General features: G+C 71.3%; 51 protein-coding genes, 2 tRNA genes, 1 pseudogene and 1 riboswitch (1 of these 55 only partly in view). Of the genes and pseudogenes, 29 read left to right on the plus strand and 25 right to left on the minus strand.

The genetic code is table 11. The features are described from left to right. Positions 1-1,202: 1,202 nt before the first annotated feature. Positions 1,203-1,883, plus strand: a complete 681-nt coding sequence (locus tag ABD198_RS11070; protein ID WP_343999895.1) for an AIM24 family protein — start codon at positions 1,203-1,205, stop codon at positions 1,881-1,883. 16 nt (positions 1,884-1,899) lie between these two features. Beyond that, positions 1,900-2,655 carry an AIM24 family protein gene (locus ABD198_RS11075; protein ID WP_343999896.1) on the plus strand — a complete coding sequence of 252 codons (756 nt, stop codon included), beginning with the start codon at positions 1,900-1,902 and terminating at the stop codon, positions 2,653-2,655. Positions 2,656-2,728: 73 nt separating this feature from the next. On the opposite strand, the gene ABD198_RS11080 is transcribed toward ABD198_RS11075, so the two are convergent. Beyond that, positions 2,729-3,250 carry an NUDIX hydrolase gene (locus tag ABD198_RS11080; protein WP_343999897.1) on the minus strand — a complete coding sequence of 174 codons (522 nt, stop codon included), beginning with the start codon at positions 3,248-3,250 and terminating at the stop codon, positions 2,729-2,731. Further along, complete coding sequence (locus ABD198_RS11085; protein ID WP_343999898.1) at positions 3,247-4,788, minus strand: zinc-dependent metalloprotease; 1,542 nt, start codon at positions 4,786-4,788, stop codon at positions 3,247-3,249. Before ABD198_RS11085 ends, ABD198_RS11080 begins: the two co-directional genes overlap by 4 nt. A gap of 192 nt (positions 4,789-4,980) precedes the next feature. Between ABD198_RS11085 and ABD198_RS11090 the strand changes: the two genes are divergently transcribed. From ABD198_RS11090 to ABD198_RS11105, 4 genes are all read left to right on the plus strand, one after another. Next, complete coding sequence (locus tag ABD198_RS11090) at positions 4,981-6,108, plus strand: SDR family oxidoreductase (RefSeq protein ID WP_343999900.1); 1,128 nt, start codon at positions 4,981-4,983, stop codon at positions 6,106-6,108. Between the two features lie 157 nt (positions 6,109-6,265). Then, the gene (locus ABD198_RS11095; RefSeq protein ID WP_343999902.1) at positions 6,266-6,727 is read left to right on the plus strand and encodes a molybdenum cofactor biosynthesis protein MoaE; all 462 of its coding nucleotides are present in this window, start codon (positions 6,266-6,268) and stop codon (positions 6,725-6,727) included. 140 nt (positions 6,728-6,867) lie between these two features. Further along, entirely contained in the window at positions 6,868-7,032 is a 165-nt protein-coding gene (locus tag ABD198_RS11100) for a hypothetical protein (RefSeq protein ID WP_343999904.1), read from the plus strand. 50 nt (positions 7,033-7,082) lie between these two features. Then, positions 7,083-8,174, plus strand: coding sequence for a YlbL family protein (locus tag ABD198_RS11105; protein WP_343999906.1), 1,092 nt, complete (start codon positions 7,083-7,085; stop codon positions 8,172-8,174). Between the two features lie 37 nt (positions 8,175-8,211). On the opposite strand, the gene ABD198_RS11110 is transcribed toward ABD198_RS11105, so the two are convergent. Further along, positions 8,212-8,754 (minus strand): PPA1309 family protein, encoded by a 543-nt coding sequence (locus tag ABD198_RS11110; protein ID WP_343999908.1) that lies wholly within the window; start codon positions 8,752-8,754, stop codon positions 8,212-8,214. Between the two features lie 164 nt (positions 8,755-8,918). Here ABD198_RS11110 and ABD198_RS11115 point away from each other — a divergent pair, with 164 nt between their 5' ends. The 4 genes from ABD198_RS11115 (at position 8,919) to ABD198_RS11130 (ending at position 14,229) form a co-directional block, all read left to right on the plus strand. Continuing rightward, a complete protein-coding gene (locus ABD198_RS11115; RefSeq protein ID WP_344000035.1) occupies positions 8,919-11,855 on the plus strand; it encodes a UPF0182 family membrane protein in 2,937 nt (978 codons plus the stop codon). 54 nt (positions 11,856-11,909) lie between these two features. Continuing rightward, positions 11,910-11,983: transfer RNA gene (locus ABD198_RS11120), tRNA-Met, on the plus strand. A 222-nt stretch (positions 11,984-12,205) separates the two neighbouring features. Then, positions 12,206-14,032, plus strand: a complete 1,827-nt coding sequence (locus tag ABD198_RS11125) for a tetratricopeptide repeat protein (RefSeq protein ID WP_343999910.1) — start codon at positions 12,206-12,208, stop codon at positions 14,030-14,032. Between the two features lie 123 nt (positions 14,033-14,155). Then, positions 14,156-14,229, plus strand: a tRNA-Met gene (locus tag ABD198_RS11130). 161 nt (positions 14,230-14,390) lie between these two features. Here ABD198_RS11130 and ABD198_RS11135 read toward each other — a convergent pair. Then, entirely contained in the window at positions 14,391-14,807 is a 417-nt protein-coding gene (locus tag ABD198_RS11135) for a Fur family transcriptional regulator (RefSeq protein WP_343999913.1), read from the minus strand. A gap of 143 nt (positions 14,808-14,950) precedes the next feature. Between ABD198_RS11135 and ABD198_RS11140 the strand changes: the two genes are divergently transcribed. Next, on the plus strand, positions 14,951-16,402 hold the full coding sequence (locus ABD198_RS11140) for a catalase (protein ID WP_343999915.1): 1,452 nt from the start codon (positions 14,951-14,953) through the stop codon (positions 16,400-16,402). A gap of 88 nt (positions 16,403-16,490) precedes the next feature. Here ABD198_RS11140 and ABD198_RS11145 read toward each other — a convergent pair whose 3' ends face one another. Beyond that, positions 16,491-16,883 (minus strand): CBS domain-containing protein, encoded by a 393-nt coding sequence (locus ABD198_RS11145; RefSeq protein ID WP_343999917.1) that lies wholly within the window; start codon positions 16,881-16,883, stop codon positions 16,491-16,493. Positions 16,884-17,055: 172 nt separating this feature from the next. Next, on the minus strand, positions 17,056-17,856 hold the full coding sequence (hisN, locus tag ABD198_RS11150; RefSeq protein ID WP_343999920.1) for a histidinol-phosphatase: 801 nt from the start codon (positions 17,854-17,856) through the stop codon (positions 17,056-17,058). Positions 17,857-18,048: 192 nt separating this feature from the next. On the opposite strand from hisN, the gene ABD198_RS11155 reads away from it, so the two are divergent. Beyond that, positions 18,049-18,870 (plus strand): TetR/AcrR family transcriptional regulator, encoded by an 822-nt coding sequence (locus ABD198_RS11155; RefSeq protein ID WP_343999923.1) that lies wholly within the window; start codon positions 18,049-18,051, stop codon positions 18,868-18,870. Here the strand turns inward: ABD198_RS11155 and ABD198_RS11160 are convergent. The 4 genes from ABD198_RS11160 to ABD198_RS11175 all read right to left on the minus strand — a co-directional run bounded on the left by ABD198_RS11160 (position 18,827) and on the right by ABD198_RS11175 (position 22,538). Next, on the minus strand, positions 18,827-19,150 hold the full coding sequence (locus tag ABD198_RS11160; protein WP_343999925.1) for a DMT family transporter: 324 nt from the start codon (positions 19,148-19,150) through the stop codon (positions 18,827-18,829). The two genes, ABD198_RS11155 and ABD198_RS11160, sit on opposite strands and share 44 nt — an antisense overlap. Positions 19,151-19,371: 221 nt before the next feature. After that, positions 19,372-20,382 carry a ribosome small subunit-dependent GTPase A gene (gene rsgA, locus ABD198_RS11165; protein WP_343999927.1) on the minus strand — a complete coding sequence of 337 codons (1,011 nt, stop codon included), beginning with the start codon at positions 20,380-20,382 and terminating at the stop codon, positions 19,372-19,374. Positions 20,383-20,391: 9 nt separating this feature from the next. Beyond that, on the minus strand, positions 20,392-21,708 hold the full coding sequence (gene aroA / locus ABD198_RS11170) for a 3-phosphoshikimate 1-carboxyvinyltransferase (protein WP_343999929.1): 1,317 nt from the start codon (positions 21,706-21,708) through the stop codon (positions 20,392-20,394). 107 nt (positions 21,709-21,815) lie between these two features. Then, on the minus strand, positions 21,816-22,538 hold the full coding sequence (locus ABD198_RS11175) for a M50 family metallopeptidase (protein WP_343999931.1): 723 nt from the start codon (positions 22,536-22,538) through the stop codon (positions 21,816-21,818). Positions 22,539-22,766: 228 nt separating this feature from the next. Here ABD198_RS11175 and ABD198_RS11180 point away from each other — a divergent pair, with 228 nt between their 5' ends. The 10 genes from ABD198_RS11180 to ABD198_RS11225 all read left to right on the plus strand — a co-directional run bounded on the left by ABD198_RS11180 (position 22,767) and on the right by ABD198_RS11225 (position 32,974). Next, positions 22,767-23,582 carry an SOS response-associated peptidase gene (locus ABD198_RS11180; protein WP_343999933.1) on the plus strand — a complete coding sequence of 272 codons (816 nt, stop codon included), beginning with the start codon at positions 22,767-22,769 and terminating at the stop codon, positions 23,580-23,582. Between the two features lies 1 nt (position 23,583). Then, complete coding sequence (locus tag ABD198_RS11185) at positions 23,584-24,234, plus strand: alpha/beta hydrolase family protein (RefSeq protein ID WP_343999936.1); 651 nt, start codon at positions 23,584-23,586, stop codon at positions 24,232-24,234. A 302-nt stretch (positions 24,235-24,536) separates the two neighbouring features. Next, positions 24,537-25,223, plus strand: a complete 687-nt coding sequence (gene sigR, locus ABD198_RS11190; RefSeq protein ID WP_343999938.1) for an RNA polymerase sigma factor SigR — start codon at positions 24,537-24,539, stop codon at positions 25,221-25,223. Beyond that, positions 25,220-25,531, plus strand: a complete 312-nt coding sequence (gene rsrA / locus ABD198_RS11195) for a mycothiol system anti-sigma-R factor (protein ID WP_167997285.1) — start codon at positions 25,220-25,222, stop codon at positions 25,529-25,531. Before sigR ends, rsrA begins: the two co-directional genes overlap by 4 nt. Before the next feature lie 143 nt (positions 25,532-25,674). Then, positions 25,675-27,027 carry an HD-GYP domain-containing protein gene (locus ABD198_RS11200; protein ID WP_343999941.1) on the plus strand — a complete coding sequence of 451 codons (1,353 nt, stop codon included), beginning with the start codon at positions 25,675-25,677 and terminating at the stop codon, positions 27,025-27,027. Continuing rightward, positions 27,024-28,268, plus strand: coding sequence for an HD-GYP domain-containing protein (locus tag ABD198_RS11205; RefSeq protein WP_343999943.1), 1,245 nt, complete (start codon positions 27,024-27,026; stop codon positions 28,266-28,268). Before ABD198_RS11200 ends, ABD198_RS11205 begins: the two co-directional genes overlap by 4 nt. Positions 28,269-28,447: 179 nt before the next feature. Continuing rightward, positions 28,448-29,428, plus strand: coding sequence for a tetratricopeptide repeat protein (locus ABD198_RS11210; protein WP_167997287.1), 981 nt, complete (start codon positions 28,448-28,450; stop codon positions 29,426-29,428). 149 nt (positions 29,429-29,577) lie between these two features. Then, positions 29,578-30,228 carry a peptide deformylase gene (gene def / locus ABD198_RS11215; protein WP_343999946.1) on the plus strand — a complete coding sequence of 217 codons (651 nt, stop codon included), beginning with the start codon at positions 29,578-29,580 and terminating at the stop codon, positions 30,226-30,228. A gap of 284 nt (positions 30,229-30,512) precedes the next feature. Beyond that, on the plus strand, positions 30,513-31,598 hold the full coding sequence (gene cyc1 / locus ABD198_RS11220) for an epi-isozizaene synthase (protein WP_344000036.1): 1,086 nt from the start codon (positions 30,513-30,515) through the stop codon (positions 31,596-31,598). Further along, positions 31,595-32,974, plus strand: a complete 1,380-nt coding sequence (locus ABD198_RS11225; RefSeq protein WP_343999947.1) for a bifunctional albaflavenone monooxygenase/terpene synthase — start codon at positions 31,595-31,597, stop codon at positions 32,972-32,974. The genes cyc1 and ABD198_RS11225 overlap by 4 nt, the downstream gene beginning before the upstream one ends. Before the next feature lie 48 nt (positions 32,975-33,022). Here ABD198_RS11225 and ABD198_RS11230 read toward each other — a convergent pair whose 3' ends face one another. Beyond that, complete coding sequence (locus ABD198_RS11230; protein WP_343999950.1) at positions 33,023-33,985, minus strand: GlxA family transcriptional regulator; 963 nt, start codon at positions 33,983-33,985, stop codon at positions 33,023-33,025. 108 nt (positions 33,986-34,093) lie between these two features. Between ABD198_RS11230 and ABD198_RS11235 the strand changes: the two genes are divergently transcribed. Then, positions 34,094-34,327, plus strand: coding sequence for a hypothetical protein (locus ABD198_RS11235; RefSeq protein ID WP_343999952.1), 234 nt, complete (start codon positions 34,094-34,096; stop codon positions 34,325-34,327). A 61-nt stretch (positions 34,328-34,388) separates the two neighbouring features. Here ABD198_RS11235 and ABD198_RS11240 read toward each other — a convergent pair whose 3' ends face one another. The 7 genes from ABD198_RS11240 to nagB form a co-directional block, all read right to left on the minus strand. Further along, positions 34,389-35,345, minus strand: a complete 957-nt coding sequence (locus tag ABD198_RS11240; RefSeq protein WP_425580453.1) for a ribonucleotide-diphosphate reductase subunit beta — start codon at positions 35,343-35,345, stop codon at positions 34,389-34,391. Positions 35,346-35,407: 62 nt separating this feature from the next. After that, on the minus strand, positions 35,408-37,780 hold the full coding sequence (locus ABD198_RS11245) for a ribonucleoside-diphosphate reductase subunit alpha (protein WP_343999955.1): 2,373 nt from the start codon (positions 37,778-37,780) through the stop codon (positions 35,408-35,410). A 122-nt stretch (positions 37,781-37,902) separates the two neighbouring features. Further along, a riboswitch (cobalamin riboswitch) is annotated at positions 37,903-38,040 on the minus strand. A gap of 52 nt (positions 38,041-38,092) precedes the next feature. After that, a complete protein-coding gene (locus tag ABD198_RS11250) occupies positions 38,093-38,596 on the minus strand; it encodes a GNAT family N-acetyltransferase (RefSeq protein WP_343999956.1) in 504 nt (167 codons plus the stop codon). A gap of 136 nt (positions 38,597-38,732) precedes the next feature. After that, positions 38,733-40,361: a monocarboxylate uptake permease MctP gene (gene mctP / locus ABD198_RS11255; protein WP_343999957.1), complete on the minus strand. Its 1,629-nt coding sequence runs from the start codon at positions 40,359-40,361 to the stop codon at positions 38,733-38,735. Continuing rightward, positions 40,358-40,624, minus strand: coding sequence for a DUF3311 domain-containing protein (locus ABD198_RS11260; RefSeq protein ID WP_343999959.1), 267 nt, complete (start codon positions 40,622-40,624; stop codon positions 40,358-40,360). The genes mctP and ABD198_RS11260 overlap by 4 nt, the downstream gene beginning before the upstream one ends. Positions 40,625-40,851: 227 nt before the next feature. After that, the gene (locus tag ABD198_RS11265; RefSeq protein WP_343999960.1) at positions 40,852-41,616 is read right to left on the minus strand and encodes a GntR family transcriptional regulator; all 765 of its coding nucleotides are present in this window, start codon (positions 41,614-41,616) and stop codon (positions 40,852-40,854) included. A gap of 169 nt (positions 41,617-41,785) precedes the next feature. Then, positions 41,786-42,571, minus strand: a complete 786-nt coding sequence (gene nagB / locus ABD198_RS11270; RefSeq protein WP_343999962.1) for a glucosamine-6-phosphate deaminase — start codon at positions 42,569-42,571, stop codon at positions 41,786-41,788. A 701-nt stretch (positions 42,572-43,272) separates the two neighbouring features. Between nagB and ABD198_RS11275 the strand changes: the two genes are divergently transcribed. Further along, entirely contained in the window at positions 43,273-44,739 is a 1,467-nt protein-coding gene (locus ABD198_RS11275) for a sensor histidine kinase (RefSeq protein WP_344000037.1), read from the plus strand. 171 nt (positions 44,740-44,910) lie between these two features. Here the strand turns inward: ABD198_RS11275 and ABD198_RS11280 are convergent, their stop codons facing one another. Together ABD198_RS11280 and ABD198_RS11285 are read right to left on the minus strand one after the other, a co-directional pair. Then, positions 44,911-45,168 carry a WhiB family transcriptional regulator gene (locus ABD198_RS11280; protein WP_003992873.1) on the minus strand — a complete coding sequence of 86 codons (258 nt, stop codon included), beginning with the start codon at positions 45,166-45,168 and terminating at the stop codon, positions 44,911-44,913. A gap of 318 nt (positions 45,169-45,486) precedes the next feature. Continuing rightward, a complete protein-coding gene (locus ABD198_RS11285) occupies positions 45,487-46,455 on the minus strand; it encodes a diacylglycerol/lipid kinase family protein (protein ID WP_343999964.1) in 969 nt (322 codons plus the stop codon). Positions 46,456-46,513: 58 nt separating this feature from the next. Between ABD198_RS11285 and ABD198_RS11290 the strand changes: the two genes are divergently transcribed. Then, the gene (locus ABD198_RS11290; RefSeq protein ID WP_343999966.1) at positions 46,514-46,957 is read left to right on the plus strand and encodes a hypothetical protein; all 444 of its coding nucleotides are present in this window, start codon (positions 46,514-46,516) and stop codon (positions 46,955-46,957) included. Between the two features lie 262 nt (positions 46,958-47,219). Here ABD198_RS11290 and ABD198_RS11295 read toward each other — a convergent pair whose 3' ends face one another. The 3 genes from ABD198_RS11295 to ABD198_RS11305 form a co-directional block, all read right to left on the minus strand. Next, positions 47,220-48,368 carry an RNA polymerase sigma factor SigF gene (locus ABD198_RS11295; RefSeq protein ID WP_344000039.1) on the minus strand — a complete coding sequence of 383 codons (1,149 nt, stop codon included), beginning with the start codon at positions 48,366-48,368 and terminating at the stop codon, positions 47,220-47,222. Positions 48,369-48,385: 17 nt separating this feature from the next. Beyond that, entirely contained in the window at positions 48,386-48,799 is a 414-nt protein-coding gene (locus tag ABD198_RS11300; protein ID WP_004925829.1) for an ATP-binding protein, read from the minus strand. Between the two features lie 257 nt (positions 48,800-49,056). Beyond that, entirely contained in the window at positions 49,057-49,317 is a 261-nt protein-coding gene (locus ABD198_RS11305) for a UBP-type zinc finger domain-containing protein (protein ID WP_343999968.1), read from the minus strand. 47 nt (positions 49,318-49,364) lie between these two features. On the opposite strand from ABD198_RS11305, the pseudogene ABD198_RS11310 reads away from it, so the two are divergent. Continuing rightward, positions 49,365-50,958: pseudogene (locus tag ABD198_RS11310) on the plus strand (Na+/H+ antiporter). A gap of 73 nt (positions 50,959-51,031) precedes the next feature. Here ABD198_RS11310 and ABD198_RS11315 read toward each other — a convergent pair. Together ABD198_RS11315 and ABD198_RS11320 are read right to left on the minus strand one after the other, a co-directional pair. Then, entirely contained in the window at positions 51,032-51,913 is an 882-nt protein-coding gene (locus ABD198_RS11315) for a 1-aminocyclopropane-1-carboxylate deaminase/D-cysteine desulfhydrase (protein WP_344000041.1), read from the minus strand. Positions 51,914-52,227: 314 nt separating this feature from the next. After that, entirely contained in the window at positions 52,228-52,830 is a 603-nt protein-coding gene (locus ABD198_RS11320; RefSeq protein WP_343999970.1) for an N-acetylmuramoyl-L-alanine amidase, read from the minus strand. A gap of 328 nt (positions 52,831-53,158) precedes the next feature. On the opposite strand from ABD198_RS11320, the gene ABD198_RS11325 reads away from it, so the two are divergent. The 3 genes from ABD198_RS11325 to ABD198_RS11335 form a co-directional block, all read left to right on the plus strand. Beyond that, positions 53,159-54,565, plus strand: a complete 1,407-nt coding sequence (locus ABD198_RS11325; protein ID WP_343999972.1) for a family 2B encapsulin nanocompartment shell protein — start codon at positions 53,159-53,161, stop codon at positions 54,563-54,565. A gap of 133 nt (positions 54,566-54,698) precedes the next feature. Continuing rightward, a complete protein-coding gene (locus tag ABD198_RS11330; protein ID WP_343999974.1) occupies positions 54,699-55,817 on the plus strand; it encodes a family 2 encapsulin nanocompartment cargo protein polyprenyl transferase in 1,119 nt (372 codons plus the stop codon). Positions 55,818-55,997: 180 nt separating this feature from the next. After that, positions 55,998-56,292 carry the beginning of a GNAT family N-acetyltransferase gene (locus tag ABD198_RS11335; RefSeq protein WP_343999975.1) on the plus strand. 314 nt of this gene lie beyond the right edge of the window, so only the first 295 of its 609 coding nucleotides appear in the window; it begins with the start codon at positions 55,998-56,000; the stop codon falls past the right edge of the window.

Here is a 56,292-nt window from a genome sequence, read left to right on the forward strand (position 1 = left end):
CCCCAGGGAGTTGAGCTCTGGACTTGTCTTCCTAAGCCCGCTTGGCCTCCGACTTCCCCCTCCGGGCGGGACGCCGTCGCCGGCTCCCGGGCCCGATGTGCACGGCGCGCCGACCATCGTGGCGCCCATGCAGACTCCGCCCGGCGGATCCCCGGTGCCGCCCCGGCCCCGGCGCCCGCGCCGTACGGGCAGCCCGGCCAGCAGCCGCCGCCCCCTCCGGGCTACGGCGGCCAGCCGGCCCCCGGCCAGACGGCGCCCCTGCCGCCCGGCTACGGCGCTGGTTCGCAGGCGCCCCAGGCGCCCCAGGCGCCGCACGTGCCTCAGGCACCCCAGGCGCCCACGCCGCCGCCCGGCTACGGCCAGCCGACCCCGCCGCCCGGTTACGGCCAGCAGCCGCCGCCGGGTCAGATGCCCGGCCAGGTGCCGGGCCAAGTGCCGGGCCAGGCGCCCGGTCAGATGCCCGGTCAGATTCCCGGCCAGCAGGCGCCCTACGGGGCGCCGCAGGGTGCTCCCCAGGGCGCGCCGCAGGCCCCGGGTGTGCTCGGCGCGCTCCAGCAGTACAAGGAGACGCCCACCGGCCAGCGCTGGACCCAGCAGAACCGCAAGCTGATGCGCGCCGACCTGAGCATCGGCGGCCAGCCCGTGCTGGCCCGGCAGGGCAGCATGGTGCTCTACCAGGGCAAGGTCGACTTCAGCTACAAGGGCGCCGGGTTCACCGGCCGCATCGTCGGCAACGCCACCGGCCAGGAGATGCAGCTGATGCGCTGCACCGGCCAGGGTCAGGTGTTCTTCGCCGAGGACTCCACGATGCTGCACCCGATCGAGCTGCAGGGCGACGCGGTGTGCGTCTCCGCGGAGAACGTCCTCGCCTTCGACGAGGGCCTGCAGTACGAGGTGCGCCGCATCGAGGGCCACGGCATCCCCGGCGGGGCGCTGTTCACCATGCAGTTCCAGGGCACCGGCACCCTCGTGGTGAAGACCCACGGCATGCCCGTGGTGCTGCCGGTCACGCCCACCACGTTCGCCGACGCCAACGCCGTCGTGGCCTGGTCGGCCGGCGCCCAGGTGGTCGTCTCCAGCCAGGTGCGCATGCGCCGCAACGCCTACCCCGGCGCCTCCGGCGAGAGCGTCAACCTCCAGTTCCGGGGCGCCCCCGGCAACTTCATCGTCGTCCAGCCGTACGAGATCTGAAGGAGCCCGTCATGAACCAGCCTCTCGCGGGCTTCGCCCCCGCTCCCGTCACCGCCCGCATGGAGAACCACGGCAACCACATGCTGAAGGTCGCCATGCAGACCGGCAACGACCTCTTCGCACGCGTCGGTTCGATGGTCGCCTACGAGGGCTTCGTCCAGTACGAGCCCAACCCGCCGGCCGTCCGCCAGATCGCCAAGGACTGGCTGACCGGCGAGGGCGCGCCGCTGATGAAGTGCTCCGGCGACGGCCTGCTCTACCTGGCCGACTACGGGGCCAACGTCGTCGTGATCAACCTCAACGGCGACGGCATCTCCGTCAACGCCACCAACCTGCTCGCCTTCGACGCGCATCTGTCGTGGGGCGTCGAACGGGTCAAGGGACTGGCGAAGTTCGCCGGCCAGGGCCTGTGGAACACCAGGATCTCCGGGCAGGGCTGGGTCGCCCTGACCTCGCGCGGCAAGCCGATCGTCGTCGACTGCGGCGGCGGCGAGGACGAGACGTACGTCGACCCGGACGCCCTGGTCGCCTGGTCCCCGAACCTCAAGGTGAAGGGCAAGCGCAGCTTCCGCGCCCAGTCGCTGATCGGCCGCGGCAGCGGCGAGGCCTACCAGATGGCCTTCTCCGGTCAGGGCATCGTCGTCGTCCAGCCCAGTGAGGACAGCACCGACCGTCTCCGGCTCCGGGGCTGAGGGGGAGCAACACATCATGCAGAGCCCGCTTTTCGCCTACAACGACCAGCAGACCCAGGAGCGCTGGAGTCTGCAGAACAAGCAGATGCTCCGGGTCGTCCTGGAGGGGCACGACGACGTCCTGGCCCGCAAGGGATCGATGGTCGCCTACCAGGGCCTCGTCGAGTTCGACGCCGAGTACCAGAGCAGCCAGCAGTCCCGTGCGCGGGCGAACACCGGTGAGGGGCTTGACCTGATGCGCTGCCACGGGCAGGGCACGGTCTTCCTCGCCAACCTGGCCCAGCACATCCACATCATGGAGGTGGAGCAGGAGGGGCTGACGGTCGACAGCAGCTATGTGCTGGCGATGGACTCCTCGCTGCACCACGAGGTCATCGCCGTCGACAGCCTCTACGGCATCTCCGGCTCGGGGAAGTACCAGCTCAACATCACCGGCCGCGGCAAGGTCGCCCTGATGACCTCCGGTATGCCGCTGCTGCTGCAGGTGACGCCGGACAAGTACGTCAACTGCGACGCGGACGCCATCGTCGCCTGGTCGACCGGGCTGCGGGTGCAGATGCAGGCGCAGACGCACTCCTCCGGCGTGTGGCGGCGCCGCGGCAACACCGGTGAGGGCTGGGAGCTGAGCTTCATGGGCACCGGCTACGCCCTGGTCCAGCCCAGCGAGCTGCTGCCGCCGCAGAACGCCCAGATCGGCTCGGGCCTGGCGGCCCAGTACGGCATGGGTCAGCAGGGTGCCCGCGGGCAGAACCAGGGCAACGTCTGGAACTGACCCGGCAGGCACAGCAGTGAGGGGCGACCGCCGTGGCGGTCGCCCCTCACACGTCCATGAAAGCCATGCGCCCTCACAGCCGGGCGCGCGTCGCCTCCAGCAGGCGCACGACGGACTCGTCCGCCACGCCGGCCACCTCGGCGTAGGGGAACCAGCGCACGTCCAGGGACTCGTCGCTGACCGTGTGGGCCGCGTCCGGCGGCGCCAGCACCGCGTACTGCACATCGAGATGCCAGTGGCAGGGCGGCGGGATCGGGTGCCGGTCGAGCCTGACAGGGCCGCCCGGCAGCAGGCGCAGCCCGGCGACGCCCGACTCCTCCGCCGCCTCCCGCAGTGCCGCCGCCGACAGCGAGGCGTCACCGGGCTCGCAGTGGCCGCCCATCTGCAGCCACATGCGCAGCTTCCGGTGCAGCGTCAGCAGCACGCGCTCCCGCTCGGGGTCGATCACCAGGGCGCTCGCCGTGAGATGCCCCTGTTCGCAGGACTTCCACATGCCGTCCGGGTGGGCCGCCAGGTGGTCCAGAGAGGCCTGGCGCAGCTCGGGCTGGCCCTCGTACTCCTTCAGCACGAGGACCGCGTCGTCGTGGAGGCTCACTCGGTCCCGTCGTCCTTCTTCGGGGCGTCACCGGCGGACCCGTTCTTCGGGGCCTCACCCGTCTCACCCGTCTCACCCGTCTCACCCGTCTCACCCGGGGAGTCGTCCTTCGGGGCGTCGCCCGAGGCGCCGTCGTGCTTCGTCAGGTCCGGCTTGGAGCCGCTCGCCGCCTCGCCGAGCATCTTGTCCAGCTCGGAGAAGTCGACCTGCTGCTCACGGTGCACAAAGCCGTCCGGGTCGTCCAGGTCGGTGGCGTTGGGCAGCATGTCCGGGTGGGCCCACAGGGCGTCCCGTCCGTCCACCCCGCGCGCGTCGGTGAGCGAGGCCCACAGGCGCGAGGCGTCGCGCAGGCGCCGCGGGCGCAGCTCCAGACCGATCAGCGTGGCGAAGGTCTGCTCGGCCGGGCCGCCCGAGGCACGGCGGCGGCGCAGGGTCTCGCGCAGCGCGTCCGCGGACGACAGCCGGGGCTTGGCCGCCGCGTGCACCACGGCGTCCACCCAGCCCTCGACCAGCGCCAGAGCCGTCTCCAGACGGGCCAGCGCGGCCTTCTGCTCGGGCGTGTCCTCCGGCTGGAACATGCCCTGCTGCAGCGCCTCCTGCAGCTGCTCCGGATTCTGCGGGTCGAACTGGCCGACCACGTCCTCCAGCTTGGCGGTGTCGACCTTGATCCCGCGCGCATAGCCGTCGACCGCGCCGAACAGATGCGAGCGCAGCCACGGCACATGGGCGAACAGGCGCTGGTGGGCGGCCTCGCGCAGGGCGAGATACAGCCGCACCTCCTCCTGCGGGACGCCCAGGTCCTTGCCGAAGGCCTCGATGTTCACCGGCAGCAGGGCGGCCTTGCCGGCCGGGCCCAGCGGCAGGCCGATGTCGGACGAGCCGACGACCTCACCGGCGAGCACCCCGACGGCCTGCCCGATCTGCGTGCCGAACATGGCCCCGCCCATGGAGCGCATCATGCCGATCAGCGGGCCGGCCATGGCCTGCATCTCCTCGGGCAGCACATCGCCCATGGCGTTGCCGACGCGCTCGGCGACCGGGTCGACCAGCTCACGCCAGGCGGGCAGGGTCGCCTCGACCCACTCCGCGCGGCTCCACGCCACGGCGGAGTGCGCGCCCGAGGGCAGCGAGGTGACACCGTCCAGCCAGAGGTCGGCCAGGCGGACGGCCTCCTCGACCGCCTTGCGGTCGGCGGGGCCGACGCTCGCGTCCTTGGTGCCGTCGGCCGTGCCCTGGGACACGGTCTGGCGGGCGATCTGCTTGGCCATGTCCCAGTTCACCGGGCCGCCCTCGTAGGAGAGCATCTGCCCGAGCTGCTGGAAGGCCGCGCCCAGGTCGGTGGGGTTCAGCGACCCGAACATCGCGGCGAACGGATTGTCCGCGCCCGGGCCGCCAAAGCCTCCGGCTCCGGGCATGCCGAAACCGAACGGGTTGGCCGGGCCCTGACCACCGCCGCTCTGCGGGTCCTTCTTCTTGCCCTCGTCGCCGTCGTCCGGCTCCTCCGGCGGAAGGCCGAATCCGAATGGGGTGTCACTCACGGGATTCCTCGGCTGGTAGGGCCGCCGGTTCTTTCCGGCGGCACGGCTGCCCGACAACACCACCCAGCGTAGACACCTGAGCCGGTTCGGGCCTCGGTGCTTCGCCGACAGAAGGCCTGCGGCAGGATGGATGCCACCTGGTACGTACGCGTCACATGCGCCCGTACTGAAGACAACCGCTGGAGACGCCCGGTGAGTTCCCCAGATCCGCAGGTTCGCGCAGCGCGAAACCGGTCAACGCGAAACCGGTCAACCAGTCCCGCGGGCCGCGGGCCCGTCGTCGCGGTCACCGGCGCCGCGACCGGCGTCGGCGCGCTGCTCACCGAGCGGCTGGTGGCCTCGGAGGAGATCAAGCAGGTCATCGCCATCGACGAGCGGCGCGGCGAGTGCGACGAGGCCCGGTGGCACATCCTCGATGTGCGCGACCCGGCCATCGCGGACAAGCTGCGCGGCGCTGACGTGGTGGTGCACCTGGCCCTCGACCTCGATCTGGAGACCGACGCCGCCGCGCGGACCGCTTACAACGTCCGGGGGACCCAGACCGTCCTGACCGCCGCCGCGGCGGCCGGTGTGCACCGGGTGGTGCTGACCACCTCGGCGATGGTCTACGGCGCCCTGCCGGACAACGAGCTGCCGCTGTCCGAGGACGCGGAACTGCGCGCCACGGCCGAGGCCACCGGCGTCGGCGACCTGCTGGAGATCGAGCGCCTGGCCCGGCGGGCACCCCGCGCGCACCCCGGGCTCAATGTCACGGTGCTGCGCCCCGCCATCCTGGTGGGCGGCACCGACACCGCGCTGACCAGGTACTTCGAGTCGCCCCGGCTGCTGGTGGTGGCCGGCTCGCGCCCCGCCTGGCAGTTCTGCCACGTCGAGGACCTGTGCAGCGCCCTGGAGTACGCGGTGCTGGAGAAGGTCGACGGCGAGCTGGCCGTCGGCTGCGACGGCTGGCTGGAGCAGGAGGAGGTCGAGGAGCTCAGCGGCATCCGGCGCATGGAGCTGCCGTCGGCGGTGGCCCTGGGCGCGGCGGCCCGGCTGCACCGGATCGGCCTGACCCCGTCCCCGGCCGGCGACCTCGCCTACACGATGTACCCGTGGGTGGTCAGCGGCAGCAGGCTGCACGACGCCGGCTGGCGTCCCGCCTACACCAACGAGGAGGTGCTGGCGGAGCTGCTCGAGGAGGTCTCCGGGCGGCACACGGTGGCCGGACGGCGGCTGGGCCGCAAGGACGCGACGGCGGCGGGCGCCGCGGGCGCGACGGTGGCGCTGCTGGGCGCTGCGGCGGTGGTCCGGCGGGCACGCAAGGCGCGCCGGCGCATCTGACACCCGGCAACCCCTCGGACCGGGCCCCACGGCACCGGTCCCGTGGAGGACTCACGGTGAAGATTCGCGGTCCTGTAGAAGACTCCGAACCGCCGGGCTCACCTGCCGGTCGAAACCGCAATACCCGGCTGTCGGCGGCGTACGGCACGATGGGGGCATGACTACGACGCATGACCACCCCGGCGAGCAGGCCGCCCAGGACCCGATCAAGCTGATCGGCATCCGGGACACCCCCCTGTCGGTGGACGAGGTCTTCCGGGCCGTCGGGGACGACGCGGCCGGCGGCACGGCACTGTTCGTCGGCACCGTGCGCAACCACGACGGGGGCGCCGATGTCGAGAAGCTGAGCTACTCGTGCCACCCCACCGCCGAGGCCGAGATGCGTCGCATCGCCGAGAAGGTCGTCGCCGACCACCCCGTGCGGGCGCTGGCGGCCGTGCACCGCGTGGGGGACCTCGCGGTCGGGGACCTCGCCGTGGTGGTCGCCGTGTCCTGTCCGCACCGGGGCGAGGCCTTCGAGGCCTGCCGGAAGCTCATCGACGACATCAAGCACGAGGTGCCGATCTGGAAGCACCAGACGTTCGCCGACGGAACGCAGGAGTGGGTCGGCGCCTGCTGAGGCAGGCCACCCCTCCCGAGGGCCTCTCCCAGCACCGTTTGTCCGGTTGCGTAACCGGTCCCCTGACGTGAGCGTTGTCACTGCGAATGGTTAATCTTCTGATCAGTCCGTCGCGGACGCTCACGGGTTGGGAGGTCGGTATGGATGTGCTCGCCTGGCTGCTGATTCCGCTCGTGGCGGCCGTCGTCTCGGGCCTGTGGGGAAGCTGGTCCCTGAGAACCCGGAAGATACGCAGCGACGGTCCCGAACTGGACGGATACGCCCGTTTTCGCGAGGCGATGGAGAAGTCCCGTACCGGCACCTGAGCAGGCGGCCCTGACGGTGCGCTGACAGAACCGTCCCGTACTGTCGAGACATGCCACGCCGCACCGCGACGATGCTCGCCTCCACCCTGATGCTGATCGCGCTTCTGTGCGCGGGAGTGTTCATCCCCGTGCCGTACGCGGAGATGTCCCCGGGTCCGACGGTGAACACCCTCGGCGAGCACGACGGCGAGCCGGTGCTGCAGATCTCCGGGCGCAAGACCTATCCGACCGAGGGCAAGCTGAACATGACCACGGTGCGGGTCACCAGCGCCGACTACCGGATGAACCTCGTCGAGGCGGTCTACGGCTGGCTGGCGCACGACAACAAGATCGTGCCGCACGACACCCTCTACCCGAACGGCAAGACGGAGGAGGAGTCGACCCAGGAGAACGCCGAGGAGTTCACCCAGTCGCAGGAGAGCGCCAAGGTGGCGGCGCTGAAGGAACTCGACGTCCCGGTGAAGTCCTGGGTGGTCGTCTCCACGGTGGTCAAGGGATCCCCGGCCGAGGGCAAGCTGCACGCCGGCGATGTGATCAAGGCCGTCGACGGCAAGGCGGTCAAGAAGCCGGCCGATGTCGCCGACCTGGTGACCAAGCACCAGCCGGGGGAGAACGTGGTCTTCACGATCGTGCCCGCCAAGGAGCAGGCCGCCGCGCGGAAGGAGAAGCGGCCGGCGCGGACCGAGAACGTCACCATCACCACCCGGACCTCGAACGACGCCGGTGAGAAGCGCGCCATCGTCGGCATCTCCGCCGGGACCGACCACACCTTCCCGTTCACCATCGACATCAAGCTCGCCGACGTCGGCGGCCCGAGCGCCGGGCTGATGTTCGCCCTCGGCATCTACGACAAGCTCACGCCGGGCAGCCTCGCCGGCGGCGCCTTCGTGGCCGGCACCGGCACCATCGACGACAACGGCAAGGTCGGGCCGATCGGCGGCATCGAGATGAAGACCGTCGGGGCGCGGGCCAAGGGCGCCGAGTACTTCCTGACGCCCGCCGACAACTGCGCCGCGGCCGCCAAGGACACCCCCGACGGTCTCACCCTGGTGAAGGTGGGCACCATCGACGACGCCCTCGACGCCCTGGAGGACATCCGCTCCGGCGACACCGACGCCCTGCCGTCCTGCAAGGCGTCGTGAATCTGGTCCTTACGGCCTCCTGACCCCGTCGGGGCGGCTACTCCTCGAAGGTCGCTGCCAGCGCGTCCGCCAGCCCCGGGACCAGATCGGAGCCGGTGAGGACCTCGGTGGGGGAGTCCTTCTCCCGCAGCCGCAGCGCCGACTCCCGGCTGCCGTCGCGCAGCACCGCGACCGTCATCCGGACCTCCTGACGCTCGGGGTGCTCGGACACCCACTTGTTCAGCGCGGCCTCGTCGAGATCCTCCGGCACCTCCGCCTCCGCGGACGGCGGCAGCATCAGACGCTCCACGGTCAGGGCGCAGCCGGTCACCGCCTCCGGCCAGGCGATGGTGCCCAGGAACTCGTCGAGCGGCTTGCCCGTTGGAATCTCGTCCTGCTCGATCGGGGTGAGGGCGTCCGCCTCCTGCTCCCCGCCCAGACCGAGCCGGTCGGCGAGCGAGGGCTGCTCGGCGCGCAGCCGGGCGGTGTTGACAAGAGCGAAGAGGCGTGCGGGACGGTCCCAGCCGAGGCCGGAGACGTACTCGTCGATCTCGAGCACGGCCCTGGTGAGCGGGCTGGCCGCCATGGGTGTGTTGGACATGGTCACAATCCTCTCTCGTTCCTGGCCGGAATCGGGAACCGAGTAAAGGGTGAGTAAGTTGCATAGGTGTGGGCCCACGATCACGTGGGGCCGCTCACGGTCCACGAACACGCGGGCCTGACGAATCAACAGCGAACTTCGAGGTGCCTACCTTGGCTTTCCAGATGCCGGACCGCGGCGGAGGCCCGACGGGGCCACGGATCAGAGTGGGCCGCCCGTCCCGGCGGGTCCGGACCCTGCTCATGACACTGGGCGTCCTGGCCGTCCTCGGCATGGTCTTCACCATGTTCGCGGGGTTCTGGACCGACTGGCTGTGGTACCGCTCGGTTCACTACTCGTCGGTGTTCACGACGACCCTGTGGACCAAGATCGGCCTCTTCTTCGTCTTCGGTCTGCTGATGGCCCTCTCCGTCGGCTTCAACATCTGGCTGGCCCACCGGCTGCGGCCGCCGCTGAGCGCCATGTCGATGGAGCAGCAGAACCTCGACCGGTACCGCATGAGCATCGCCCCGTACAAGAAGTGGCTGCTGCTCGGCATCACCGCGCTGGTCGGTCTGATCGCGGGCGCCTCGGCCTCCAGCCAGTGGCGCACCTGGCTGATGTGGGTCAACGGCGTGCCCTTCAACGAGAAGGACCCCCAGTTCAAGCTGGACGTCTCCTTCTACGCCTTCGACCTGCCCTGGTACCGCTTCCTGCTCGGCTTCGGGTTCGCCGCCGTCATCCTGTCGGTGATCGCCGCCGCGCTCACCCACTACCTGTACGGCGGCCTGCGCATCACCAGCCCGGGCGCCCGCGCCACGGCCGCGGCCACCGGCCATCTGTCGGTGCTCATCGGCATCTTCGTCGCGCTGAAGGCCGTCGCCTACTGGCTCGACCGGTACGGCCTCGCGGTCAAGTCCAGCGACTTCAAGGCGACCGACAACTGGACCGGTCTGCGGTACGTCGACGCCAACGCCTATCTGCCGGCCAAGACGATCCTGTTCTGCATCGCCGTGATCTGCGCGCTGCTGTTCTTCGCCACCCTGTGGCGGCGCACCTGGCAGCTGCCGGTGATCGGCTTCGGCCTGATGGTGCTCTCCGCCATCCTGATCGGCGGTCTCTACCCGGCGATCGTGCAGAAGTTCCAGGTCCAGCCGAACGAGCAGGCCAAGGAAGCGCCGTACGTCGAGAAGAACCTCAAGGCCACGCGTGAGGCCTACGGCATCGACGGAACGCAGGTCAGGGACTACCCGGGCGTCAGCCAGACCGAGGACAAGAGCCGGCTGCGGGACGACGTCCCCGGTGCGGCCAGCATCCGCATCATGGACCCGAACGTCGTCTCGCCGACCTTCCAGCAGCTCCAGCAGATCAGGAACTACTACGCGTTCCCGACCAACCTGGACGTCGACCGGTACAGCAAGGACGGCAAGGACCAGGACACGGTCATCGGCCTGCGCGAGCTGAACTACAACGGCATCCCCAAGCGGAACTGGATCAACGACCACTTCCGCTACACGCACGGCTACGGAGTCGTCGCCGCCGAGGGCACCAGCGCCGACTCCGGCGGACGTCCGGAGTTCACCGAGTCCGACCTGCCGTCCAAGGGCGACCTCGGCAAGTACGAGCAGCGCATCTACTACGGCGAGCGGACGACGACGTACTCGATCGTCGGCGGTCCCCAGAAGGAGATCGACTACTCGGACGACACCGGCGAGAAGACGTACAGCTACCAGGCGGACAGCGGCGTCAACCTCTCCAACCCGCTGAACCGCGCCGCCTACGCCGTCGCCTTCAGCGAGCCGCAGATCCTGTACTCGGGCGCGATCGGCGAGGGTTCGCGGATCCTGTACAACCGCACGCCCAAGGAGCGGGTCGAGGCCATCGCCCCGTGGCTGACCATCGACGGCGACGCCTATCCGGCGGTCGTGAACGGGCGGATCCAGTGGATCGTCGACGCCTACACGACCACCAACGGCTACCCGTACTCCTCGCGGACGACCCTCGGCGACACCACGGCCGACTCGCTGACCGCCACCAACGACCAGCGTGCGGTGGTGGCCCAGCAGAACCAGGTCAACTACATCCGCAACTCGGTCAAGGCGACCGTCGACGCCTACACCGGTGAGGTCAAGCTCTACCAGTGGGACACCGAGGACCCCGTCCTGAAGACCTGGATGAAGGCCTTCCCGGACACGGTGGAGCCGCGGAGCGAGATCTCCGGCGAGCTGATGGCGCATCTGCGCTACCCGCAGGACCTGTTCAAGGTGCAGCGCGAACTGCTCACCCGCTACCACGTGAAGGACGCCACCACGTTCCTCTCCGGCAGCGAGGTGTGGCAGGTGCCGGACGACCCGACCAACAAGACGGGCGACGCGGTGCCGCCGTACTACCTGAGCATGAAGATGCCCGACCAGAAGGAGCAGGTCTTCTCGCTCACCACGACGTTCACCCCGAACGGCCGTGACAACCTGAGCGCCTTCATGGCGGTCAACGCCGATCCGGGCACCTCCGACTACGGCAGGATCAGAATCCTGAAACTGCCGACCAGCACCACGGTCTCCGGACCCAAGCAGGTGCAGAGCCAGTTCAACTCGCAGCAGGACATCGCCGAGACGATCCGTCTGCTCCGGGGCGGCGACTCCGAGGTCGAGTACGGCAACCTGCTGGCCGTGCCGCTGGACGGAGGACTGCTCTACGTGGAGCCGGTCTACGTCCGCGGTGGCGGACTGAAGTACCCGCTGCTGCGCAAGGTGCTGGTGACCTACGGCGGCCAGACGGCCTTCGAGGACACCCTCGACCAGGCCCTGGACAAGGTCTTCGGCGGTCAGGGCTCGCCCGTCGAGCCGCCGCCCGGCGAGGACGAGGGCTCCGGCGAGGAGGAGGGCACCACGCCACCGCCGGGCACGGACAACCCCACCGTCCGCGAGGCGCTGCAGGACGCGCAGGAAGCCTTCGAGGCCGGCCAGGAAGCCCTGAAGAAGAACGACTGGGAGGCCTACGGCCGGGCGCAGAAGGACCTCGAGGAGGCCCTGCGCAAGGCCGAGGAGGCGCAGTCCGCCCAGGGCGGCGGCTCGGGCGGCTCGCAGAGCAGCCCCAGTCCGAAGCCCACCGCGAGCGGCTAGAAAAACGGCTGGTCAGTGCCGCCCCGCGCCGTGATACGGTGGTGAACACAACGGCGCGGGGTGGAGCAGCTCGGTAGCTCGCTGGGCTCATAACCCAGAGGTCGCAGGTTCAAATCCTGTCCCCGCTACTGATGTCGCGACACGGCGACACCAAAGGCCCGGATTCCACGAGGAGTCCGGGCCTTTGGCATGGGCGAACGCATGTGCCCCGCCACGCTACGGCCGCGCCGCCGACGGGAGTTGAGCGATCTGTGTTTGACTTGTCTCTCTGTGGGCATGTCGACAAAACGCTGAAGTGACCTCACTGGCTGCGGTATACCAGGTGTACCCGGGTTGCAGGTGGTGCGACGATGGACGTTATGGGGGACAAGGCAACTCTGTTCGAGACAGGGCGATTTGAGCAGCCTTCCCACCACGTCGACGGACAGACCCCGGTGGTGGCGGGGGAGAACGACGACGAGGCGGCAGAGGAGCTGCGCCAGCGGCTCGCCGCCGAGGCCGGTGACGTCCAGGCGATGAGCATCCTCGGCGCCATGCTGCTGCGCCGCGGTGATCTCGACGGAGCCGAACCCCACCTGCGCAACGCCACCGCCGCCGGCGACCGCGCCGCCGCCAACAACCTGGGCGTCCTGCTGCACCAGCGGGGCTACGCCGACGAGGCCGCCGGATGGTGGCGCATCGCCGCCGTCGCCGGCTCGGCCGCGGCGGCGCACTCGCTGGGCCGCCACCACCGTGAGCGCGGTGACGAACCGGCCGCCGAGTACTGGCTGCGCCAGTCCGCCGAACAGGGCCACACGCTGGGCGCCTACGCGCTCGCCGACCTGCTCGAGCACCGCGGGGACGAGGCCGGCGCCGAGCGCTGGATGCGGGCCGCGGCCGAACGCGGCCACCGCGAGGCGGCGTACCGGCTGGCCCGCACGCTGGACCGCCGGGCCGCACGCAGGTCCGGCGACGACAACGGTGTCCGGCTGCTGGAGGAGGCCGAGCAGTACTACCGGCAGGCCGCCGCACGCGGTCACCGCCGGGCCGCCCTGCACCTCGGGACGATCCTGGAGAAGCGCGGCGAGCTCAAGGAGGCCGGGCGCTGGTACCTGACGTCCGCCAAGGACGGCGAGCCACGGGCCGCCTGCGCGCTCGGGTTCCTGCTGCGGGACGCCGGCGACACCGAGAACGCCGCCGTGTGGTGGCTGCGCGCCGCCCAGGACGGCGACGGCAATGCCGCCAACGCGCTGGGAGCACTGCACGCCGAGCGCGGCGAGACCCAGACCGCCGAGCGCTGGTACCGGGCCGCCATGGACGCCGGCGACGTCAACGGCGCCTACAACCTCGGCCTGCTCTGCTCCGAGCAGGGCCGCACCTCGCAGGCCGAGCAGTGGTACCGCCGGGCGGCCTACGCCGGTCACCGCGAGGCCGCCAACGCCCTGGCGATCCTGCTGCTGCGGGCCGGCGACGAGACGGGCGCGGAGCCGTGGTTCTCCAAGGCCGCCGAGGCGGGCAGCGTGGACGCCGCCTTCAACCTGGGCATCCTGCACGCCGGCCGGGGCGAGGAGGAGGCCGCGCTGCGCTGGTACGAGCGGGCCGCCGCCGCCGGGCACACCGAGGCCGCGCTGCAGGTCGGCATGGCCCGGCTGCGGGCCGGCGACGAGGCCGAGGCCGAGCGGTTCCTGCGCTGCGCGGCGGGCGGCGGCAGCGCCGAGGCCGCCTACCGCCTGGCGACGGTGCTGGACGCCCGCCGGCCGCCCGAGCCCGCGCACGAGCTGGGCGAGCCGGTGCACCGGCGCAGCGAGTGCGAGGAGTGGTACGAGCGTGCCGCCTCCCAGGGGCACCGCCGCGCCCAGGTGCGGGTCGGCATGCTCGCCGCGGCCCGCGGCGACGTCGTCGAGGCGGCCCGCTGGTACCGCGAGGCGGCCGAGGCCGGCTCCCGCAACGGCGCCTTCAACCTGGGCCTGCTGCTGGCCCGGGAGGGCAGCGAGCCGGAGGCGGCCGTGTGGTGGACCCGCGCCGCGGACGCCGGACACGGCCGCGCCGCGCTCCGCCTGGCCCTGGTCTACGCGCGGCGGGGCGAGCTCGCCGAGGGCCAGCGCTGGGCCGACCGCGCTGCGGCGCTCGGTCCCCCGGCGGTCACGGAGCGTGCCGTCCGGCTGCGCGACGCCCTGCGGCAGGAGCTGTCGGCCTGAGCCGCCCTTCCGTCCGTGCGGTGTCCGGTGTGGTGTCCGCCACTTCCGGCGAAGTCGCAGGACACCGCGCGGAAAAGCGATTTGCTTCCTCCGGCGTCCTTGACGTAACGTTGCGTTCGTCGACGCGGGGTGGAGCAGCTCGGTAGCTCGCTGGGCTCATAACCCAGAGGTCGCAGGTTCAAATCCTGTCCCCGCTACTGAAGTCCGAGGGCCGGAATCCGAAAGGGTTCCGGCCCTCGGTGCGTTCACCCTCCGGATCTGGCGCCGAGGGCCTTGCGCGGATCCGGTCGTCGCACGCATGCAGCCCGGAAAGCCCCGGCACCAGTGGTGCCGGGGCTCTCGGTCAGGTCTGAGTGCCCTACGCCGCCGCGCAGTTGGGGCAGATGCCGCGGTACGTCACCTCGACGTCCGAGACGGTGAAGCCGTAGCGCTCCGAGTCGGGGAGGTCGGCCAGCGGATTGCCCGTCGGGTGGACGTCCCGGATGGCGCCGCACTGCGCGCACACCAGGTGGTGGTGCGGCCGGTGCGCGTTGGGGTCGTAGCGCTTGGCCCGCTGGTCGGTGGCGACCTCCAGCACCTCACCGAGCGAGACCAGCTCGCCCAGGGTGTTGTAGACGGTCGCCCGGGAGATCTCGGGCAGCTTGGCGACAGCTCGTGCGTGCACCTCGTCGGCCGTCAGGTGGACGTGTTCGCCGTCGAGGACCTCGGCCACGACACGGCGCTGTGCGGTCATCCGCCATCCACGTCCGCGGAGCCGTTCCAGAAGGTCACTCATGAGACCACCTTAACAGCAGAGGGACCAGGTCCCGAACAGGTGTGAAGTTGGAGCTCAGCTTGACTTAGACAATGTCTATCGTAGGATCGAGCCTGGCTTTAGCCAAGGGACAGGATTGGTCGAGAGTGACGCAGGAGGCGCACGTGACGCAGGGACCGCTCACCACGGAGGCCGGTGCCCCGGTCGCCGACAACCAGAACAGCGAGACCGCGGGCGTGGGCGGCCCGGTGCTCGTGCAGGACCAGCTGCTGCTGGAGAAGCTGGCCCACTTCAACCGGGAGCGCATCCCGGAGCGGGTGGTGCACGCCCGCGGCGCCGGCGCCTACGGCACCTTCACGGTCACCGCCGACGTCACCCCGTACACGCGGGCCAAGTTCCTCTCCGAGGTCGGCAAGCAGACCGAGGTCTTCGTGCGCTTCTCGACCGTGGCCGGCAACCTGGGCGCGCCGGACGCCGTGCGCGACCCGCGCGGTTTCGCGGTGAAGTTCTACACCGAGGAGGGCAACTACGACCTCGTCGGCAACAACACCCCGGTGTTCTTCATCCGGGACGCCATCAAGTTCCCGGACTTCATCCACACCCAGAAGCGCGACCCGTACACCGGCTCGCAGGAGGCGGACAACGTCTTCGACTTCTGGGGGCTCTCCCCGGAGTCCACGCACCAGGTGACCTGGCTCTTCGGCGACCGCGGCATCCCCGCCTCCTACCGCCACATGGACGGCTTCGGCTCGCACACCTTCCAGTGGAACAACGAGGACGGCGAGGTCTTCTGGGTCAAGTACCACTTCAAGACCGACCAGGGGATCAAGAACCTGACCGCCGAGGAGGCGGAGATCCTGGCCGGCAAGGACCCGGACTCCCACCAGCGGGACCTGCGCGAGTCCATCGAACGCGGCGACTACCCGTCCTGGACCGCCTACGTCCAGATCATGCCGGCGGCGGACGCGGCGACCTACCGCTTCAACCCGTTCGACCTGACCAAGGTCTGGCCGCACGCGGACTACCCGCTGATCGAGTTCGGCAAGCTGGAGCTCAACCGCAACCCGGAGAACATCTTCGCCGAGGTCGAGCAGTCGGTCTTCAGCCCCGCCCACTTCGTGCCGGGCATCGGCCCGTCCCCGGACAAGATGCTCCAGGGCCGCCTCTTCGCCTACGGCGACGCCCACCGCTACCGCGTCGGCATCAACGCCGACCACCTGCCGGTGAACCGCCCGCGCGCCACCGAGGCGCGCACCCACTCCCGTGACGGCTACCTCTACGACGGCCGCCACAAGGGCGCGAAGAACTACGAACCGAACAGCTTCGGCGGCCCCGCCCAGACCGGCCGCCCGCTGTGGCAGCCGATCCCGGTCACGGGTGTCACCGGTGAGACGGTCACCCCCGTCCACGCCGAGGACGACGACTTTGGGCAGGCCGGCAACCTCTACCGGCTGATGTCTCAGGACGAGAAGGAGCGCCTGGTGACCAACCTGGCGAAGGCCATCTCGGGCGTCACGCGGGACGAGATCGCGGAGCGCGCGATCAACAACTTCCGCCAGGCGGACGAGGACTTCGGCAAGCGGCTTCAGGCCGCGGTGCAGGCCCTGCGCGGCTGATTCCAGCGCTGGACCGCTTGCCGGACCAAGCGGGCCGGGACTCCTTCGAGAGCAGGAGTCCCGGCCCGTTCTCATGCGTTGACCGCGGTCAGGCGGGGACCTGCTGGCGTGCCGGGGCCCAGCACTTGATGATGTCGCGCACCGACACGATGCCGACGGGCTCCCCGTCGTCGCAGACGATCAGATGCCGGAAACCGCCGTGGGCCATGGCCCCCGCGGCCTCCTCCAGGGTCCAGGCCGGTGCGGCGAAGACGACGTCGGTGGTGGTGTGGGCGTGGACGCGCTCCGTGTCCGGGTCCTGCCCCAGACCCACGGAGTTCAGCACGTCCCGTTCGGTGAGGATGCCGATGCCGATGCCGTCGGGGTCGAGGACCACGGCGGCGCCCACACGGCGGGCGGACATCAGGGCGGCGGCCTGGCGGAGGGTGTGGTCGGGGCCGACGGTGAGGACCACCGTGCTCATGGCGTCACGGACGAGCATGGGATGGAGCCACCTCCTACCGGAAACCGTGCGGTGTCGCGGACGCCGGATCCGCTTGTTCACGGTTTCACAAATTCACAAGTGGGGGGACTCTCAGAGTGGCAGGCAAAGCGGGGGTCAACAAGAGGGCGCGTGCGGCCCAAGAAGGGCGCACACGCTCACCTCGTACTTCTCAGTAGCGCTGGTTCAGATACCCCAGCAGCTCGTCGTGGAGCAGCCCGTTGGAGGCCGCCGCGTTGCCGCTGTGCGGTCCGGGCCGCCCGTCGAGGCCGGTGAAGGTGCCCCCGGCCTCGGTCACGATGATCGCGTTGGCGGCCATGTCCCACAGCGACAGCTCCGGCTCCGCGCACATGTCGACCGAGCCCTCGGCGACCATCATGTACGGCCAGAAGTCCCCGTAGGCCCGGGTCCGCCACACCTCGCGGGTCAGGTCGAGGAAGCCGTCGAGCCGGCCCTGCTCCTCCCAGCCGCTGAGCGAGGAGTACGCGAACGAGGCGTCCGCCAGCTTCGAGACACGGGAGACCTGCAGCTTGGAGGCGGAGGTGAGGCTGCGGCCACTGAAGGCGCCGTGGTCCTTCGCGGCCCACCAGCGGCGGCCGAGCGCGGGGGCCGAGACCACGCCGACGACCGGCTGGTAGCCGCCCTCACCGGCCTCCATCAGGGCGATGAGCGTGGCCCACACCGGCACACCGCGCACATAGTTCTTCGTTCCGTCGATCGGGTCGACGACCCAGCGCCGCGGGCCCGTCCCCTCGACCCCGTACTCCTCGCCGAGTACCGCGTCCCGGGGGCGGGCGCGGGCCAGATGACCGCGGACGAGCTCCTCCGCGGCCTTGTCCGCTTCGCTCACCGGCGTCATGTCCGGCTTGGTCTCCACCTTGAGGTCGAGGGCCTTGAACCGTTCCATCGTCGCGGCGTCGGCGGCGTCCGCGAGGACGTGGGCGAGACGCAGGTCATCGAGGTAGTCGGGCATGTGACGACCGTATCTGCCGAGGTGGCGCCGGGGCTACAGGGGGCTCGGAGCGGGGGCGTCCGGATCGTTGCGACGGCGCGGGGAGGCCTGCCGGGCGCGCCCCCGCCGGTGGCCGCGCGCACCCTTGACAGTGCCTACCGCCCCGTCAACTCTGAACCGCAGGGTCGTGAGCTCGCCCCGAGGGAGGCGAAGATGCCTGCAGCGCGGGAATCTCTGCTGGACGCCGCCTACACCGCCCTGGCACGCCGGCCGTGGTCGGCCGTACGGATGGTGGACGTGGCCGCCTCGGCCGGAGTCTCCCGGCAGACCCTCTACAACGAGTTCGGCAGCAAGGACGGCCTCGCCCGCGCCCTGGTCCGCAGGGAGGCCGACGCCTACCTCGCCGGCGTCGACCGTGCCCTCTCGGGAGCAGCGGCACCCGGCGGCTTCACGGGGACGACCAGTCCCGCCGGAGGTACGGGCGGCGCCGGTCCGGTCCTCACCGGAGGCGCGGGCTTCACCGGACGTACCGGCCCCGCCGCACCCACCCACCTCGCCGGAGCCACGAGCCTCACCGGTCCCACGGCCTCCCTGAGCCCTCCCGGCCCGGTGGACCCCCGCGACCGGCTCACCGCCGCCGCCGAGTGGACCACCGAGACCGCCCGCAGCAACGCCCTGGTCCGCGCCATGCTCACCGGCTGCTGGAGCGAGCGTCTGCCCACACCGTCCCTCACCCGTGTGCCGTCCAGCTCCGCCGTCCCCGCGCAGCGCCGCGCCGACGGCCCCCTGCCGTCCCCCACCGACTTCGTCGCCCTCGTCCGCGACCGGGCCGTCAACGCGCTGGCCGGTCCGCGCGCCGGCGCCGGCTCCGAGGGCCCCGACCTCGCCCGCGCCTGCGAACTCACCATCCGGATCGCGCTCTCCTGCATCGCCGCCCCGCCCGCCGAGGGCAGCGTCGCCGATCTGGTGCGCGACGCCCTGCACTCGCTCCTCAGTGGGCCGAGCCGGACAGCTGCAGCCCGATCACCCCGATGATCACCAGCGTGATCGACACGATCTTCAGCACGGACACCAGGTCCCCGAGGAAGACCATGCCGTAGATCGCCGTCCCCGCGGCCCCGATCCCCGTCCACACCGCGTACGCCGGACCCACGTCCAGCCGCTTCAGCGCGAGGGTCAGCAGGCCGAAGCTGCCCAGGGCGAAAACGCAGAAAGCGATGGTCGGCCACAGCCGGGTGAAACCGTGGGAGAGCTTCAGGCACACGGCGAAGCCGGTCTCCAGCAACCCGGCCACGATGACCAGCAGCCACGCCATGTGTCGTCCTCCCGTACGCCCGCGAAGGGCACCGCCACCTCAGGCACGAACTCCGGCTCGGTGCGATTATGCACTTACCAGTCGCACGTCAGGACAAACAACGCGAAGCCCGTTCGGCCTTCCCGAGCCGGACGCGGCCCGCATTTCCGGCACGCCGACCGCCTCTTCGGGCGCATGGACCCCGTCCGTCTCTTCCGACGAGGCGTCAGCCGGCCGCCGGCTCAGTCGCCTTCCGTCCGCTCCCGCGCCGACAGCAGCCGCCGCAGCGAGTAGAGCCGCGCCGGATCGGCGTGTCCCTCCTCCACCCAGGCGTCCAGGGCGCAGTCCGGCTCGTCGTGACTGCACGCCCGCGGGCAGCCGTCGGTGCCCGGTTCGAGATCCGGGAACGCGTGGATGACCCGCGAGGGATCGACGTGCGCCAGCCCGAACGACCGCACGCCGGGGGTGTCGATGACCCACCCCTGAGCACCGGCCAGCGGCAGCGCCAGCGCGGACGTCGTGGTGTGCCGCCCCCGACCGGTCACCGCGTTGACCTGCCCGGTCGTGCGCCGCCGGTCCTCGGGCACCAGCGCGTTCACCAGCGTCGTCTTGCCGACGCCGGAGTGCCCGACGAAGGCGGTGATGCGCCCTTCGAGATGCTCGCGCACCCGGTCCGCGGCCTCGCCGCTCTCCAGTTCCGCACGGCTGGTCACCACGTACGGGATGTCGAGATCCCCGTACAGCTCCAGCAGTTTGTCCGCCGGTGCCAGGTCCGACTTGGTCATGACCAGCAGCGGGTCGAGCCCGCCGTCGAACGCCGCGACCAGGCAGCGGTCGATCAGCCGGGGCCGCGGCTCCGGATCGGCGAGCGCGGTGACGATGGCCAGCTGGTCGGCGTTGGCGACGACGACCCGCTCGTGGGGATCGTCGTCGTCGGCGGTGCGCCGCAGCACCGTCCTGCGTTCCTCGATGCGCACGATCCGCGCGAGGGTGTCCTTCTTGCCGGACAGATCGCCCACCAGGGCCACCCGGTCGCCGACCACCGCGGCCTTGCGGCCCAGTTCACGGGCCTTCATCGCCATCACGACGCGATCCTCGACCAGGCAGGTCAGCCGGCCGCGGTCGACGGTGAGGACCATGCCCTCGGCGGCGTCCTCGTGCTTGGGGCGGATGTGGGTGCGCGGCCGGTTGCCCTTGCGGTTGGGACGGGAACGGATGTCGTCCTCGTCGGTGTGCCTGCCGTAGCGGCGCATGGTGAACCCCTACACCCCGAGCATCCCGGTCCACAGCTCGGGGAAGTCCGGCAGGGTCTTCGCCGTGGTCGCCACGTTCTCGATCTGCACGCCCTCCACCGCGAGCCCGATGATCGCACCGGCGGTGGCCATGCGGTGGTCCTCGTAGGTGTGGAAGACCCCGCCGTGCAGCCGGCGCGGGCGGATGCGGAGGCCGTCGGCGGTCTCGGTGACATCGCCGCCGAGCTCGTTGATCTCCTTGGTGAGCGCGGCCAGCCGGTCCGTCTCGTGCAGCCGCAGATGGGCCACGCCCCGCAGGGTCGACGGCGAGTCCGCGAGCGCCGCCACCGCGGCGATGCCGGGCGTCAGCTCGCCCACCTCGCCGAGGTCCACGTCGATGCCGTGGATCTTCCCGGAGCCGGTGAACACCAGCCCCGCGTCGGTCAGTTCGCAGGAACCGCCCATCTCGGTGAAGATCTCCCGCAGCCGGTCACCCGGCTGGGTGGTGCGCTCCGGCCAGTCCGGGATCACGACCCGGCCGCCGGTCACCAGCGCCGCCGCCAGGAACGGCTGGGCGTTGGACAGGTCCGGCTCGATGGTCAGGTCCCGGCCGAGCAGCGCGCCCGGAGTGACCCGCCAGACGTTCGGCTCCCCGCCGGACTCGGGGGTGTCGACCTGGGCGCCCACGGCCCGGAGCATGTCGACGGTCATCCGGATGTGCGGCATCGACGGGAGTGTCGCGCCGGTGTGCCGGACCTCCACGCCCTGGTTGAAGCGCGGGGCGGACAGCAGCAGCGCGCTGACGAACTGGGAGGACGAGGAGGCGTCGACCTCGACGGTGCCGCCGTCCAGGGCGCCCCCGCCGCGCACGGTCATCGGCAGCGCGCCGCGCCCGTCGTCGTCGATCCGGGCCCCGAGCGCGCGCAGCGCGTCGATGACGCCGTTCAGGGGACGCTCGTGCGAACGGGGGTCGCCGTCGAAGCGGACGGGACCGTCGGCGAGCGTGGCGACGGGTGGCAGGAACCGCATCACGGTGCCCGCGTTGCCGACGTCGACGGTGGCCGGGCCGCGCAGACCCGTGGGCAGCACCCGCCAGGCCTCACCGGTGCCGTCGGGCCCCACGCCCTCCTCGATCTCCACACCCATGGCGCGCAGGCCGCCCGCCATCAGCAGCGTGTCGCGGGAGCGCAGGGGGCGGCGCAGCCAGCCCGGCTCGGAGGCCAGGGCGGCCAGCACCAGGGCGCGGTTGGTGACCGACTTGGACCCGGGCACGTGGACCGTCGCATCGACGGCTCCGCTCGCGTGCGGGGCGGGCCAGAGGGCGGTGTGTGCGGGGTTCGGGGCCATGGGGCCACTTTATAAGGAGGCCGCCGGGCCGGTGCGGCGCCATCGGGGCGGGGTGCGCCCGGGCGGCGGAGCGGCAGCGCGGCGTGGCGCGCCCCCGCACGGGCCGTTCACAGCCCCAGCAGCCAGCGCCCTCCGCCCAGCAGCGAGCACACGGACACCGCGTGGAACAGGAAGAACCACATCGCCGCCGGTACGTGCGTCAGCCGGGAGAGCTGGTCCGCGTCCGAGTCCCCGGCCCCGCCCCGGGCCCGCTTCGCCTGGAGCTCGAAGGCCGGACGCACCCCGCCGATCAGCAGGAACCACACCACCGCATAGGCGAACGCCGCCTGCACCTGCGGCCCGGTCAGCCAGGAGACCGCCAGGAACGTCCCGCCCGTGATCAGCACCGTCAGGGCCCCGTAGGCGTTGCGGATCATCACCAGCATCGCAAGGAGCAGGCCGGTCGCCACCCACAGCAGCAGGGTGATCCGCCCCGCGCCCAGCAGCGCCGCGCCGCCGAGGCCGAGCAGCGGGGGAGCGGTGTAGCCGGCCGCCGCGGTGAGGATCATGCCGATGCCGTAGGGCTTCCCCCGGCTGACGGTCAGGCCGCTGGTGTCCGAGTGCAGGCGTATCCCCGTGAGCGTGCGTCCGGTGAGCAGCGCCACCAGGCCGTGCCCGCCCTCGTGGGCGATGGTGATGGCGTTGCGGGACAGCCGCCACGTCGGATGCCAGGCGACCACGGCGAGGGCGGCGGCCAGTGTGGCGGCCACCACCCACTGATCGGGCTCCGGCTGGGTGCCGGAGACCTCGTCCCACAGCGAGGCGAGCGAGGCGGATGCGGTGCTGACCATGCGTTCCATGTGATCCCGGTGGCTCCCTGCGTGCGGGCGGAGTCTGGCAGTGTGGCACGTCTGTGCGGACGGTACCTGAGACGCCTGTGCGCCAGGGCCCGTTCCCGGCGGAGAACCGGCAGGTCACGGCGCCGGGGGCGACCCGGGGCTCGCTCCAGGGGCCGGTCCGTCGTCGGTGCCTCCTCGTAAGGTGAGGGGGATTGTGAAGACGGTGGGAGGGCGTCGGACATGTGCGGACGGTATGCGGCGAGCCGCAGGCCGGAGGATCTCGCGGGCATCTTCGAGATAGAGAAGTGGGAGCCGCAGGAGTCCCTGGAGCCCGACTACAACGTGGCCCCCACCAAGGAGGTCTACGCGGTCCTGGACCGTCCGCTGAAGGACGACCCCGACCCGCGGCCGGTGCGGCAGCTGCGCAGGCTCAAGTGGGGGCTCGTCCCGTCCTGGGCGAAGACGCCCGAGGGCGGCGCACGCATGATCAACGCCCGCGCCGAGACGGTCCACGAGAAGCCGTCCTACCGCCGCGCCTTCGCCGCCCGCCGCTGCATCCTGCCCGCCGACGGCTACTACGAGTGGGTCACCGGCACCCAGGAGCGCGAACTGGAGGTGGAGGGCAAGCGGAAGAGGCCCCGCAAGCAGCCGTACTTCGTGACCCCCGCCGACGGCTCGGTGTTCGCGATGGCCGGGCTGTACGAGTTCTGGCGGGACCGCACCCTGCCCGACGACCACCCGCAGGCCTGGTGGGTGACCTGCTCCGTGATCACCACCGAGGCGGAGCGGACCCCGCTCGCCGTGGCCCCGGCCGAGGGGCCGCGGTCGCTCGCCGACATCCACCCGCGGATGCCGCTGATGCTCACCCCGGACCGCTGGGACGCCTGGCTCGACCCGTCCCGCACCGACCCCGGCGACCTGCGCGAGCTGCTCGCCCCGCCGCCCCCGGGACTGATGCGCGCCTACCCGGTCAGCACGGCGGTCAGCAACGTCCGCAACAACGGACCGGAGCTGCTGAAGGAGCTGGCGGCCCCCGAGGAGGGCACACTCTTCTGATGTGACCACCGCTTCCGATGTGACGACCGAGACCATCGACACCGATGCCGGGCCCGCCCGCATCACCTGGCACGCCACCCGGTCCCGGCCCCGCCTGGTCCTCGCCGTGAGCCACGGCGCCGGCGGCGGCATCGAGGCCCGGGACCTGAGGGCGATCGCCGGGGTGCTGCCCGCGCACGGCGTCACCGTGGCCCTGGTCGAGCAGCCCTGGCGGGTGGCCGGCAAGAAGGTCGCCCCCGCCCCGAAGACCCTGGACGCCGGCTGGCGCGGCGTCTGGCCCGCGCTCACCGCACCCGGCCTGCCGGTGATCTCCGGCGGGCGCAGCGCCGGCGCCCGCGTCGCCTGCCGCACCGCCCGCGAGCTCGGCGCCCGTGCCGTACTGGCGCTGAGCTTCCCGCTGCACCCGCCGGGCAAGCCGGAGAAGTCCCGCGCCGAGGAGCTGCTCGGCGCCGGGGTGCCCACCCTCGTCGTGCAGGGCGGCAACGACCCGTTCGGCCGCCCCGGTGAGTTCCCCGAGGGTCCCTACGAGCTGGTGGAGATCCCCCACGGCGACCACGGCTTCGCGGTGCCCAGGCGGGCCGGCGTCACCGAGCAGGAGACGATGGCGCGGCTGACGGGCGCGGTCGTGCGGTGGACCGGCTCGCTGAAGTGAGGGCAGGGCGATCCCCTCGCCCGCCGGGTATGCCCGCCCGCCGCCGACCGCTGGGGAATGCCCGGCCGGCCCCCGCTGTTGCAGGGGACGTACGTGCCGGCCGATGGCACCGCCGTCACAGCAAGGGAGTCTGCAGCATGGGTTCTGTCCACTGCCCGAGCCGCACCAGCCGCGCCGACCTGGACTGGACGGTGCTGCACGCGGCGAAGACCGCTCCTGTTCGGGCGGCGGGCGGACCGGATCGTCGTCTATCCTCCGATTCGGGTGGGGCCGGTCTCGGTCCCGCGACAACCTTGGAGGAGGTGGGTCCGGTTCCCGGTACCGACGCAGGGACCGATCACGGCCAGGCGGAGCAGCCCGAGAGCCAGGGCGGCACGGGCGCGGAGTCGACCGCCGAGCGCAACATGCGCTTCGAACGGGACGCGCTCGAGTTCCTCGACCAGATGTACTCGGCCGCACTGCGCATGACACGCAACCCGGCCGACGCGGAGGACCTGGTGCAGGAGACCTTCGCCAAGGCGTACGGGTCGTTCCACCAGTTCCGCGAGGGCACCAACCTCAAGGCGTGGCTGTACCGGATCCTCACCAACACCTTCATCAACTCCTACCGCAAGAAGCAGCGCGAGCCCCAGCGCAGCGCCGCGGAGGACATCGAGGACTGGCAGCTCGCCCGCGCCGAGTCGCACATGTCGACCGGACTGCGCTCGGCCGAGTCGCAGGCGCTGGACCACCTGCCCGACTCGGACGTGAAGGCAGCCCTCCAGGCGATCCCCGAGGAGTTCCGCATCGCCGTCTATCTGGCGGATGTCGAGGGCTTTGCGTACAAGGAGATCGCCGACATCATGGGGACACCCATCGGTACGGTGATGTCCCGGCTGCACCGTGGCCGTCGCCAGCTGCGCGGCATGCTCGAGGACTACGCCCGCGATCGCGGACTGGTCCCGGCCGGCGCCGGAGAGTCGAACGAAGCGAAAGGCTCGGGGTCATGAGCTGCGGAGAGCCGCACGAGACGGATTGCAGCGAAATCCTCGATCATCTCTACGAGTTCCTCGACCGTGAGATGCCCGATGACGACTGTGCGAAGTTCGAGCACCACTTCGAGGAATGCTCGCCGTGCCTGGAGAAATACGGCCTGGAGCAGGCCGTGAAGAAGCTCGTCAAGCGGTGCTGCGGACATGACGATGTGCCGGGCGACCTGCGTTCGAAGGTCATGAGCCGCATCGAGCTGATCCGCTCCGGCGAGACGGTGCCCGACCACGACGTCGCCGCCTCACCGGCCACACCTCAGGAGTCCTGACCACCGAGGAACCCCGCACCCCTCACCTCACTCGTACGTGCTAATCCCCGGCTTATCGGCCCGCACGGATCCCGGCGCGCCCTAGGCTCCGGAGGCTGACGGGCGGCAGGCCGAGGGCGGCCCGCACGGTCGGGGAGGGGCTCATGGAGGCGTTACCGGCACGAGCCCGCATCTGTGTGACGGGCGCAGCCCTGGCCGCGCTGCTCTGCCTGCTGCCGCTGCCGGCACCGGACGATCCCGCCTGGTGGTGGCAGGCCGCCGCACTGCTCGCCCTGCTCTACGCCGCCGGCGAGTGGCTCGTCCGCTCCTCCCGCCCCGGAGCGGCGAACCCCTCCGGCACCCTCTACCCCGTGCTGCTCGCCGGGGCCTTCCTGCTGCCGCCGCACGCCGCCGCGCTGGTCGCCCTGCCCGCGGCGCTGCTGGCCCCCGTGGAGCAACCCCCGCTGCTGCCGCGGCGGATCTGGCGGACCGCCCAGCTGGTGCTCGCCGTGCGGGCCGCCGCCGAGACGCACACGGCGGCCGGCGGGCGGGAGGCGGTCGCCGGCTGCGAGGTGCCCGCGGCACTCGCCGCCGCCGGCGCCGCCGTGGTCGCCTTCAGCCTGGTGCTGACCCTCCTGGACTGCCTCGTCCTCGCATGCACCTCGGGCAGCCCGCTGCACCGCGTGGGACGCACCGCCGCCTGGTGGCGGCTGCTGCCGAGATCCCTGGCGCCGCTCACCGTGCACGGGCTCGCCGGACTGATGATGGCGCTGCTGTGGCGCAGCCCCTACGGCCCGGTGGCCGCGCTGCTGGTGCTGCTGCCGATGGGGGTCTCCTGGTGGGCTTTCGCCCAGTACCACCGGGAGCGCGCCGCCCACCAGGCGACCATCCGGGCCCTGGTGCAGGCCGTCGACATCAAGGACGGCTACACCCGCGGGCACAGCGAACGCGTCGGGCAGGCCGCCATGATGATCGCCCGCGAACTGGGCATGGACGACGAGCGGGTCGAGGTGCTGCGCTTCGCGGGCATCCTGCACGACGTCGGCAAGCTCGGCGTGCCCACCCGGCTGCTCACCAAGGACGGGCCGCTCACCCCCGAGGAACGGCGGATCATCGAACTGCACCCCGAGTACGGGCACGAGATGGTGCGGGGCATCGCCTTCCTCGGCGAGGCCCGAGCGGCGGTGCTCCACCACCACGAACGCCTGGACGGCACCGGCTACCCGTACGGCCTCGCGGGCAGTCAGATCCCGGAGTCGGCACGGGTGGTGGCCGTCGCCGACGCCTTCGACGCCATGACCTCCACCCGCTCCTACAGCCGGGCCCGCCCCGTGCCCGTGGCGCTGAAGGAGCTCCAGCGGTGCGCGGGGGCGCACTTCGACCCGCGGATGGTGGCCGCCCTGGTCCGGGTGATCGGGCGGGTCGGCTGGCATCCCTCGGTCACCGCCGACCAGTCCCCGGCCCGCGTGCCCCCGCCCGCCGCACCGGCCGCCGACCGGTCCGGGGCCCGGCGGTGACCCCCCGCCCGCCCCTGCACACCGCCGTGCACGGCGCCGCCGCCGTCGTGGCCGGCGGCTGCCTGGGCACCACCCTGTGGCACGGCCTCGAGAGCCGCGGCGCCGCCCTCGCCTTCGGCGTCCTGGTCGCCGTCGGCGAGCTCACCCGCCGCGGCCGCACCCCCGTCCGGCAGGCCGCGCCGCTCGCCGCCGCGGGCTCCCTGGCCTACGGGCTGCTCGGCGAGATCGGCGGGCGGCCCACCACGCACGGCGCCGCCCAGGTCGTCACCGTGGTCCTCGCCGCCTCCCTGCTCGGCAGCGTGCCGCACGTCGGGCGCGGGCACGGGCCCACCCTGGACCATCTGGCGCGCCGCGTGCTCACCGTCGGCTTCGTCGCCGTCTGCTTCCAGCCCCCGCGCAACCGGGGCACGTTCGACGACTGGGGCGGCCCCGCCTACGCGCTGCTGCTGCTCCTGCTGCTGTCGCTGACCATGCTGTGCGACGCCGTGCTCGCCGCCGCCCTGGCCCACTCCCGGCACCGCTGGCCCTTCGGGCCGGTGCTGCGCGACGAGCTGCGCGCGGTGCCCGGCATCGGCGCCGCGGTCATCGCGACCGGGGCGGTGATGGCGCTCGCGGTCGCCGTGGTCGGCCTGTGGGCGCTGCCCGTCTTCTCGGTGCCGCTGCTGCTCGCCCAGCTGGCGCACCGGCGGGTGGCCGCCGTGCGCGCCACCTACCGGCAGACCATCGCCTCCCTCGCCCGGGCCACCGAGATCGCCGGATACACCCCGGCCGGACACGCTCGCCGGGTCGCCGCGCTCAGCCAGGCGGTCGGCCGCGACCTCGGGCTGACCGAGCCCGAGCTGACCGTGCTGGAGTACGCGGCCCTGATGCATGACATCGGCCAGCTCAGTCTCGTCGACCCGGTCCCGGCCGGCGCCACCGCCGGCCTGCCGCGGACGGAGCAGCGGCGGATCGCCCTGCTCGGCGGCGCCGTCGTCCGGCAGACCGGGGTGGACCCGCGGGTCGCCCGGATCGTCGAGCAGCAGGCCGACCCCCACCGGGACCAGTTGCCGGCCGCGCGGATCGTGCGCGCGGTCAACGCGTACGAGGAGAAGTCCCGGGAAGGCGGCCCCGGCGGGCCCCTCACCGCGCTGGAGGAACTGCGGCTCGGTACCGCCGGGGAGTACGCGCCGGAGGTGGTCGAGTCGCTGGCCCGTGTGCTGTCGAGGAACCCGGAGGTGATACGTGAGCAGAGGGGCTGAGCGTGGCGAGAGCCACGCACGAGGCAGGGGAAGAACTGTCTGACCCTCCTCGGGGCTGGGTAACCCATGGGTAATGAGCGCCCTTGCGGCCGTACGTGGTTGGATGCGAACAAGAGGGTGTCCGGGGGGCGCGAGCAAGGATCAGCCGGCCCACCGCATGGAACTGGCAGGCGGGAATCGTGAGGATCTTCGGCAAGGGACGGCACCGGCCCTCCGCCTCCTGGCGGGAGGCGACGGACCGGGCGTTCACGCTCATCGGCGACGGGCGCTACGAGGACGCGGGCGCGCTGCTGACACGTGCTGCCGATCTGGAGCCCTGGCTGTCGGAGTCCTGGTTCAACCTGGCGCTGCTGCACAAGTTCCGGCACGACTGGGAGCAGGCGCGGGCCGCCGGCCTGCGGGCGGTGGCGCTGCTGGACCGGGACACCGGAGCCCCCGACTGGTGGAACGTCGGCATCGCCGCGACCGCCTTGCAGGACTGGCCGCTGGCCCGCCGCGCCTGGCAGGCCTACGGGCTGAAGGTGCCCGGCGCGGCCACCGACTCCGGTGAGCCGCTGGGCATGGACCTGGGCAGCGCGGCCGTACGGCTCTCCCCGGAGGGGGAGGCCGAGGTGGTGTGGGGGCGGCGGCTCGACCCGGCCCGGATCGAGGTGCTGTCCATTCCGCTGCCGTCCTCGGGGCGGCGCTGGGGCGAGGTCGTCCTGCACGACGGCGTGCCGCACGGCGAGCGCAGCACGGCCGCCGGGCACACCTACCCGGTGTTCGACGAGATCGAGCTGTGGGCGCCGTCGCCGGTGCCGACCTGGGTGGTGCTGCTGGAGGCGGCCAGCGAGGCGGACCGGGACGCGCTGGAGCAGCTGGCCGCGGACGCCGGGTTCGCGGCGGAGGACTGGTCGTCGTCGGTGCGGCTGCTGTGCCGGATGTGCTCGGAGTCGCGGATGCCGTCCGACGAGGGCGAGGGCGAGCACCTCGACCCGCACGACCACAGCGAGCCGGGCCATCCCGGACCGCTGGGGCACCGGACCGACGGGCAGCTGTGGGTGCCGGAGCGCGAGTGCGGGGTGGCGGCGCCGGCCGCGCTGGTCAGGGGGCTGCTGGACGGCTGGGTGGCCGACAGCCCGGACACCAGGGACTGGCGGGACCTCGAGGAGGTCTGCTAGCCGGCTCCGGTGCAGGTCCGCCGCGTGCTTTCCGGCACCGGAGGCCCTCCCGCGCACCGGATGCCCTCCCGCGCCCCGCGAGGGGCGCTTGCACGTACCCTGTATCAGCAGTTAACCCCCCTTTTGCTTGCAGGAAGGCTTACGTCGGCATGGCTCAGCAGGACACCGATCAGCAGCGCGCGGGCGTGCTCCCCGTGGACGACGAGGGGTACGTCATCGACACGGAGGACTGCGAGGAGCGTGAGGCCGCCTACCGCGAGCGGGGCACCTCCCGTCCGATCACGGTCGTGGGCAACCCGGTGCTGCACAAGGAGTGCCGGGACGTCACCGAGTTCGACGACGAGCTGCGCAAGCTGGTGGACGACATGTTCGCCAGCCAGCGCACCGCCGAGGGTGTGGGCCTGGCCGCCAACCAGATCGGCGTCGACCTGAAGGTGTTCGTCTACGACTGCCCGGACGACGAGGGCGTGCGCCACGTCGGTGTCGTCTGCAACCCCAAGCTCGTCGAACTGCCCGCCGAGAAGCGCCGGCTGGACGACAGCAACGAGGGCTGCCTGTCCGTGCCGACCGCGTACGCGCCGCTGGCCCGGCCGGACTACGCCGAGGTGACCGGGCAGGACGAGTGGGGCAACCCGATCAAGGTGCGCGGCACCGGGTACTTCGCGCGCTGTTTGCAGCACGAGACCGATCACCTCTACGGCTACCTGTACATCGACCGGCTGTCGAAGCGGGAGCGCAAGGAGGCGCTGCGGCAGATGGCCGAGAACGAGCCGCGCTACCCCGTCGTGGCCAACGACTGATCTTCTCGAACCCGACCCCGGACGGCGTCCCGCCGGCGGCCCCCGCCGCCGGCGGGACGCCGTCCGTATGTTCGTCACACGTTCGATCCCCTGCGGTCCTCTCCTGATACAGAATCAGACACACATGGGGAGAATCTCGGCATCCGGGGGTAGTGAAAGAAGCAAATCCATTCCCAGAGCGGTCGGTTGTGGTGCTGAATGGATGTGCGGGGATGCGTGACACCGGCGCACGCCCGGCACGGGGGACGGGCGCGTGTCAACTGGCCGCTGAGAGGGGATTGTTCGTGCATGCTTTGTCACACGGCACCACATCCGCACCGATCACCATCGCAGTTCCACCGTCGTTGTCTCTCCCGTTGATCGAGAGGGCGTTTCCGCGGCAACTCCATCCGTATTGGCCGACGCTCCAGAAGCGGACCCGGGCGTGGCTGCTCGAAAAGCGGCTCATGTCGGCGGACAAGGTGGCGGAATATGCCGACGGACTGTGCTACACCGACCTCATGGCCGGCTACTACATCGGAGCCGCCGACGAGGTCCTGCAGGCCATAGCCGACTACAGCGCGTGGTTCTTCGTCTGGGACGACCGGCACGACCGCGACATCGTGCACGGCCGGCCCGCCGCCTGGCGGCGGCTGAAGGACCAGCTGCACACCGCCCTCGACAGCCCCGAGGATCACCTGAGTCACAGCGATCCACTGGTCGCGGGCTTCTCGGACAGTGTGCGGCGGCTCTACTCCTTCCTGTCCGGCAGCTGGAACCTCCGGTTCGCCGGGCACTTCCATGAGGTGATCGAGGCCTACGACCGCGAGTTCCACAACCGCACCAACGGAGTGGTCCCCGGGGTCGAGGAGTATCTGCAACTGCGCCGGCTCACCTTCGCGCACTGGATCTGGACCGATCTGCTGGAGCCCAGTGCGGGATGCGAACTCCCGGCGGAAGTACGGGAGAATCCGGCGTTTCACCGGGCGGCACTGCTCAGCCAGGAATTCGCCGCCTGGTACAACGACCTCTGCTCGCTCCCGAAGGAGATCGCGGGCAATGAGGTGCACAATCTCGGAATCAGTCTCATCACGCACGAGGGGCTGAGTCTGGAAGAGGCGATCGCCGAAATGCGGCGGCGCATCGAGAAATGCATCTCCGAATTCATCGCCGCGGAAAGCGACGCGTTACGGTTCGCTGACTCCCTCGACGACGGGACGGTGGGAGGAAAGGAACTGAGCGGCGCCGTGCAGTCCTGCCTCGGCAATATGCGCAATTGGTTCAGCTCCGTCTACTGGTTCCACCACGAGTCCGGCCGGTACATGGTCGACAGCTGGGACGACCGGTCCACGCCCCCGTACGTCAACAACGAAGCGGCAGGTGAGAAATGACCGTCGAGTCGGTGCGGCCCGAAGCAACCGAGACAGGCTCAGCGACCGGACTGCGGCAGCCGCCGGTGGCCGGGGGCGCGGTCCCCGTCCTCGGCCACGGCTGGAAGCTGGTCCGCGACCCGCTGGCCTTCCTGGCCCAGCTGCGCGACCACGGCGACGTCGTCCGCCTCAAGCTGGGCCCCAAGACGGTGTACGCCGTCACCACTCCCGCCCTGACCGGCGCGGTGGCCCTCAGTCCCGACTACATCATCGCCGGCCCGCTGTGGGAGTCCCTGGAGAGCCTGCTGGGCAAGGAGGGCGTGGCCACCGCCAACGGGCCGCTGCACCGCCGCCAGCGGCGCACCATCCAGCCCGCCTTCCGGCTCGACGCGATACCCGCCTACGGCCCGATCATGGCGGAGGAGGCGTACGCGCTGGTGGAGCGCTGGCGCTCCGGCCAGGTCCTGGACGTCACCGCGGAGTCCTTCCGGGTGGCGGTGCGGGTCGCCGCCCGCTGCCTGATGCGCGGCAGCTACATGGACGCCCGCGCCGAGCGCATCTGCGCCTCGCTCGCCACTTTGTTCAGCGGCATGTACCAGCGCATGGTGGTGCCGCTCGGCCCGCTTTATAAGGTGCCGCTTCCGGCCAACCGGGAATTCAACCGGGCACTGGCCGATCTGCACCTCCTGGTGGACGAGATCGTCGCCGACCGCCGGGCAAGCGGTCAAAAGCCGGACGATTTGCTGACGGCTTTGCTCGAGGCGAAGGACGAGAATGGCGAGCCCATCGGGGAACAGGAGATCCACGACCAGGTCATCGCGATACTCACACCCGGCAGTGAAACCGTCGGATCTGTGATCATGTCGCTACTCTTGGTTCTCACCGAACGTCCGGAGATCGGGGACAAGATCCGCGACGAGGTGAAAGCCGTCGTCGGTGACCGGCAGATCGCATTCGAGGACGTACGGAAGCTGGCGTACACCGCGAATGTCGTGACCGAGACCCTGCGCCTGTATCCGGCCGTCTGGATATTGACCCGGCGGGCGGTGGCCGACACGGAACTCGGCGGATACCGCATTCCCAAGGGGGCCGACCTCATCTACAGCCCGTACGCCATCCAGCGCGACCACCGGTCGTACCGGCGGCACGAGGAGTTCGACCCCGACCGCTGGCTCCCCGGGCGGTCCAAGGAGGTGCCCAAGTACGCGATGAGCCCGTTCAGCGTGGGCAACCGCAAGTGCCCCAGCGACCACTTCTCGATGGCCGAGCTGACGCTCATCACCGCGGCGATCGCCTCCCACTACCGGTTCGAGCACGCACCCGGCTCGGACACCCGGCCCCGCATCGGCATCACACTGCGGCCCAGGCGGCTGATGCTGCGGGCGCTGCCCCGCTGACCGGCCGACACCGGCGCGGCCCGCGTTGCTGACCGGCACGGCGCACGTTCAGGCGGCCTGAGTGCCCCTGAACGTGCGCCGGTAGGCCTGCGGGGTGGTCCCCACCGCGCGCACGAAGTGGTGGCGCAGCGCCGCGGCGTTGCCGAAGCCGGTGCGGCCCGCGATCGCGTCCACCGTCTCGTCGGTCTGCTCAAGCAGCTGCTGGGCGAGCAGCACCCGCTGGCGCAGGATCCAGCGGTAGGGCGTGGTGCCGGTCTCCTGCTGGAAGCGGCGGGCGAAGGTGCGCGGCGACATGTGGGCGCGGGCGGCGAGCTGCTCGACGGTGACCTCCTGGTCGAGATTGCGCTCCATCCACACCAGCACCTCGGCCACCGTGTCGCCGGAGTGCTGCGGCAGCGGGCGCTCGATGTACTGGGCCTGGCCGCCGTCGCGGTGCGGGGGCACCACCATGCGCCGGGCGATCTTGTTGGCCACCTCCGGGCCCTCCTCCTTGCGGACCAGGTGCAGGCAGGCGTCGATCCCGGCGGCGGTGCCCGCTGAGGTGATCACCGGGTCCTCGTCGACGTAGAGCACGTCCGGCTCCACCGTCAGATGCGGATACTGCCTGCTCAGCGTCTCGGCGTGGCGCCAGTGCACGGTGCAGCGGCGGCCGTCCAGCAGCCCGGCCGCGGCGAGCACGAAGACCCCGGAGCAGACGCTGAGCACCCGCGCGCCCCGGTCCACCGCCCGGCGCAGGGCCTTGAGCAGCTCCGGCGGGAACGTGCGGCTCTCGAAGCCGGACCCGGCCGGCACGGCGACCAGATCGGCCTCCTCCAGCCGCTCCAGACCGTGTTCCACCTGGAGGGTGAGGCCCGAGTTGCAGCGCAGCACGGGGCCCTCCGCCGAGGCCACGGCGAAGTCGTACACCGGCAGTCCCTCGTCGCTGCGGTCGATGCCGAAGACCTCGCAGACGACACCGAGTTCGAAGGGGTTCACGCCGTTCAGGAGGACGGCGGCCACATTGCGGAGCATGCTCCCAGTGTGCCTCGTCATTGGCAGGAAATCGAGGGTGTGCGGCAGTCCTGCCACTGTTTGTAAGGAGCGTCTGACGCGACAGTGGTGTCCATGGATACGGCACACATGGAAGCACTGATCGGAATGCTCGTCGTTCTCGCCCTGTTCGCCCTGATGGTCCTCCCCGCCGCGATCGGCATCGCGCACGAGCGGAGGATCGACCGTCAGCTCCGGCAGGCCGGGACCGCCAGGGACACGGCACGGGTCACGCCCCGGGCCCTCGCCGGCCACACGCCGGCCTCCGCCGGCCCCACGTCGCGCCGTGACGCCACCTCGCAGCACACCGCGCGAGCGGCGTGAGACGAGGTGGCACCCGGACGGACACCGGCCGAAGAGCCTTCCCGGAGACCGGGGAGGTCTCCTAGAAGTCCTCGTCCAGGTCGACCGTGCCCTCCACGGCGACCTGGTACGCGGACGGGCGCCGCTCGAAGAAGTTCGTCAGCTCCTGCACCCCCTGCAGCTCCATGAACGAGAACGGGTTCTCCGAGCCGTAGACGGGGGCGAAGCCCAGCCGGGTCAGCCGCTGGTCGGCGACGCACTCCAGGTACTGCCGCATCGACTCGGTGTTCATCCCCGGCAGCCCGTCGCCGCACAGGTCACGGGCGAACTGCAGCTCCGCCTCGACCGCCTCGCGCAGCATGTCGGTCACCTGCCGGCCCAGCTCCTCGTCGAAGAGCTCCGGCTCCTCCTTGCGCACGGTGTCGACCACGTCGAAGGCGAAGGACATGTGCATCGTCTCGTCGCGGAACACCCAGTTGGTGCCGGTCGCCAGCCCGTGCAGCAGGCCCCGGCTGCGGAACCAGTACACGTAGGCGAAGGCCCCGTAGAAGAACAGGCCCTCGATGCACGCCGCGAAGCAGATCAGGTTGAGCAGGAACCGGCGGCGGTCCTCCCTCGTGCGCAGCCGGTCGATCTCCTCCACCGAGTCCATCCACTTGAAGCAGAACCCGGCCTTCTCCCGGATCGACGGGATGTTCTCCACGGCCGCGAAGGCGGCGGCCCGGTCGTCCGGGTCGGGCAGATAGGTGTCCAGCAGCGTCAGATAGAACTGGACGTGGACGGCCTCCTCGAACAGCTGACGGCTCAGATACAGCCGCGCCTCGGGCGAGTTGATGTGTTTGTACAGCGTCAGCACCAGGTTGTTCGCCACGATCGAGTCGCCGGTGGCGAAGAACGCCACCAGCCTGCCGATCAGATGCTGCTCGGCCGGGCTGAGCTTGGCGAGGTCGGCCACGTCGGAGTGGAGGTCGACCTCCTCCACGGTCCAGGTGTTCTTGATGGCGTCCCGGTATCGCTCGTAGAAGTCGGGGTACCGCATCGGCCGCAGCGTCAGCTCGAAGCCGGGGTCGAGCAGGTTCTGGGGACGGGTGGTGCTGGTGGTCACTGGCATGCCTCGCAGGACTCGGGGTTCTCCAGGGAGCAGGCGACCGCCTCGGGATCGGCGGTGGGCTGCGCGGGGACGGTGGGCTGCTGCGCGCGGGCCGCGCGCGCGATCCGGGTCGCCGGGCGCGAACGCAGGTAGTACGTCGTCTTCAGGCCCGATTTCCAGGCGTACGCGTACATCGAGGAGAGCTTGCCGATGGTCGGCGTCTCCATGAACAGGTTCAGGGACTGGGACTGGTCCAGGAACGGGGTGCGGGCGGCGGCCATGTCGATCAGACCGCGCTGCGGGATCTCCCAGGCCGTGCGGTACAGCCGCCGCACGTCCTCGGGGATCCACTCGAAGCCCTGCACCGAGCCGTTCGCCTCGCGCAGCGCCTCCCGGGTGCGCGCGTCCCACACCCCGAGCCGCTTCAGATCCTCGACCAGGTAGGAGTTGACCTGCAGGAACTCACCGGAGAGCGTCTCGCGCTTGAACAGGTTGGACACCTGCGGCTCGATGCACTCGTAGACGCCCGCGATGGAGGCGATGGTGGCGGTCGGCGCGATCGCCAGCAGCAGCGAGTTGCGCAGGCCGGTGGAGGCGATCCGCTCCCGCAGCGCCGCCCAGCGTTCCGGCCAGGCGAACTCGACGTCGTAGTGGTCGGGATGCAGCACACCCCGGGCCGTGCGGGTCTTCCCCCAGGCGGGCAGCGGCCCGTTGCGCTCGGCCAGGCCGGCGGAGGCCTCGTAGGCGGCGAGCATGATCCGCTCGGCGATCTTCGTGGACAGCGCCTTCGCCTCGGGGGAGTCGAAGGGCAGGCGCAGCTTGAAGAAGACGTCCTGCAGCCCCATCGCGCCGAGGCCCACCGGCCGCCACTTGGCGTTGGAGCGCGCCGCCTGCTCGGTCGGGTAGAAGTTGATGTCGACGACCCGGTCGAGGAAGGTCACGGCCGTGCGCACGGTCTCGTCCAGCCGCTGCCAGTCGATGTCCCCGGCCGCCGGGTCGGCGAACGCGCCGAGATTGACCGACCCCAGGTTGCACACCGCCGTCTCGCCGTCGCCGGTGACCTCCAGGATCTCCGTGCAGAGGTTGGAGGAGTGGATCACCTGGCCGGGCTCGGCGGTCTGGTTGGCGGTGCGGTTGGCGGCGTCCTTGAAGGTCATCCAGCCGTTGCCGGTCTGCGCCAGGGTGCGCATCATCCGCCCGTACAGCTCACGCGCGGGCAGGGTCTTCCTCGCCAGGCCCGCCGCCTCCGCCCTGCGGTAGGCCGCGTCGAACTCCTCGCCCCACAGGTCGACCAGCTCGGGCACGTCCGAGGGCGAGAACAGCGACCACTGCTCGTCGGCGCTGACCCGCCGCATGAACTCGTCCGGCACCCAGTGCGCCAGGTTCAGATTGTGCGTGCGCCGGGCGTCCTCACCCGTGTTGTCGCGCAGTTCCAGGAACTCCTCGATGTCCGAGTGCCAGGTCTCCAGGTACACCGCCGCCGCGCCCTTGCGCCGGCCGCCCTGGTTCACCGCGGCCACCGAGGCGTCCAGCGTCTTCAGGAACGGCACGATGCCGTTGGAGTGCCCGTTGGTGCCCCGGATCAGCGAACCCCGGGAGCGGATGCGGGAGTACGACAGCCCGATGCCGCCGGCGTGCTTCGAGAGGCGGGCCACCTGGTGGTAGCGGTCGTAGATGGAGTCCAGCTCGTCCTTGGGGGAGTCCAGCAGATAGCAGGAGGACATCTGCGGGTGACGGGTGCCGGAGTTGAACAGCGTGGGGGAGGAGGGCAGATAGTCCAGCCGGCTCATCAGCCGGTACAGCGCCGCGACCTCCTCCAGCGCGCGGACGGTGTCGTCCTCGGCGAGACCGGCGGCCACCCGCAGCAGGAAGTGCTGGGGCGTCTCGATCACCTTGCGGGTGATCGGGTGCCGCAGCAGATAGCGGCTGTGCAGGGTGCGCAGGCCGAAGTAGCCGAAGCGGTCGTCGGCGCCGGTGTCGATCAGCGCGTCCAGGCGCTCGGCGTGCCGCCGGACGAACGCGGCGGTCCGGTCCGCGATGAGGCCCTCGCGGTGACCGGTCGCGACGGAGGTGGTGAACGAAGTGACGCCCTGGGAGGCGGCCTCGGCGCGGATGCCGATGGTCAGCAGCCGGGCGGCGAGCCGGGAGTAGGCGGGGTCCTCGGAGATCAGCCCCGCCGCCGCCTCGGTGGCCAGCTCCCGCAGCTCAGCCTCGTCGGCGCGGGCGGACCGGCCGCGCAGCGCGGCGGCGGCCACCCGGCCGGGGTCGGCGTCGGGCAGGTCGGCGGTCAGCTCGGTCAGGGTCCGCAGCAGCGCGGCACCGGGGCCGTCGCCCGCCTCGGTCACGTCGATCGCTGAAGCCGGATCGGCTGGCGCGATGGTCACGTGGGGTCTCCCTCGCTCGGCACAGGGGCCTCGTCGAGGGCAGGAGGCAGCTCACGAGCGCACACGGCGCCGCGTCCACCGGCCCATTCCGCGAGGCCCGGACGTCAGGGCACCCGACCGGACGGCCGGGCGCACTGTCGGCAGGTCCTCGGACTTGGCCCGTGGCACGCACACGAGAGGCGGGCAGGCACGAGTACACCGTTGCGGGACAGTTCCGGATTCGCACCGGATTCCCCTGCGGCGACAGCGAGCATGAGCATACATCTTGTGCCGGGTGGTGCGAGCACCCCCATATGTTGTGCCGCGATGCTGTCAGAGCGTCAGTTCATAGGTGAGCAGCGTGAGGTCGTCCAGGTGCGGGACCGGATTCCAGTCCCGCTCGGGGGTGCGGACGAACCCGAGCCGTTCGTAGATGCGGTGCGCCGCATGCATCGACGCCTGCGTGGACAGCACCATCCGCTCGCACCCGAGCGCCCGCGCCCGCTCCACACAGGCACGCACCAGGGCCTCCCCGGCGCCCCGCCCCCGGCCGGCCCGGTCCACCGCGAGCATCCGTATCTCGGCCTCGCCCGGCCCGGCGATGTCCGCCATCGGCCCTCCGTCCGGCACGAACGTCACCCCGCCCAGCAGCCGCCCCCGCTCCTCGGCGACCAGCACCTCGGCTGCCGCCGCCCGCTTGGCCACGTCCCGCAGCTCGCCCAGGTAGGCGTCGCTCTCCCCGAAGTCCAGCAGCCCGTCGTCGAGATAGGCCCGGGCGGTGATCTCCCCCAGCTCCTCGTACTCCTCGGCCTGCACCGGCCTGATGACGATGTCCATGGAGCGAGTCTGCCGCACGGGTACGACAACGGGCCGCCGGATCTCTCCGGCGGCCCGTGCCCGGCCCACGACGGCGCGGGAACCGCGCTCAGCGCATCAGTGCGTCAGCGCGTCAGCGCATCGGAGCGTCAGCGCGTCAGTGCTCGGCGGCCGCGGTGGCCGGCGGCAGCTCCACCTGGACACCGGGGTCGCCCGCGTCCGCCGTGTAGTCCGACGGCTGGGTCTCGTCGTTGCCCTCGGGCGCCTTGACCGCCTTGAACACGAAGGTCAGGACCACAGTCACCAGGACGTTGATCACAAAGGCGGTGAGACCGATGTACCCGATCTCGCCGATGCCCGGGATCTCGTCCGCGGAACCGCCGAAGTGCTTCTGCGTCGGCGAGGACACCCCGTACGCGGCGGCCGTGCCGTAGATCATGCCGACCGCCCAGCCGGCCAGCAGCGCCCACCGGTGGAACCAGCGGGTGAACAGGCCGCCCACCAGCGCCGGGAAGGTCTGCAGGATCCAGATGCCGCCGAGCAGCTGGAAGTTGATCGCCACCGTCTTGTCCATGGTCAGGACGAAGACCAGCGCACCCACCTTCACCAGCAGCGAGACCAGCTTGGACACCCGCGTCTCGTCCTTGGGTGTGGCGTCGGGCTTGATGAAGTCCTTGTAGATGTTGCGGGTGAACAGGTTCGCCGCCGCGATCGACATGATCGCCGCCGGCACCAGCGCGCCGATGCCGATCGCCGCGAAGGCCACACCCGCGAACCAGTCCGGGAACATGTTCTCGAACAGCTGCGGGATCGCCAGCTGGCCGTTCTGCACCTTCACCCCGGCCGCGATCGCCATGAAGCCGAGCAGCGCCAGCAGGCCCAGCATCAGGGAGTACAGCGGCAGGATCGTGGTGTTGCGGCGGATCACCTCACGGCTGCGCGAGGACAGCGTCGCCGTGATCGAGTGCGGGTACATGAACAGCGCCAGCGCCGAACCGAACGCCAGCGTCGCGTACGTCCACTGGCCCGCGTCGCCCGGCACCAGCGCACCGCGCGGCTGGCCGGTGGCCGGGTTGGTCTCGCCGAACGCCTTGCTCGCGCTGGCGAAGATGTCGTCGAACCCGCCCAGCTTGATCGGGATGTAGATGATCGCCACCGCGATCACCAGGTAGATCAGCGTGTCCTTGACGAACGCGATCAGCGCGGGCGCCCGCAGACCGGACGAGTAGGTGTACGCGGCCAGTACACCGAAGGCGATCAGCAGCGGCAGGTCCTTGATGAACCAGTTGGTGCTCTCCCCGCCGCCGACGCCCATCACGTCGAGCACGGCCTGGATGCCGACCAGCTGCAGCGCGATGTACGGCATCGTCGCCAGGATGCCGGTGATCGCCACCGCCAGCGACAGCCCCTTCGAGCCGAAGCGGCCGCGCACGAAGTCGGAGGTGGTCACATAGCCGTGCTTGTGCGACACCGACCACAGGCGGGGCAGGAAGGTGAAGATCAGCGGATACACCAGGATCGTGTACGGCACCGCGAAGAAGCCCGCCGCGCCTGCCGCGTAGATCGCCGCCGGGACGGCCACGAAGGTGTACGCGGTGTACAGGTCACCGCCCAGCAGGAACCAGGTCACCCAGGTGCCGAACGACCGTCCGCCCAGGCCCCATTCGTCCAGGGTGTGCTCGTTCGCCGCCTTGCGCCAGCGCGCGGCCAGGAAGCCCATGACCGTGACCAGCACGAAGAAGAAGATGAAGACGGCGAGCGCTACGACGTTGACGTCCTCGTTCACTGCTCCGCACCGCCCTTCGAGGCCTTGCGGGCACGCTGGTCACGCTGCCAGAGCTTGTAGGCGACCATCGTCAGCGTGGTCGAGATCAGCACCCACAGCATCTGGTACCAGTAGAAGAACGGGATGCCGATCAGCACCGGGTCGGTCTTGGCGTACGAGCCGACCCACAGCATGGCGACGAACGGTGCGACGAGGCAGAGACCGATGACGACGCGCACGGGCGTCACCACTGGTTCCCTGCCGGTATCTGGGGCTTGCGACATCTGCGGCTCCTGTCCCCTCACGGATCACCGGCTGGCAATGCGCAGGAAATCTAGGTCAGGCGCACCAGGTCAGGAACCCCGTGTCCGCTCAGCGGTATGCGAGCGCCGCTCAACCGCAAAACAACAGCAACGAAATCTCTGTCAACCGTCCGATTTGCCGGGAATGGGTGGCTCGCCGAGGGTCGCGGACGGCCCCGCCGAGAGCGCGCGGGACCGCAGCGGACCGCTCACTCCTGAGGGCGCCTGAGCCGGGCGACGAACTTGTACCGGTCGCCCCGGTACACCGAGCGCACCCACTCCACCGGCTTGCCGTCACGGTCCAGCGAGTGCCTGGAGAGCATCAGCATCGGCAGGCCCACATCGGTGCCCAGCAGGCCGGCCTCGCGCGGGGTGGCCAGCGAGGTCTCGATGGTCTCCTCGGCCTCCGCCAGATGCACGTCGTAGACCTCGGCGAGGGCCGTGTAGAGCGAGGAGTACTTCGCCAGGCTGCGGCGCAGCGCCGGGAAGCGCTTGGCGCTCAGATGGGTGATCTCGATGGCCATGGGCTCGCCGTTGGCCATCCGGAGCCGCTCGATGCGCAGCACCCGGCCGCCGGGCGCGATGTCCAGCAGCTCGGCCAGCCGGTCGTCGGCCGTGATGTACCCCAGATCGAGCAGCTGCGAGGTCGGCTCGAGTCCCTGGGCGCGCATGTCCTCCGTGTACGAGGTCAGCTGCAGCGCCTGCGACACCTTGGGCTTGGCGACGAACGTGCCCTTGCCCTGGATGCGCTCCAGGCGCCCCTCGACCACCAGCTCCTGCAGCGCCTGGCGCACGGTGGTGCGCGAGGTGTCGAACTCCGCGGCCAGCGTCCGCTCCGGCGGCACCGGAGTGCCGGGCGGCGCGGTCTCGGTCATGTCCAGCAGGTGCTTTTTCAGCCGGTAGTACTTGGGCACGCGCGCCGTACGGACCGTGGTCCCGTTCTCGTTCTCCGCACTGCTGACGTCGGTGCTCATGCTCTGCCTTCCCGGCTCCGAGTCCCGAAGCGACCGACATCCCCATCGGCCACGGAGCACATCGTGGCACGGCTCGCGGCGGGGCGGTGCCCCGCACGCTCCGTGATCTCCTCTGTATACCGCCGGGACGGGGGCTGGTCTAGTCCATGACGGGGTCGTGAGACGGTGATCAGAGCCCCTGCCACCGCGGCTTGTTCGCGTAGGTGTGACGGAAGTAGTCGGCCAGCTTCAGCTTGGAGGCGGCGGCCTCGTCGACCACCACGGTGGCGTGCGGGTGCAGCTGCAGCGCCGAGGCCGGGCACACCGCGGCGACCGGGCCCTCCACCGTGGCCGCGATCGCGTCCGCCTTGCCCTCGCCGGTGGCGAGCAGCACCAGGTGGCGGGCCTCCAGGATGGTGCCGATGCCCTGGGTGATGACGTGGTGCGGCACCTGCTCGATGTCGCCGTCGAAGAAGCGCGCGTTGTCGATCCGCGTCTGCTCGGTCAGCGTCTTGATCCGGGTGCGCGAGGCGAGCGAGGAGCACGGCTCGTTGAAGCCGATGTGCCCGTCCGTGCCGATCCCGAGCAGCTGCAGGTCCACGCCGCCCGCCTCGGCCAGCGCCCTGTCGTACGCCTCGCAGGCGCCCTGTACGTCCTCGGCGGTCCCGTCGGGGCCCATGAACGACTCCATCGGGATGCCGAGCGGCTCCAGCACCTCGCGCCGCAGCACCGAGCGGTACGACTCGGGGTGGTCGGCGGGCAGCTCCACGTACTCGTCGAGCTGCGCCACCCGGGCCCGGGAGGCGTCGACCGCGCCGGCGCGCACCTTCGCGGCCAGCGCCTCGTAGACGGGCAGCGGCGTCGAGCCGGTGGCCACACCGAGCAGGGCGTCGGGCTTGCGCCGCAGGAGCTGAGCGATGGCCTCGGCGATGAGTTCGCCGCCGGCCGGGGCGTCCGGAACGATGACAACTTCCACGCTGGGCCTGCCGATCTGGAAGGAGGGCTCGGGCCGGGTGCGACGCCGGTGCGGGCGCCCGTCCCGGATGTGGTTTAGACCAATCTAACAGAGGAGCGGGTCCCGTCCCATGGCCCTTCGCCGCCTCTTTCGTCTCCTCACTCCAGTCGCTCCGGCCTTCCAGTGGCGCGCGGACGGCTCGCGTTTCGCCGGGGTCCTCACTCCTCGTGCCCCCGCGGACGCCGGCGCCATCACATTCGGAAAACTGCGCGGCCGAGCGGCTCCGCAGGGGAACTCCTTCGGGCTAGGCTGCGTTCTGAACGTGACGCCGGCCCGGCGACCGGGCAGAAGGCGGCGAACGGGACGGGAGCGCTCGTCGCGAGCATGGACATGGCTAGTGGTCTAGTCCACAATGCCAGACAGGAACACACAGACCTGCCTTCCCCCGCACAGGAAGGCGGACCGAGGGTCCGGGGCTCTCTGCCCTGACTGCACCGGATCCTCACGCTCGGCCGACCGGGACCGCACACCCCACGGCCGATCATGCTCCGGGCTGCGGTGCCGGGAGGGTTGAGGGTCCCTCTCAGGCGCCGCGGCCCGCGGGTGTCTCAGGGCGCACACCGCCCGTGCTCCAGGGCGCACACCATCCGTGTCCCGGGGCGCACACCGCGGGTGTTTCAGCGCTGCACAATCGCGCGGGTACGCTCGCTGACGTGCCCTCCATGAACGAACTCGTACGCCAGCACACCGCCCTCGACGACACCGATCTCGAGTGGCTCCACCTGCTGGTCTCGGAGTGGCAGCTGCTCTCCGATCTCTCCTTCGCCGACCTGGTGCTGTGGGTGCCCACCCGCGACGGCACCCGCTATGTCTCCGTCGCCCAGATGCGGCCCAACACCGGCCCCACCTCCTACCAGGACGACATGGTGGGCCACCTCGTCCCGCGCGGCCGCCGGCCCATGCTGGACGCGGCGCTCGACGAGGGCCGGATCGTGCGCGAGGGGGACCCCGAGTGGCGCGAGGAGGTGCCCGTCCGCGTCGAGTCGATCCCGGTGCGGCGCGAGGGGCGGGTCCTCGGCGTGATCGCCCGCAACACCAATCTGCTGACCGTGCGCACCCCCAGCCGGCTGGAGCTCACCTACCTCCAGAGCGCCTCCGACCTCGCCCAGATGATCGCGGCCGGGGCCTTCCCGTTCGCGAACCAGCAGCTGGACATGGACGCCTCGCCCCGCGTCGGCGACGGGCTGATCCGGCTCGACGCCGACGGCATCGTCCAGTACGCCTCCCCGAACGCCCTGTCCGCCTACCATCGCCTGGGGCTCGCCGCCGACCTGGTCGGCCATCACCTCGGCCGCACCACCGCCGAACTGGCCCCGTCCCGCGGCCCGGTGGACGAGGCGCTGGCCAAGGTCGCCAGCGGCTGGGCGCCCCGCGAGTTCGAGATCGAGGCGCACGACGGGGTCATCCAGTTCCGCGCCATCCCGCTCAAACCGAAGGGCACGCGCATCGGTTCGCTGGTGCTGCTCCGGGACGTCACCGAACTCCGCCGCCGTGAACGGGAGTTGATCACCAAGGACGCCACCATCCGGGAGATCCACCACCGGGTGAAGAACAACCTCCAGACGGTGGCCGCACTGCTGCGCCTGCAGGCCCGCCGGATCGGTTCCGACCGCGGCCGGGAGGCGCTGGAGGAGGCGGTGCGCCGGGTCGGCTCGATCGCGATCGTGCACGAGACGCTCTCCCAGAACCTCGACGAGCGCGTCGAGTTCGACGACATCGCCGACCGGGTGCTCGCGATGGTCGCCGAGATCTCGCCGGGCAAGGTGACCGGCCGGCGCTCGGGCCGCTTCGGCATCCTGGACGCGGAGGTGGCCACCCCGCTGTCGATGGTGCTCACCGAGATCCTGCAGAACGCCCTGGAGCACGGGTTCCGCGAGGGCGACACCGGCACGGTCGAGGTCTCCGCGGTGCGCGGCGGCACCAGCAGGGACGCCCGGCTGCTGGTCACCGTCCAGGACGACGGGGTCGGTCTGCCCGAGGACTTCGACCCGAAGACCGCCGGCAATCTGGGGCTGCAGATCGTCCGGACCCTGGTGGAGGGTGAGCTGGGCGGCACCTTCGACATGGTCCCGGCGCCGGAGCGGGGGACCAGGGTGATCCTGGACATCCCGGTGCAGGTCGACAAGTAGGCGACCGGAGACAGACGGCGAGGCAGACGGCGCAGACGGCAAAGAGCCCCGGACCGGTGAACGGTCCGGGGCTGATGCGCATTAGGGAACTGCGCGCTGCGGCTCGGGGGCGGGAGATGCGTACGCGGTGCACGCGCCGCCAAGCTCAGGCTGTCAGCAGGGGTGGGTGTGTCAGGCGGAGGCCTGACGGGCCCGGTTGCGGGCGGCGCGGCGCTTCATCGCACGGCGCTCGTCCTCGCTGAGACCACCCCAGACGCCGGAGTCCTGGCCGGACTCGAGCGCCCACTGCAGGCACTGCTCGATCACCGGGCAGCGGCGGCAGACGGCCTTGGCTTCCTCGATCTGCAGCAGCGCAGGACCGGTGTTGCCGATGGGGAAGAAGAGCTCGGGGTCTTCCTCGCGGCAAACGGCGTTGTGACGCCAGTCCATGGCTGCTACCTCTCCTTGGTATTACTGCGGGTTGCTTGTGAATGTGAACGCTTTCACGAATCCCTCAACAAGGGAAGGGCCGACCGCCAGGTTCCCTGGCGTGGTCCTTGGGTTCGTAGAGGGGTTCCGGTGATCTGTGGAGGCCGGTGTTGCGGGCCGTCCCGATCGCCATGTAGAGACTCGCAAACCTCGACCCCGGATACAACCCCTTCCGGGAAGTTTTTTTGGATTCTTCGGTGTCGACTAGGTCACAGCCGTACTTCCATGGGGTGGACCCTGGCCTAAACGTTCGAGTGAAAGGACTTTGGCCCGTTCTGCTCACACAATCACACGCAGTGCACGGCGTACGCCTGTGAACGTCACGCTGGTACGCAGCCCCAGGTGGTCACCGTCCATCTGAAGGGGCAGTGGCACCTTCGAATGCAAGGTGAACTGGGTGAGATCGTGCCGGGAGACGGCGTGCCGGCCCTTGGGGCCGCGCTCGGGGGACGAAGCGAGCAACTGCGTGCCATACCGGGCAACCGCGCCGGCGGACAGACGCTTCAGCCCGAAGATGTCCAGGCCGGTGTCGAAGGAGGCCTTGGGGCAGGCGTAGATCGGGCGGTTGCCCAGGAACGTCCACGGCGAGGTGTTCGAGACTATGGAGAGCACCAGGTCCTCGACCGGCTCCTCGCCCGGCACCTCCAGGCTGATCACCCCGTGCCGCCGGTGCGGCTCACCGAACAGTGCCCGCACGACCTGCCGCATATAGAGCGAGTGCGTCGACTTCTTGCCGCGCTCGCGGTGCTGCTCGACCCGGCCGACCACGCCCGCGTCGAAGCCGAGCCCCGCGTTGAAGGTGAACCAGCGGGCCGGGACCGACTCGTCCTCCGTGCCCGGCGTGCCCGAGGTGAGCCCCAGGCCCACTGTGCGCTGACGCGCCTCACGCAGCGCGTCCAGCAGCACACCGGTGGCCTCCACCGGCTGGTTCGGCAGGCCGAGGGCACGGGCGAAGACATTGGTGGAGCCGCCGGGGACCACCGCGAGGCCCGGCAGATGCTCCGGGTCGGGGCCGGCGTGCAGCAGACCGTTGACCACCTCGTTCACGGTGCCGTCGCCGCCGAGGGCCACCACCAGGTCTATGTCGTCGCTCTGCGCGGCCTGCCGGCCGAGATCGCGCGCGTGCCCGCGGTACTCGGTGGTGACCGCGTCCAGTTTCATCTCACTGGCGAGTGCGTGGATCAGCACGTCGCGCGTGCGCGCACTGGTAGTCGTTGCCGCCGGATTGACCACGAGAAGTGCACGCATGCGTTGCAGGGTACCTACTGGGCGGTACCGCGCCCAGGGTGAGGGCTACCCTTCTGGGGTGAGCAAGGACCAGACCCCCGCCACCGCACCGGACACCACCGGCCCCCGCCCGCGCCGGCTGACCTACGCCGCGGGGCTCGTCGCCCTGGAGGGGCTGACGCTCGTCGTCGGGGGCGTGTGGATGCTGGTGCTCGGGATCACCGGGGAGCCGGACGACCGGCGGCAGGCCGTGACCGGCGGGATCACGCTGATCCTCCTGGCGCTGCTGCCGCTGCTCGCCGCCCGCGGACTGCTCGGCCGGCGCAGCTGGAGCCGGGGCCCGGCCGTCATCACGCAGATCATGGCCCTGCCCATCGCCTACAACCTGCTCCAGGCCGACAGCATCGCCATCCCGGCGGGCATCGCCCTCGCCGTCGTCGCCGTCGGCTCCCTGGTACTGCTGATCAACGCGGAGACCACGAAGGCCCTGGGCATCAGGGGACCGGGGAACGCCGAGAAGTAGCAGCGCCGCGGAGCGCCCCGAAGGAGCCGCACGGCCGCGGGCCGGCAAGTGGCTGCACGCCGAGGGCCGGCAGGGGGCTGCACACCGGGGGTCGGCAGGGGGCTGCACACCGGGGGTCGGCAAGGGGCCGCACACCGGGGGTCGGCAAGGGGCCGCACACCGGGGGTCGGCAAGCGGCCGCGCACAAGAGGCCGCACGGCAGAGGCGGGCCCCCGCCGCCCGCATCCGGATGTGCTCACTCGCCGGGTGCGCTCACCCTCGGTCACTCCTCGACCAGCAGCTTCTCCCGCAGCTGCGCCAGGGTGCGGGCCAGCAGCCGGGAGACGTGCATCTGCGAGATGCCGACCTCCTGCGCGATCTGCGACTGGGTCATGTTGCCGAAGAAGCGCAGCAGCAGGATCCGCTTCTCCCGCGGGGGGAGATCCTCCAGCAGCGGCTTGAGCGACTCCCGGTAGTCCACACCCTCCAGCGCCTCGTCCTCCGCGCCCAGGGTGTCGGCGACCGCGGGGGACTCGTCGTCGGTGTCGGGGACGTCCAGGGACAGCGTGGAGTACGCGTTGGCCGACTCCAGGCCCTCCAGGACCTCCTCCTCGGAGATGCCCAGCTTCTCGGCGAGCTCGTGCACCGTGGGGGAGCGGCCGTGCAGCTGGGACAGCTCGGCCGTGGCCGTGGTCAGCGCCAGGCGCAGCTCCTGCAGCCGGCGCGGCACCCGCACCGCCCAGCCCTTGTCCCGGAAGTGCCGCTTGATCTCGCCGACCACCGTCGGGGTCGCGTAGGTGGAGAACTCCACGCCCCGGTCCGGGTCGAAACGGTCCACCGACTTGATCAGACCGATGGTGGCGACCTGGGTGAGATCGTCCAGGGGCTCACCGCGGTTGCGGAAGCGGCGCGCCAGATGCTCCACCAGCGGCAGATGCATGCGGACCAGCTGATTGCGCAGCTCCGCGTACTCGGGACTGCCGTCCGGCAGGGTGCGCAGCCGGAGGAACATGGCGCGCGCCCCGCTGCGGTCCTGCGGGTCGTGGTGCGTGCCGTGCGTGCCCTGAGGGCCCGGCGCGCTGCGGGCGGCCGGTGTGGCCGGCACACCCGGCACACCCGGCGCCCGCGGCGCCTCGTCCTCGGCGTATCGCTCGTGCTCGTTCATCGTCCCGCCCGTCGCCCTTCCCCGAGCGTTCGCCTCGTCCCCCGTCGCCGGCCTCGCGCGGGCCGGGACGCCCGCCTGGCCGGAGGCGGCCCCCGTCCGGCCGCCCGCGGGCGTGCGCCGTCCGGCACCGTCCGCCGGCCCGCCCGGGGCCCCGACCGGTCCGGAGTCCTCCTCCGGATGCGACCGGGCCTGCTCGGGGATGCCGTCGATCCCGTCCGGCACGCCCCCGGCGGGCAGCTCCCGTGTGCCGCGTTCTTCGTCCCGCACCGGCCCGTCCTCGTTCCTCACGCCGGCCCGGGTCCCGCGCCGCGCTGTTTGTAGAGGCTGATCGAAACGGTTTTGTCCTCGTCCACGGCGGAGGAGACCTTGCCCGCGAGCGCGGACAGGACGGTCCAGGCGAAGGTGTCCCGCGAGGGGGCATGGCCGTCGGTGGTCGGCGCCGAGACGGTGACCTCGAGCGAGTCGTCGACGAGCCGGAAGACACAGCTGAGCACCGATCCCGGCACGGCCTGCTGCAGCAGGATCGCGCAGGCCTCGTCGACCGCGATGCGCAGGTCCTCGATCTCGTCGAGGGTGAAGTCCAAACGGGCCGCGAGGCCGGCCGTGGCCGTGCGCAGCACCGACAGGTAGGCCCCCGCGGCCGGCAGCCGGACTTCCACGAAGTCCTGGGTCGCGGGCTCGCCTGCGATCTGGGACACCCTCACCTCCAAGGTGGTACAAGCGTTTCAGGGCCGGGAATCCGCCCCCGGACAACGCGCTACGTGGTTCAGCGGTGACGCTATCGCGCTCTGCATGGTCCTGTCCCGGGACCCCGAGGCCTTGCTGTCACTCATAGTAAAACTATGAATACGCTCCGTGGCTAGGGGTCTGCGGGCCCAATCGGGAAGAGCGCGCGCCGGATTGACGTACCCAGACGTCAGACGGTCGAACCGTCCGGCACCCGGGACCCGCCGGGTCACACCAGTACGTGATCGACGAAGCACCAGCGCCACCTCTCCCCGCGTTCGTGCGACCGCATCACCGGGTGGCCGCTCCGTCTGTGGTGCTCCGTGGCGTGCCGCCTCGGCGAAGAGTCGCAGCAGCCGACGTGACCGCAGGTGAGACACAGGCGCAGCTGCACCGGGTCCGTGCCGTCCCGCAGACACTCGGGGCACGTCTCACTGAGCGGAGCGGGCTCCGGGTGCGGCAGCGCGTCGGCGTGCGTGCACTGTTTCATGATGGCCAGATTACGACGGGCGAGCCGAAACCGAGGATGTGCCGGACATGGACGTGATGCCGCTGCTTCTGCTGGTCGCCGGCAGCGCCGCGGTCGCCGCGGCCGCCCGGCGCACCCCCATTCCGGCGCCCCTGCTCCTCGTCGCCGCCGGACTCGCGGTCAGCTACGTCCCCGGAGTGCCCGCGTACGCGCTCGACCCGCACGTGGTGCTCCCGCTGATCCTTCCGCCGCTGCTGCACTCGGCGGCGACCGAGAGCTCCTACCTCGACCTGCGCGCCCAGCTGCGGCCGGTGGCGCTGCTGTCGGTCGGCTACGTGCTGTTCGCGACCCTCGCCGTGGGCTGGGTCCTGTATCTGCTGGTGCCGGGGCTGCCGCTGACCGCGGCGCTGGTGTTCGGCGCGGTGGTGGCCCCGCCGGACGCCGTCGCGGCCACCGCGGTGGCCCGCAGGGTGGGACTGCCGTCGAAGGTGACCACGATCCTCCAGGGCGAGTCCCTGCTGAACGACGCCACCGCGATCACCGCGTTCCGGGTGGCCGTCGCCGCGGCCGCCGGCGAGGGCATGACCTGGATGGGCGGGGTCGGCGAGTTCCTGCTCGCCGCCATCGGCGGCCTGGCTGGTCGGCCTGGTGCTGATGGTGCCGCTGCACTGGCTGCGCACCCATGTGCGGGAGGCGCTGCTGCAGAACACCCTCTCCCTGCTGATCCCGTTCGCCGCCTACGCGCTCGCCGAGCAGGTGCACGCCTCCGGGGTCATCGCCGTCGTGGTCGTCGCGCTCTACCTGGGGCACCGCGCCTGGGAGGCCGACTTCGCCACCCGGCTGCAGGAGGAGGCCGTGTGGAAGATGGTCGCCTTCGTGCTGGAGTCGGCGGTCTTCGCGCTGATCGGGCTGCAACTGCCGGTCGTCCTCACCGGCCTCGGCGACTACGAGGGCCTCGAGGCCGCCTGGTACGCGCTCGCCGTCTTCGCGGTGGTCGTCGCCGTGCGGTTCATCTGGGTCTACCCGGCGACCTGGCTGCCGCCGAAGCTGTCGGCGCGGATCCGCGAGCGGGAGGGCCGGCCCGGCTGGAAGGCGCCGTTCGTCATCGCCTGGGCCGGGATGCGCGGAGTGGTGTCGCTCGCCATCGCCTTCTCCATCCCGCTCACCGCCGACGGCGCCGGCTTCCCGCAGCGCAACCTGCTGCTGTTCCTGACCTTCACCACCGTCATCGGCACGCTGGTCGTCCAGGGACTCACGCTGCCGCTGCTGACCCGCCTGCTGAAGTTCCCGCCGCGCGACGCCCAGGCGGAGACGCTCACCGAGGCCAACGCCCAGGCACAGGCCTCGCGAGCCGCGGAACGGCGCCTCGAAGAACTGCTGGCGGACGAGCGCAACGCCCTTCCCGTCCCGCTCGCCGACCGGCTGCGCGCGGTCCTGGAACACCGCCGCAACGCCGTCTGGGAACGGCTCGGGCAGACCAACCCCGTCACCGGGGAGTCCGTGGACGACACCTACCGGCGGCTGTCGCGGGAGATGATCGGCGCCGAACGCGACGTGTTCGTGCGGCTGCGCGACGGCCGCTACATCGACGACGAGATGCTGCGCACCCTGCTGCGCCGGCTCGACCTCGAGGAGGCGGCGGCGTTCAGGGAGACGGCGTAGGCGGGGACGAACGTTCAGGGAGACGGCGTAGGCGGGGACGACCTGGGACGACGGGCCGGTGGCCTTCGGGGGATCACGGACCGGGGGCTTCGGGGAAGGGGCGCCCGGTGACGACGGCGGCCAGCGTGCTGCCGCGCCGGAAGGCTCTCTCCTCCGCGAGAGCGACAAGGGCGTAAAGCAACTTGGCGACATAGAGACGCTCGACCGGAACGCCGTGCCGGTCCTCGAAGTCCGCGGCGAACGCGTCGAGTTCCGGTGTGGTGCGGGCGTAACCGCCGAAGTGGAAGCGGTCGTCCAGGCTCCAGTCGCCGACCGGGCCGCCGAACGCGGCCGTTTGCAACGCCTCCACCTCGCGGTGCAGGATGCCGCCCTTGAGTACCGGCACCCCCAACGCCCGTGCACCTGGCGCGAGTCCGGCGGCCATCCCGGCCAGCGTCCCGCCGGTCCCGCAGGCGACCGCGGCTACGTCGGCCACGCCCGCCAGCTCCTCGCCCAGCGCACGGCAGCCGCGCACGGCCAGGGCGTTGCTGCCGCCCTCGGGCACCACGTACGCGTCCTCTCCCACGCCGGCGTCCCGCAGGACGGCGGCCAGCGTCCCGGGCTCGGCCTTGCGGCGGTAGACCGAGCGCTCGACGAAGTGCAGCCGCATGCCGTCGGCGGCGCAGCGGGCGAGGGAGTCGTTGAGCGGGCGGTCGCGCAGCTCGTGCCCCCTGACCACGCCGACGGTGCGCAGCCCGAGCAGGCGTCCGGCGGCGGCCGTGGCCCGCAGGTGGTTGGAGTACGCCCCGCCGAAGGTGACCACCGTCCGGCCCTCGGCCGCCGCGAGGCTGGGCGCCAGCTTGCGCCACTTGTTGCCGATCAGCTCCGGGTGGATCAGGTCGTCCCGCTTGAGCACGAGCCGCACTCCGTGCCGTTTGAACCGCTCGTCCACGACTTCCTGCACCGGCGAGGGCAGCCGGGGTTGGAGCCCGGCGAGTCCGGCGAGTCCGGGGGAGCCGGGGGCCTCGGGGGAGCCGGAGGACTCGGGGGAGCCGCCGGACTCGGGGGTGTCGGGGGCGTCGGGCCAGGTCACGGTGCCATTGTCCCCGGCGGGGGCGGTGCGGGTGGGGTGGGCCCGGCGGCGAAGGCCGGTGGTCTCCGGCACCGGGCCGTCGGCGGGGCGGGCTGTCACCGGCCCAAGGCCGTTACCGCCGGGCCGTCCCCGGTGCCCGACCGGCGTGGGCCCCAGGCTTGGCCGGAATCGATCGCCGGCCGGGCCGCCACCGGGCTTCATCCCGGCCGCTGATCCAGCCGGTCGCGGATGCGGGACCTCATCGAGGACATGGTGAAACCGCGCGGATCGACCTTGCCGGGCTGCCACTCCAGGTGGCCGATCACCGACCGCTCGTTCCAGCCGTGGTGGCGGCAGACCGCCGCGGCGGCCTTCTCGATCGCCTCCAGCTGCGCGGCCGGCCAGGGGTCCTCGCCGTCGCCGAGGTTCTCGCACTCGAAGCCGTAGAAGTGCCGGTTGCCGTCGGTGGTCGCCTCGTTGTCCGGTGGCAGTGCCCGCTCCGCGATCACCGCCCGCAGCACGTCGTCGTCGCCAAGACCTGCGTGGTTGGCCCGGCCGTAGCCGACGAGATGGACCCGGCCGTCCTTGGTGATGACCCCGTGGCACAGCGGACCGGGCAGGCTCTCGTAGCCCTTGCGGCAGATCTCCACCGTTCTGGCGCTGCCCTTGGTCACCGTGTGATGGATCATCACGCCGTGCACCGGCCCCCAGGGGCCCTTGTGGTTGCGGTTGTGGGTACGCCAGTTGCCGACCTCGACGACTGTCAGACCCTCCGCCTTCAGAGCGCTGAGGAACGCGCTCGCGGACATGGGTGGGGCCATGACCGCCTCCTCACGTGCTGCGGACGGCCGCCCTGTGCAGCCGTCTCGTACCGGTGCTTGTACCGAAACGGAACGGCCGGAACCCATCGTTCGGAGCCTGTGCGAGCCGATTCGGACAACTTCGCGGAGCGTCGGGCTCCGCCCGTGCCGGGAACGCCGGGAGTCCGGCGTGGAGCGCGCGCCGGAAGCACTGGATGCCCCGGTACTCGAAGATCCATTCCCGCTCTTTCGGGTAATGGTACGAGCACGTTACGTGAGGAAGGCTTGCTCTCGCAGATCGATGCCCGGCACGGATGGGCGTGGATCACGACTGGGAGGGCAATTCCATATGTCGGTAGGCGAAGAGGTCCGCACGGAGCAGACCAGGCCCCAGCAGAGCCTCGGTACGGCGGCGGCGCGGAACCTGGCCACGACCACCAAGTCCGTTCCGCAGATGCAGGAGATCAGCTCGCGCTGGCTGCTGCGCATGCTGCCGTGGGTGGACGTCAAGGGCGGAACGTACCGGGTGAACCGGCGGCTGACCTACGCCGTGGGCGACGGCCGGATGACATTCGTGAAGACCGGCGACCGCGTCGAGATCATCCCCGCGGAGCTGGGCGAACTGCCGGCCCTGCGGGGCTACGAGGACGAGGAGGTGCTCGCCGAACTCGCCGCCCGCTGCCGGCAGCGGGAGATCGAGGCCGGCCAGGTGATCGCCTCCTTCGGCAGCCCCACCGACGAGGTGTACCTGCTGGCGCACGGCAGGGTGGAGAAGATCGGCACCGGCCCCTACGGCGACGACGAGTCCCTCGGAGTCGTCGCCGACGGCGCCTACTTCGGCGACCAGGCCCTGCTGGACGAGGACGCCATCTGGGAGTACACGGCCCGCACGCTCACCGCCTGCACCGTGCTGGTGCTGCCCCGCGAGGCCGTCCAGCAGGTCGCCGGGCGCTCCGAGACCCTGCGCGAGCATCTCAGGCGCAGCCGCTCCGTCCCGGCCCAGCGCACCAACAAGTACGGCGAGAAGGAGATCGACCTCGCGGCCGGCCACAGCGGCGAGCCGGACATCCCGCACACCTTCGCGGACTACGAGCCCCGGCCCCGCGAGTACGAACTGAGCGTCGCCCAGACCGTGCTGCGTATCCACACCCGTGTGGCCGACCTCTACAACCAGCCGATGAACCAGACGGAGCAGCAGATCAGACTGACCGTCGAGGCACTGAAGGAGCGTCAGGAGCACGAGCTGGTCAACAACCGGGACTTCGGCCTGCTGCACAACTGCGAGTACGACCAGCGGATCCAGCCGCACGACGGCGTGCCCAGCCCCGACGACATGGACGAACTGCTCAGCAGGCGCCGCGGGACCAGGATGTTCCTGGCCCACCCGCGTGCCATCGCCGCGTTCGGCCGCGAGCTCAACAAGCGGGGGCTGGTCCCGGAGACCATCGACATCGGCGGCAGCCGCATCCCCACCTGGCGCGGGGTGCCCGTCTTCCCGTGCAACAAGATCCCGGTGACCGAGGCCCGTACCACCTCCATCATCGCGCTGCGCACCGGCGAGGAGGACCAGGGCGTCATCGGCCTGCGGGCCTCCGGCATCCCGGACGAGATCGAGCCGAGCCTGTCCGTCAGGTTCATGGGCATCAACGAACAGGCCATCATCAAGTACCTGGTCACGACCTACTTCTCGGCAGCGGTGCTGGTACCGGATGCACTGGGCGTCCTGGAGAACGTCGAGATCGGCCGCTGGTGGTGACGATCCAGCCACGCCGCGGCCGGCCCGCCGTGTCCCCGCCCGCCCGGACGGGTACACCCTCCAGGTACGCGCGCTACGGCGGTGCAGGCGTCACCCGCCGCTCATCCTCCGGGTCGGTCGCAGGGGTGAGTCCATGACGGAGCTCAGGACACAGTCCACGGCAGGGCGTTCACCCCGGGGCGTACCGGGGACCGTACGGCGTCCCGCCGAGAGGCACGAGGCGACGACGCTGCTGGAGCTGGCGCGGGCCGAGGTCGACCCGGTGCTGCGGGCCGCAATCGCCTCGCTGCCCGGCCCGATGCGCCGGATCGCGCGCTACCACTTCGGCTGGGAGCACGCCGACGGCACCCCGGCCTCCGGCGGATCCGGCAAGGCGATCCGGCCGGCCCTGGTGCTGGCCGCGGCCTCCGCCCTCGGCGGACCAGGTGCGCGTGCGGCGTCCTTACGGGCCGCCGCCGCGGTGGAGCTCGTCCACAACTTCACGTTGCTGCACGACGATGTGATGGACCGGGACACCACCCGCCGCCACCGGCCCACCGCCTGGACGGTGTTCGGTGACGCGGACGCCATCCTCGCCGGGGACGCCCTCCAGGCGCTGGCCCTGCGGCTGCTCGCCGAGGACGGGCACCGGGCCGCCCCGCTCGCCGCGGCCCGGCTCGCCGACTGCGTGATCGAGCTGTGCGCGGGCCAGCACGCGGACACCGCCATGGAACGGCGCGCCCCGCAGGAGGTCACCCTCGACGAGACGCTGGCCATGGCCGAGGCCAAGACCGGCGCGCTCCTCGGCTGCGCCTGCGCCCTGGGCGCGCTGTACGCCGGCGCCTCGGACGCCGAGGTGCGGGCGCTGGACGCGTTCGGGCGTCAGGCCGGGCTGGCCTTCCAGCTGATCGACGACGTGATCGGCATATGGGGCGACCCCGGCCGCACCGGCAAGCCGGCCGGTGCGGACCTGGCCGCCCGCAAGAAGTCCCTGCCGGTGGTCGCCGCGCTCACCTCCGGCTCCCCGGCGGCCACCGAACTCGCCGCGCTCTACGCGGCCCCGCACGCGAAGGGGGACCTGGAACACACCAGGGAGGACCTGGAACGCATCACCTCGGCCGTGGAACGGGCGGGCGGCCGTGACTGGGCGCAGGCCCAGGCGGCCGACCGGATGGCCCGCGCGATGCAGGAACTGGCACGCGCGGTGCCTCACCCGGAGGGCGCCGGGGGGCTGCTGTCTCTGGCCGAGTTCGTCACCCGGCGCACCACCTGAAGGCCCCGGAGCCGCCGGGCCGTGCGGACCCTGACCCGCACGGCGCCGGTGCTCCGGACCCGGCGGCGGGTCCCGCACTTCCCCACGGTGTGCGGGGCCCGCCCGCTGCATCACCCGCCCCGCCCTCACCCGTAGGCTCAACCCCCGTACACGACAAGGCGGTTGAGAGGAGAAGCGGAGATGGGCGTGGCGATCCGTACGGCCGGTGAGGGCGACCGGGAGCTGGTGGTCCGGCTGCTGGACGAGGCGTTCCAGGACGACCCGGTGAGCAGCTGGGTGTTCCCCGGCGAGGAGCACCGGCGGCGCACGCATCACCGGCTGATGGCGGCGTTCACCGACATCGTGCTCGCCGGCGGGCGCATCGACGTCACGGAGGACGGCTCGGCGTGCGCGCTGTGGATGTCGATGCCGGCGGAGGAGCACGGCTCCGGGGAGGAGGACGACGGGCCCGCACAGCTGCGGCAGGCGGTCGACC

Source organism: Streptomyces thermocarboxydovorans (assembly GCF_039524635.1).
Taxonomy (GTDB): Bacteria; Actinomycetota; Actinomycetes; order Streptomycetales; family Streptomycetaceae; genus Streptomyces; species Streptomyces thermocarboxydovorans.

Excerpts from the sequence above, each read along its gene's own strand:
- rsgA (WP_343999927.1), bottom strand. The coding sequence starts at position 20,382 with ATGCGCCGCTACGGCAGGCACACCGACGAGGACGACATCCGTTCCCGT.
- ABD198_RS11320 (WP_343999970.1), bottom strand. The coding sequence starts at position 52,830 with ATGGCCCCACCCATGTCCGCGAGCGCGTTCCTCAGCGCTCTGAAGGCG.
- hisN (WP_343999920.1), bottom strand. The coding sequence starts at position 17,856 with ATGCCCGACTACCTCGATGACCTGCGTCTCGCCCACGTCCTCGCGGAC.
- ABD198_RS11280 (WP_003992873.1), bottom strand. The coding sequence starts at position 45,168 with ATGGACTGGCGTCACAACGCCGTTTGCCGCGAGGAAGACCCCGAGCTC.
- ABD198_RS11230 (WP_343999950.1), bottom strand. The coding sequence starts at position 33,985 with ATGCTCCGCAATGTGGCCGCCGTCCTCCTGAACGGCGTGAACCCCTTC.
- ABD198_RS11285 (WP_343999964.1), bottom strand. The coding sequence starts at position 46,455 with ATGCGTGCACTTCTCGTGGTCAATCCGGCGGCAACGACTACCAGTGCG.
- ABD198_RS11115 (WP_344000035.1), top strand. The coding sequence starts at position 8,919 with ATGCCGGACCGCGGCGGAGGCCCGACGGGGCCACGGATCAGAGTGGGC.
- ABD198_RS11325 (WP_343999972.1), top strand. The coding sequence starts at position 53,159 with ATGTCGGTAGGCGAAGAGGTCCGCACGGAGCAGACCAGGCCCCAGCAG.
- ABD198_RS11260 (WP_343999959.1), bottom strand. The coding sequence starts at position 40,624 with ATGTCGCAAGCCCCAGATACCGGCAGGGAACCAGTGGTGACGCCCGTG.
- ABD198_RS11070 (WP_343999895.1), top strand. The coding sequence starts at position 1,203 with ATGAACCAGCCTCTCGCGGGCTTCGCCCCCGCTCCCGTCACCGCCCGC.
- ABD198_RS11330 (WP_343999974.1), top strand. The coding sequence starts at position 54,699 with ATGACGGAGCTCAGGACACAGTCCACGGCAGGGCGTTCACCCCGGGGC.
- ABD198_RS11225 (WP_343999947.1), top strand. The coding sequence starts at position 31,595 with ATGACCGTCGAGTCGGTGCGGCCCGAAGCAACCGAGACAGGCTCAGCG.
- ABD198_RS11100 (WP_343999904.1), top strand. The coding sequence starts at position 6,868 with ATGGATGTGCTCGCCTGGCTGCTGATTCCGCTCGTGGCGGCCGTCGTC.
- ABD198_RS11180 (WP_343999933.1), top strand. The coding sequence starts at position 22,767 with ATGTGCGGACGGTATGCGGCGAGCCGCAGGCCGGAGGATCTCGCGGGC.
- ABD198_RS11265 (WP_343999960.1), bottom strand. The coding sequence starts at position 41,616 with ATGAGCACCGACGTCAGCAGTGCGGAGAACGAGAACGGGACCACGGTC.
- ABD198_RS11155 (WP_343999923.1), top strand. The coding sequence starts at position 18,049 with ATGCCTGCAGCGCGGGAATCTCTGCTGGACGCCGCCTACACCGCCCTG.
- ABD198_RS11250 (WP_343999956.1), bottom strand. The coding sequence starts at position 38,596 with ATGGACATCGTCATCAGGCCGGTGCAGGCCGAGGAGTACGAGGAGCTG.
- aroA (WP_343999929.1), bottom strand. The coding sequence starts at position 21,708 with ATGGCCCCGAACCCCGCACACACCGCCCTCTGGCCCGCCCCGCACGCG.
- ABD198_RS11110 (WP_343999908.1), bottom strand. The coding sequence starts at position 8,754 with ATGTCCAACACACCCATGGCGGCCAGCCCGCTCACCAGGGCCGTGCTC.
- ABD198_RS11235 (WP_343999952.1), top strand. The coding sequence starts at position 34,094 with ATGGAAGCACTGATCGGAATGCTCGTCGTTCTCGCCCTGTTCGCCCTG.
- rsrA (WP_167997285.1), top strand. The coding sequence starts at position 25,220 with ATGAGCTGCGGAGAGCCGCACGAGACGGATTGCAGCGAAATCCTCGAT.
- def (WP_343999946.1), top strand. The coding sequence starts at position 29,578 with ATGGCTCAGCAGGACACCGATCAGCAGCGCGCGGGCGTGCTCCCCGTG.
- ABD198_RS11160 (WP_343999925.1), bottom strand. The coding sequence starts at position 19,150 with ATGGCGTGGCTGCTGGTCATCGTGGCCGGGTTGCTGGAGACCGGCTTC.
- ABD198_RS11125 (WP_343999910.1), top strand. The coding sequence starts at position 12,206 with ATGGACGTTATGGGGGACAAGGCAACTCTGTTCGAGACAGGGCGATTT.
- ABD198_RS11105 (WP_343999906.1), top strand. The coding sequence starts at position 7,083 with ATGCCACGCCGCACCGCGACGATGCTCGCCTCCACCCTGATGCTGATC.
- ABD198_RS11135 (WP_343999913.1), bottom strand. The coding sequence starts at position 14,807 with ATGAGTGACCTTCTGGAACGGCTCCGCGGACGTGGATGGCGGATGACC.
- ABD198_RS11075 (WP_343999896.1), top strand. The coding sequence starts at position 1,900 with ATGCAGAGCCCGCTTTTCGCCTACAACGACCAGCAGACCCAGGAGCGC.
- ABD198_RS11275 (WP_344000037.1), top strand. The coding sequence starts at position 43,273 with ATGAACGAACTCGTACGCCAGCACACCGCCCTCGACGACACCGATCTC.
- ABD198_RS11145 (WP_343999917.1), bottom strand. The coding sequence starts at position 16,883 with ATGCTCGTCCGTGACGCCATGAGCACGGTGGTCCTCACCGTCGGCCCC.
- ABD198_RS11095 (WP_343999902.1), top strand. The coding sequence starts at position 6,266 with ATGACTACGACGCATGACCACCCCGGCGAGCAGGCCGCCCAGGACCCG.
- ABD198_RS11175 (WP_343999931.1), bottom strand. The coding sequence starts at position 22,538 with ATGGTCAGCACCGCATCCGCCTCGCTCGCCTCGCTGTGGGACGAGGTC.
- ABD198_RS11200 (WP_343999941.1), top strand. The coding sequence starts at position 25,675 with ATGGAGGCGTTACCGGCACGAGCCCGCATCTGTGTGACGGGCGCAGCC.
- ABD198_RS11240 (WP_425580453.1), bottom strand. The coding sequence starts at position 35,345 with ATGCGGTACCCCGACTTCTACGAGCGATACCGGGACGCCATCAAGAAC.
- ABD198_RS11305 (WP_343999968.1), bottom strand. The coding sequence starts at position 49,317 with ATGAAACAGTGCACGCACGCCGACGCGCTGCCGCACCCGGAGCCCGCT.